Here is a 55,619-nt window from a genome sequence, read left to right as displayed (position 1 = left end):
TTGTAATCTTTAAATCTGTTATGTGCAAATGCATAGCGTTCTGGATGGGCTAAGATAGGAGACAATGGTATTTTATTTAATTTTTGTACAGCTTCTTTAAAGTTTATTGATTCTTGTAAAAAAGACATTTCAATTAGTATAAAATCTTTCTTTAGAGGCATAAATTCTTTAGTTGCTATAAGCTCTTCAAAATAAGGATCTACCATATGTTCTGCGGCTGCATCTATAGTAAAACCTGTTTTGTTTTTATTTTTTAACTCATTCTTTAATACAGCTAAAGAAGAAGCTATAGTGTGCGGATTATTAGGGTAGTACCCACTCATTATATGAGGTGAGCATATGAAGTTGGTTACTCCAAAGTCACTAAAGCCATCTAATATTTCTAAAGATTCATCTGGTGTTTTTGCACCATCATCTATACCTGGTAAAATATGGTTGTGTATGTCTGTGTAGCCTTCTAAATAATCGACTAAAAAATATTTTTTACTAAAAAAATGAAACATTATTTGCTTGTACTTTAGTATTTGTTAGTACTTATATCTTTTTTACGTACTTAGTAATAATCACAATTTGTTGCCCGTCTACTTTACCTTCTATGTACTCTGCATTTTCATGATCTAAAGATACTCTACGTACGGCAGTACCTCTTTTAGCAACCATACTAGAGCCTTTTACAGGTAAATCTTTAATAAGCACTACGCTATCACCTGCATTAATAATAACACCATTACTATCTCTGTGTATTATTTTATCTTCAGGATCTTCACCTTCACCTGTAGCTTTTGCCCATTCTAAATTATCATCATCTAAATACATCATATCTAAAAGATCTTGTGGCCAACCTTCTTTACGTAATCTGTTTAGCATACGCCAAGCAATAATCTGTACAGGTATTTGTTCACTCCACATACTATCATTTAAACATCTCCAGTGATTAGGGTCTGTTTGTTCTGGATCTTCAATTTGTGTGATACACGTGTTGCACGCAAATATTGTATCTTGTAAATCTCCATTTTTTGTAGGTGAAACTTGGTAAGCTTTTAAGTTTTCTTCATTGGAGCAAAGTTCGCATTTGTTTTGGCTTCTTTTACTTAATTCTCTTTCAATGCTCATTAGGTATTTTTTTATTAATTATTGCCAAAAATACATATAATCTTTCTACTAGGCTTGCTATGTTGATTACTTTAATTAAACCTAATTTTAATTTTATATCTACAGTTGGTTTTTACTATAAAATCTTCTTTTTATTCTTAAATTTGTAGCTCAAACTAAACCAATATTCTCTTTTGAAAGACACCTTAAAACATCGTGGTAAACGTAATCTTTTGGCTAACACTTTAGTAGCAAAAGGTATTACAGATACAAAGGTTATTGAAGCTATAAAAAAGGTTCCTAGACACTTGTTTTTAGATAGTAGTTTTGAGGATCATGCTTACCAAGACAAAGCATTTCCTATAGGTGCAGAGCAAACTATTTCTCAGCCTTACACAGTTGCTTTTCAATCACAATTATTAGAGGTAAAGCCTAATGATGTTATTTTAGAAATAGGAACAGGAAGTGGATACCAAACTGCTGTTTTATTACAGTTAGGTGCTCGTGTATTTACTATAGAAAGGCAATCTCAATTATTTAAAAAAAATAAGCTGTTTTTCCCTAAAATGGGAATTAGGCCTAAAAAGGCAATTTTAGGAGATGGTTATAAAGGTTACCCAGAAGAAGCTCCTTTTGATGGTATTATTGTTACTGCTGGCGCGCCAATAGTTCCTAAGCCATTACTAGCGCAATTGAAAATAGGAGGTAGGTTGGTGATACCTGTAGGGGTAGAAGACCAAATAATGACTTTATTTGTACGTAAATCCGATTTAGAATTTGAGAAACAAGAATTTGGTTCTTTTAAATTTGTACCACTGTTAGAGAATAAAAACTAATTATTAAAGCTCTTTTTTATACGGTCTAAGTCTCGTTTATTGTCTCTATCTTTTATAGAGTCTCTTTTATCATGCAGTTTTTTACCTTTGGCTAATGCAATGTTAATTTTAGCCAAACCTCTGTCATTTAAAAATAAATTTAACGGTACTATAGTTAATCCAGTATTTTTAACTTCTTTTTCAAGTTTTTTTAGCTCTCCTTTATTCAGTAATAATTTTCTAGATGCTTTTGGTTGGTGATTGTAGTGAGATCCGTGAGAGTACTCATCAACCTGCATATTAATTATAAAAAGTTCTCCTCTGTCATTAAATTCACAAAAGCTTTCTGTAATAGCTGCTTTACCTTCTCTTATAGATTTTATTTCTGTACCAGACAAAACTAAGCCCGCTGTATAAGTATCTAATAGCTCATACTCAAACCTAGCTCTTTTATTTTTAATATTGATTTTTTTCTGCATCATAGACTGCAAAAATAGAATATTTTAAACCAATTTTGTAAAGATTTTAAAAGCATTACAACTAATGCACTAAAGATTTTATTTTATGATTAAAAAAAGTATGTTTTTCTTATTGCTGATTGTAATTTCGGCTTGTAAGAATGAAAAGAAACAAGAAGTAACAGCGCAGTCTGTTGTTGACAATGCAATTAAAACTACAGGCGACAGTTTGTATAAAACTAAAAATATTTCTTTTGATTTTAGAAATAAAAAGTATGTTTTATTGCAAGACAACGGTGGTAGAATAATGAAGCGTATTTTTAAACAAGATTCTTCTACTATTACAGATATTAAATCAGCTAAGTTTACACGTTTAGTAAATGATAGTTTGGTTAGCGTGCCAGATTCTATGGCTGTTAAGTTTGATAATGCTATTAACTCTGTTTTTTACTTTGCTCTTTTGCCTTATGGTTTAAATGATGCAGCTGTTAAAAAAGAATTTTTAGGAGAAGTTACTATTAAAGAAAAGCAATACTATAAGGTAAAAATAACTTTTAGTGAGGAAAACGGAGGGGATGATTTTGAGGATACTTACTTGTATTGGTTTAATAAAGAAACTACTAAACCAGACTATTTAGCGTACAAGTTTTTTGTTAATGATGGAGGTATGCGTTTTAGAGTTGCTTATAACGAACGTTATGTAAACGGAATTAGATTTGTAGATTATGAAAATTACAAACCTAAAACCGAGTCTATGAATATTTTAGAGATTGATAAAATGTTCCAAAACAATGAATTGGAATTATTATCTAAAATTGAACTAGATAATATTATTGTCTACTAATATCTAAGTTAAGTTTTACAGCAGTGGCTTGTGTACCAATTATTGTTACTATAAATAAGCCGCTGTTGTCATAATCATCTATTTGTTCAAATTTTTCTTCACCAATAATTGCATTTACAAACTTAGGTACAGTGTTACTGTGGCCAACTACTAAAACTTTTTTACCGTAATTATCGGTTACAAATTGCTGTGGTTCTATGGTTGAAGGATCATAACTTGTAACAGAAATATTTTTTTGTACAGATGTAGGTGCCGCTGTCATTTGTGTTCTTTGGTAGTCCGTAGAATAAATGGCATCTAGAGCAATTGGCTCAAAAACCTTAGCCCAAAAAATAGACCTTCCTAAGCCTTCTTGGGCTAGTTCTGGATCTTGGTTTTCTTGGTCCGACCTATCTTTTTCTGCGTGTCTTATAAAATAGAAGGTAGAAACTGTATTATTAGCTTCTTCATTAGAAGCGCCATTTTTATCATTTTTACAAGCAAGTATTACTGAAAAAAGTAATATTAAAAGTGTAGGTTTTAAAAATTTCATTTATGTAATATTTTTTTTGATGTTGTTGTATATACAATAACTAAATTTTAGCCAAAAAAGTATATAATTTATGCTGCCTTTTATTATCAAGAAAAAAGAAAACTTATAACTTAACTTCCTTTTCTATTAAGTGATTAATGTAGTTAACTGTATTTAAAAGATACTTGCGATCTTGTGTAATGGTAGCCATTGCCACAGAGCCTTGTAGCATTGTATATAATTGTTTTGCAAATTGTAAAGGAGTAACAGGTAACTTTAATTCGTTGTTATTAACACCATTTTCTAATACAGCAGCAATTTTACCTTCTATAGTGCGTACAATTTCTTTAGCTGCACTGGATAGTATTTTATTATTATACTCAGCATCTACACCAACATTTATTATGGGGCATCCTCCCATATCTAAAGTAAATACAGCATACTGCCTGTAAAAACTAGTTAAGCTGTATATTTTATCTAAAGAAGTGCCGTCTATATTTAAGCGTTCGTCTATTTTTGTTAAAAGTTTATTGGTATTGTACTCAAAACAAGCTAGAGCAATTTCTTCTTTATTTTTAAAATTACCATATAAAGCCCCTTTTGTGAGATTGGTTGCTTTGGTAATATCACTCATACTTGTACCAACATAGCCTTGTTTGCTAAATATTGGCGCAGAAGTTTTAATGATAAATTCTTTGGTTTTTTCTGCCTTGGTGGACATATGCTCTTTGTTGTTTCTACGAATATATAAAATCTATAAAATAGAACCATAAAAAAAGCCCCCTTAAAGGAAGCTTTTTTTACTATTCTTGTTAAATTATATTAATTATTGTTTCTAAACACCAATTTATCATCAAAACTATCTATTAAAACAATACTGTCTGTAGTTACTTTGCCAGATAATATTTCTTTAGATAAATTGTTTAATACTTCTTTTTGTATAATTCGCTTAACTGGTCTTGCTCCATACTGTGGATCATATCCTTTTTTAGCTAAAAATGCAATAGCTTCATCTGTAGCGTCAATAGTTATGTTTTGTTCTGCTACTAGTTTTTTAAGAGCATTTAATTGCAAACGTACAATTTGAGTTATATTGTCTTTAGATAATGGTGTAAACATTACAATATCATCTATCCTATTTAAAAACTCTGGTCTAATGTTTGCTTTTAACAAACCTAATACGTCTGTTTTAGCAGCTTCTGTTGCTTTTACAGCATCTTTGTGCGTATCAAAACTTTCTTGTATTATAGCGCTACCCATATTACTTGTCATTATAATAATGGTATTTTTAAAATCTGCAACACGACCTTTGTTGTCTGTTAATCTACCTTCATCTAACACTTGTAATAAAATATTAAAAGTATCTGGGTGTGCTTTTTCAATTTCATCTAATAAAATTACCGAATAAGGTCTGCGTCTTACAGCCTCAGTTAACTGTCCGCCTTCATCATAACCAACATAACCTGGAGGTGCACCAACTAATCTACTTACAGAGTGTCTTTCTTGGTACTCACTCATATCTATTCTGGTTAATGCATTTTCGTCATCAAACAAATAAGAGGCAAGAGTTTTAGCAAGTTCTGTTTTACCAACACCTGTTGTACCTAAAAATAAGAAAGAGCCAATTGGGCGTTTTGCATCTTGCAAACCAGACCTACTTCTTCTAATGGCGTCAGATACTGCCTCTATAGCTTCTTCTTGCCCAACTACACGTTTGTGTAAAACAGACTCAAGGTCTAGTAACTTTTCTCTTTCGCTTTGTAGCATTTTAGTTACCGGAATACCTGTCCATTTTGCAACCACATCTGCAATATCCTCATATGTAACCTCTTCTTGTATTAAAGTACCGTTACTTTGTTGTTCTGCTAAGGTGTTTTGTAATTTATCTAAAGCTTCTTGCGACTCTTTAATTTTACCATAACGTATTTCTGCTACTTTACCATAATCTCCATTACGTTCTGCACGTTCTGCTTCTAACTTATAGTTTTCTATATCTTGTTTAACTTGCTGTATGTTGTCTACAACAGTTTTTTCGCTATCCCATTTTGCAAAAATTTCATTACGTTCTTCTTTAATATTTGCAAGGTCTACGTTAAGTATTTTTAGTTTGTCTTTATCGTCTTCTCTTTTAATGGCTTCAATCTCAATTTCTAATTGCATTATTTTACGATCAAGAACATCTAATTCTTCTGGTTTAGAGTTAATTTCCATACGTAATTTAGCAGCAGCTTCATCCATTAAATCAATAGCCTTGTCTGGTAAAAAACGATTGGTAATGTAACGTTGAGATAGTTCTACGGCTCCAATAACAGCTTCATCTTTAATGCGTACTTTATGGTGAGCCTCATATTTTTCTTTAATACCACGTAAAATAGAGATAGAGCTTTCTGTACTTGGCTCGTCTACTATTACTTTTTGAAACCTACGCTCTAGTGCTTTATCTTTTTCAAAATACTTTTGATATTCATCTAAAGTAGTGGCGCCAATAGCACGTAATTCTCCACGAGCTAATGCAGGTTTAAGTATGTTAGCGGCATCCATAGCTCCGTCTCCGCCACCAGCACCTACTAATGTGTGTATTTCATCAATAAACAGCACAATTTGTCCGTCTGCACTTGTAACTTCTTTAATTACAGATTTCAAGCGTTCTTCAAACTCACCCTTGTATTTTGCACCAGCAATTAGGGCTCCCATATCTAAAGAATAAATTATTTTGTCTTTTAAATTATCAGGAATATCACCTTGTATAATACGGTGTGCAATACCTTCTGCAATGGCTGTTTTACCAACGCCTGGTTCACCAACTAGCATAGGGTTATTTTTTGTTCTACGAGATAAAATTTGTAGTACGCGTCTAATTTCTTCATCACGACCAATTACAGGGTCTAATTTGCCCTCATCTGCTAGTCTGTTTAGGTTTTTAGCGTATTTTTCTAAAGAATTGTAGTTTTCTTCTGCACTTTGAGATGTTACATTGTTTCCGTTTCTTAATTCTGTTATTGCAGCATTTAAATCTTTTTCTGTTACTCCTTGGTCTTTTAAGATTTGAGATATTTTACTTTTAGATTTAAAAATGGCTAAGAGTAGGTGTTCTGTAGATACATACTCATCATTCATTTTTTTAGCAACAATAATTGCTTCGTTAATTGTTTTACCACCTTCACGAGACATCATAATATCTGCACCAGTTACTTTAGGTAAACTTTGTAGTTCTTTGTCTACAATCTGTGTTAATAGTGTAACATTTACATTTAATTTTTTTAGGATGAAAGGCATTACGTTTTCATCAACTTTAATTAAAGCTTTAAATAAATGTTCGTTTTCTATTTGCTGATTCCCAAGTTCCTGTGCTAGCAATTGCGCTTGCTGCAAAGACTCTTGAGATTTTATTGTAAAATTATTAATGTTCATATATGTTGTATTTTTTATAGTATTAGTATTTTTACAAGATTAAAGTCAATTATCTTACCAAAGCGATAAGGCGGACAAAATGGCTGTTATCACTTGTTTTTTCAAGACAAATAGTCAGTTGTAAGGTTGTAGCTTTGCATCGACTTAACTATAAAATTAAGAATAAAATGGGATTATTTAAAGGTATATTTGGAAGTAAGGATGAAAATAAAAAAGAGGAAAAACAATTGCCTTGGATACCCTTAACTACAGTTGCACAATTGCAAGAGATTGAAGAAAAATCTAAAACCAAAACTCAAATTATTTTTAAACACTCTACTACTTGTGGTATTAGCCGTATGGTAATTAAGATGTTTAGAGATACGTATAATTTTACAGAGGAGCAGGCAGATTTGTATTATTTAGACTTGTTGCAATACAGAGAGGTGTCTAATGAAACAGGTTATAAGTTTCAAGTTATTCACCAATCACCACAATTATTAGTTATAAAAAATGGTGTTGCAGTTGCTAATGCATCTCACGGTAGTATTTCTGAACTAGATTTTGAAAAGTATATTTAAAAAGAAAGCCCTTGCAATTGCAAGGGCTTTTTTGTTATTTGTAAATTTTAAATGTTAGAATTTATGTCTAGTTATAATGTTTTTTAAATTAGCTTTTAAACTTTCTCCGGCATCATAAACCATTTGTTCATTGCTTGGAAATTGTACAGATTTTAAACTTAACATAGAAATTAAATCACTTGTTAAAGCTCTTTTATCACCTCTATAATTAGCGTAATTGTGTTCAAAAATAAACTCACTAGCTAATGGGTAAGTATTTACTTGTTGTTTTGTGTTTAAGTCTGTAAAGCTAACCACACCGGTTACTTGTGCAGATTTAGATTGTGTAAATTGATAAAAGTTACATCTAACAGTTTTAAACTTATCTGTTTTTACTTTGTTTCCATCTTCATCTAAAACAACTTGTCCATCTTCATCTAATACATACTTATAACCATCTTTTATTTGTGATTCTTTAACTAGCTCTTTTTCTCTAATTTGTTCTGGTGAAATATTAATTTCTCTAAAATCAACTTTCATCTCATAATCATACACTACATTGTTTATAGGTTGTGTGTGGTATGCCGTCCATAAATCATTTAAACCATAAGTATTAAAGTTTAATAGGTCGTCCTCTAAACGTACAGGTATAATTTTATCTGTACTATTTACAAGTTTAACTTTAATATAGTCTATGCCTTTGTTGTGAGCCTCTTCAATCTTTAACCTAGTGTCAGCATAGTTAGGACTTAATTCATTTAAATAATTAAAATCATCATAAGCTCTTCTGTAATCATCTTTGTTTACGGCATTTGCAAGTAAGTTACTAGCATTATTGTACAAATACTCTGCTAGTTGCTTTTTAGATGATAAAATTTTATCATCATAATTAGTTATGGTAAAATTAGCATTTCTATTCTCCTCTATAATTCTTAAAGGTAATAGTGGCTTAATTTGCTCTTGAATATTTTTAAGACGATTGTAAGCATTAAAAATATGCTCGTAATTAGAAGCATTACCATCTTTTTTATAAAACTCAATTTGATTTAATTCTCTATCTGTATTTTTTTTAAAAGCATCTTCTAACAAGCTTATATATGGCTGATTGCTTTTTTTAGTTTTGTTGGCTGCTAAGTTCTTAACAGATGTTTGTATTACAGATAAGTAATTACCTGTATTAATAGCTTCTTGTGTTTTTTTAACTCCGCTACAAGAGGCTAAAAAAATAGATACTGCGGTTAATAGTAGAATTTTTTTCATAACATTTGGTTTAATATTGTAGGTACATTTTCAATAGTCGTGCCAATATACAAAAGAGCAAACGCTGTATGCTGCTTAATAGTATATTTTACAAGGGGTTTTAGCCTTTTTATTTTTCATGTAAGACTAAACTTATTGTCTATTATTTTGATTTATAGTATAATTATTAGGCAAAAAAAATTCCCTTATAAAGGGAATTTTTTAAAAGTTGAGCTATTTTATTTTAAAGGAATAGCAGGTAGTAATTTTGTAGAAACTTCTCCAAAACCAATACGTACACCGTTATTTTCACAGTAACCTCTTAAAGTAACTGTATCATTATCTTGTATAAATTTTCTAGTTTCTCCGTTGGCTAATTCTACAGGCTTAGTTCCTTGCCAAGATAGTTCTAGCATAGAGCCGTAAGAATCTGGTGTAGGACCAGAAATTGTACCACTCCCCATCATATCTCCACTATTAACTTTGCAACCATTTACTGTGTGGTGTGCAAGTTGTTGTGCCATTGTCCAATACATATACTTAAAATTAGATTTAGATACTGTTGTTGGTTCACCATTTTCTGGTGTAATATCTACCTCTAAATTAATGTCAAAAGACTTTTCTCCTGTTTGCTGTAAATAGGGTAGTGGCTTAGGTTCTTGTACAGGACTAGCGGTTCTAAAAGGTTCTAAAGCATCTAAAGTAACAATCCAAGGAGAGATTGAAGAAGCAAAGTTTTTAGCTAAAAATGGCCCTAGTGGTACATATTCCCATTTTTGAATATCTCTGGCACTCCAGTCGTTAAAAACAACCATTCCAAAAATATAGTCTTCAGCTTCGTTTACAGGTATTGCCTCACCCAAAAGGTTAGCATCAGTAGTAATAAAAGCTGTTTCTAATTCAAAATCTACTAGTTTAGAAGGTCCAAATACAGGTGTTTCTGCTCCTTTTGGTAATGTTTGCCCGTTAGGTCTATGTACAGGAGTTCCGCTTGGTATAATTGTAGAGCTTCTACCGTGGTAACCAACAGGTATATGCAGCCAGTTAGGTAACAATGCATTGTTAGGATCTCTAAACATTGTACCAATATTGGTAGCGTGTTCTTTACTAGAGTAAAAATCTGTGTAATCACCAATTTGAACTGGTAGTTGCATTTCTACTTCGTCCATAGTAAATAACACAATTTTTTTGTGCTCTTCGTTGTTCTGTAATGCTGTGTTATTTATGTCAAATATTTCGCTAATTCTGTTACGAACTAAACGCCAAGTTTTTTTTCCGTCTGATATAAAATCATTTAAAGAATCTTGTAAAAATATATCATCTGTTAACGGTATACCATCAAAATACCCTAATTGGTGCAATGCACCTAAATCTATAGCATAGTTTCCTATACGAGTACCTATGGTAATAATATCTTCCCTAGTTAAAAATACACCAAAAGGAATATTCTGAATTGGAAAATCTGAAGTAGAATCAACAGAAATCCAAGATTTTTTTGAAGGATCGTTAGTTTTTATAGGCATATTGTACGTGTTAATTTTTTTTTGATAAATTTCTTTTCAAATATATTATTTTCTTCTGATTAAAGAATCGCAATTTGTATTTTTACACTTTATTAACGCAATAAAATATCTATGCAACGCGATAACCAAATTTTTGATTTAATTAATGACGAAAAAGAACGTCAATTAGAAGGAATAGAATTAATAGCTTCAGAGAATTTTACGAGTCCACAAGTTATGGAAGCTGCAGGCTCTGTGCTTACCAATAAATATGCAGAAGGTTATCCTGGAAAGCGTTATTATGGTGGTTGTGAGGTTGTAGATGAAGTAGAGCAATTAGCTATTGATAGAGCTAAAGAGCTTTTTGGTGCAGAATATGTAAATGTACAGCCACACTCTGGTTCACAAGCAAATGCATCTGTATACCACGCTTGTTTAAAACCAGGAGATACTATTTTAGGTTTTGATTTGTCTCACGGTGGACACTTAACTCACGGTTCTCCAGTAAACTTTTCTGGTCGTTTGTATAACCCAGTTTTTTACGGAGTAGAGGAAGAAACAGGAGTTTTAAATTATGATAAAATACAAGAGATAGCTACTAAGGAAAAACCAAAAATGATTATTGCTGGTGCTTCTGCTTACTCTAGAGATATAGACTTTGAGCGTTTTAGAGTAATTGCAGATAGTGTTGGTGCTTTGTTGTTAGCAGATATCTCTCATCCAGCTGGTTTAATTGCTAAAGGTATTTTAAATGATCCTATGCCACATTGCCATATTGTTACAACAACTACGCACAAAACATTACGTGGTCCAAGAGGAGGTATGATTATGATGGGGAAAGATTTTGAAAATCCATTTGGAATTAAACTTAAAAACGGAAACTTGCGTAAAATGTCTGCTTTATTAGATTTGGCAGTTTTTCCAGGGAACCAAGGCGGACCTTTAGAGCATATTATTGCCGCAAAAGCAGTAGCTTTTGGAGAGGCGTTAACTGATGAGTATTTACATTATATGATTCAGGTAAAGAAAAATGCAGCAGCTATGGCCGCAGCATTTGTTAAAAAAGATTATAAAATTATATCTGGTGGTACAGATAACCATATGATGCTTATAGATCTTAGAAATAAAAATATTACTGGTAAGGATGCAGAAAATGCTTTGGTAAAAGCAGATATTACTGCAAATAAAAATATGGTTCCTTTTGATGATAAATCTCCTTTTGTAACATCTGGTATCCGTTTTGGAACTGCAGCTATTACAACACGTGGTTTAAAAGAAGCAGATATGCAAACTATTGTAGACTTTGTAGACGCCGTAATTAATAGCCCAGAAGATGAAGAGGTTATTTTAAATGTTAGAGATAAAGTAAATGCTCTAATGGAAGGTAGAGCATTGTTTAATTAATATTTTAAATAAAAAAACCGTTAAATAAATGGAAAACCTTAATTGGTTTTCCATTTATTATATATGATCTATCATAAATAGGTCACCTCTATTTGTGCTGTTGTTGCGCACATCATAAATAACGGCATCTTCTTCAGACTCATAATAAAGTCCCCAGAACCCGAAGTAAGATTTTTCAGTTATATTATTGGTTAAGTTTATATTATCTTCAGATAAAATTGGTAAGTGTATTTCTGTAGGTAGTTCTAAATTTTCAGTCATTAAACACTCTACATTAGTAACTAACGTATCTAATATAGCATCTAAACTGTTTATAATACTGTTAGTGCACACTTTGCTTATAATTACAGATGTATCTGCTAAATATATTGCGCATTCTGCAATATCTACGAATTGTTCTGTATTACACCTTAGTTTTTCTAAGCTCTTATAAAATTGCTCTAATCTAGACGAGTTAATATCTAACTTGTCTTTTAGCCAATTAGAGTTATTATAATAGCAAACGCTTTCAGATAACCAAAAGTTAGATTGAAATTCTATTCCAATTTCATAGGCATCAGGCTTATTATTTAATACTCTAATTAGAACTTTAGAGAAATATGCTTTCTCTAGTTCATTCCTAAAAATTTCTAGTTGTTCTAATATGCATTCTGGGACGTTATTAGAATACCGTATGTCTTTATATCTCGATGGGTTAGGCATCATAGTATGAATTGTAGGTTATACTTACTACAAAACTATGATGATTTTTTGAGTTTGGATTATACGTAAACCTTGGATTTTTTGAGGTTATTAGCTCAAACGGCAAAAAATATGTTAAATTTTTTAACAAGGTAAGTTGGTACTTACAAGCTTTTAAATAAAACCCCTCCTTTTTGCTTCGTTAATTAAAGCAAGGTCGTTTTCATTTTCAATATCAAAAATAAATTTTAATTTACGTTTTCTTGTTTCTATACCTGTAACAGATAAATTAACATAGTCAACCAAATCTTTAGTTTTTATACCTAATGATAAACGGTAAAGAATTTCTTTATCATCTTCATTAATCATAATGTTATTAGTCATTGTTTTTCTAAAAACATCTATAGCAGACTTAGAATAGTAGGTGCTGTCGTTTAAAACATTGTCTAATGCTTTTTCTATAACCTCCTCGTTAACTTCTGTTTTAACAATATAACCATCTGGATTTACTGATGAAAAGATGTTACTAATTCTTAAACTATCACTAAATGACGATTGAAATATTATTTTTGTTTTTGGTGAAATATCTCTTAAAAGTATTCCTAGGTTTTCTCCTGTTTTATTACCATCAATATTATCTTTATCAGGCCTTTCAATCTGAATATCTAAAAAAGCAACATCAAAAATGTTAGATTCTATTAATTGTTTTGCTTTTTGGTAACTACCTGCTGTGGTTAAGTTTATATTATATTTAGCTGGGTTTATATCTGCAAATGTATACTGGTATCCTTTTAGTATAAGTTGATGATCATCAACAGCTAATATTTTTAGGGTTCGCATATTTTATTAAACTTTGATCTGGGTTATGTATTAAATGTATCTTTTTTATCTAGCGGTATAGAAATGTGAATTTTTGTTCCATTTCCTAATGTACTGTCAATATTTACTTTAGCGTTTATTTTATTAGCTCTAGAAAATATATTTTTAAGCCCTATGCCTCTTTTTTTCTTTTGGAGGTTAAAACCTACACCGTCATCAGATAAAATTACTGATAAATTTGAATTCTTCATACTTAAATCTAATAAAATATTTTCTGCTTTAGAATATTTTACACAATTCTGAACCCCTTCTTGTATCATTCTATAAAGGTTAATTTTAATTTCAGCATTTAAATGATCCCAATCTATTTTATTATCAAATGTAAAACTTGTTTTTATGTTTGAAGCTTTGCCAGTGTTATGTAGTAATTCAATAATAGAATTTGTAAAGTTTTGCATTTTTTTAGAAGAAGCAGCACTTAAGGTGTGCGAAATTGTTCTAATTTCTTCTGCTGTTTCTTGTAATTGTTTTATAAGATCTAAGCGTTCATCAATGGCTTCTTGGTCTGCTCTTTTGTTGGTAGCTTTTAATATTAAACCTATTCCTGTTAAACTGCCTAAAACACCATCATGTAACTCTTGAGATATTCGTATTTGCTCTTCTTGTTTAGCTTTTGCTAGTTTACCTTTTTGATCTAGCATTAGATTAAAAGTCTCTAAGTTGGTTTCTTGCTGCTCTTGTTCAAACCTTAATTTTTGATTTTTTATATATTGACTACCAATTACAAAAACTGCAAAAGCCAGTAGTAGTGCGCCAATAACAAAGTATATAAGTAGCTGTTTTTGCTCTTCTAAAACTTCTTTTTCTTCTAAAACTTCGTCTGTTTCATATTTAATTCTGGTAAACTTATCTTGTAGTAACCTTTCTTCTGCAATTAAGCTATCGTTTAACACAATGTACTTATGTGCATAACTACTGGCGTTAATAGGGTCTATAGATGTGAGTAGGTCATAAGCCTGTAATAATCTTTTATTGTTTTTTGTCTTTAATGAATATTCTTCAGCCTTTTTAGCATTATCTAAAGCTTTTGAAGTATCTTTTTTTAGAATATAAAACTCTGCTAAGTTAAAGTGGCTCACTGCCAAACCAGAAATGTCATTTAAACTATCTCTTATTTTTAATGATTGTAATAGTTGTTGCTCTACATTAGCAGTATCTTTTAGTTTTAGCTTTGTGTAGGCGTAATTGTCTAGTACTTTAGCGTAGAACAAAGTTTTTTTCTCATATAGGCTATCTACAGCAAGTACTTTTTTGTAGTTTTTAATAGCGCTATTATAATCTTCTTTGTCTCTGTATACATTAGCTATATTATTAACTAAAGCAGTGTTTATTTTACTTTTTGGCTTTAGTTTTTTATAGTATTCTTGTGCTTTATTATAATATTTTAAGGCTCTATCATGCTCTTTTAAAGCATTAGTAACAGACCCTAAATTATTGTAAGATCTGTATAAGTCTATATCTGTATCTTTCTTGTTATCAAATAATTCAATAGCTTTTATGGTAGATATTTCACTACCTCTATAATCTTTAGCGTTAGATTGTATAAAAGCGATAGATTGAAGCACTTTACCTTCTTTTATAGCATTACCTTGTAAATTAAAAATTTTTTGAGCTTGTAAATAGTAAAAATAACTACTGTCTATTTTTACTGCTTTTTCAAAAAAATATCCTAAATCCCAGTATGCATTTGATAATAGGGTAGAGTCGTATTGTTTTTTAGATAACTCTATTACTTTTTTGTTCGTTTTTCTAAATTTTAGAGAATCATTTTGTGTTAAATATGTATAAGCTAATGAGTGTAACCTTTTTCTATACAAGGAATCTTTTTTATGTTGTAATAAATTAGTTGTATCACTATTTTTTTGCTCGTATTTTACGTTAACTGTGGTCTCTATTTTTTCTTTTTCATTTTTACATGAAAAGAGTAATGTAGTTATAATAAGTAGAGTACATATTTTTTGCACGAAAATTGGATTTTAGAATAGCCTAAGGTATAAAAAAAGCCTTAAATTTAACATTTAAGGCTTTACTTTTTTATTTCTTAGTTGGTATTTAATCTACAGAACCACCACTACCTTTTGGTCTTTCTATTTCATCATCATCGGTAACTGCTTCTCCGCCACTTCCCTTAGGTCTTTCTATCTCATCGTCATCAGTAAGGCTTACATTTTCATACAGAGCATCATTAGAATTACTATCTGCATCACAAGAAAATAATAATAGACTGAAAATAAACAAGGCAAGTAGGTTAATTAGATTTTTCATAATTTTTGTTTTAGGTTAAATATGTTTTTATTGCTTTGCTAAAGTATAATCAATATCTTATAAAAATAGTAAGAATTTATTTTCATTAGTATGTAGTTGGTTTTTGTGAGTCTATAGTTTATTTTTATTAGTATTTGATTAATTATGTGTAGAAATAGCATTTTTACTAATCTTATTCTTTATAGTATCTATTTTTTCTTTGTATGATTTTGAAAAGGGTAGTTTTACATCACTTTTTCTTATGACGCATACGCTTTTTCCGTAATTAATTCCGGATACGTAGCTGCTATTTATGATGTAACTTTGATGTATTCTTATGAAATTTTCGGGTAATTTGTTTTCAAATGTCTTTAATGTTTTAAAAGCGCTTATTCGTTTACCACTATGCAAGTATATATCTGTGGCGTTGTTGTCTGCTTTTAAATATAATATATCTGAAGTGTCAATATATTGGTAATCTTTATAAGATTGAAGACATAATGTTGGTGAAGTTTCCTTTACAGGAGTTTGCTTTCTTATTTTTAAAACAGATTTCCTAATATCAAATTCATTATATGGTAGTAGCCAATAATCAAAAAATCCATTCTTTATAGCATCATAGGCGTGTTCCTTATTTTTACTTACACCTATTATTAAAGGAATGTTATTTATATATTGATATAAATCTGAAACCATTCTAAAATATTCTTCAGCATTTTTTTGTAGGTCAACGAAAATAATATCAGGACTATATTTTAAAATACTATTTAATGCACTGTTAGAATTTTCTGAAATATCTACACACATAAAGTCATTATACTCTTCTAAAAAATGCTGAAGTTGCAAATTAGAAGAAGCAGAGTTACCTATTATTGTGTATGAGTAATTCATTGCTAATATTCTCTAGCATAAAATTACATATACATTTATGAAACAGATTACACGTAAACCTCTAATTTTTTGTGGTTTTGAGTGTTAAAATGTCTGTTTTTTTGCCTTTTAGGGGTAAAAACTTACAAATAAAAAGGAAAATAGAATAAATAGTTGTTTTCTAGAAAACTGTAAGCATTAATTTTAAGATGATAAATTTTTATTATTTACTGGTGAAATTTTAGAGTCACTTTGGTTTGTTTAAAAAAGAAATTAAGAGTGAAGTTTTTTAAACTGTAATGGTAATTTGTAATATCCTTATTATATAGTAATAAAAAATTATAGCTGTATAATAAGGAGTAGAATTTTATATTTTATTGATTGGTATCAATGAAAATATTCTTTATTTTTTCTGATACACGTATAGGTTTTAAGCTTTTAGCATTTAAAAGGCACCATTCTGTTTTAGATTTTAAAATAAGTTTGTTTGTTTCTGCATTTCTCATTTCTACAATACGAATAGATATTGCTCCTTCAGATTTTTTAATACAGGTTTTAACCTTGATAATATCATTTAAAACAGCAGCAGATTTATACTCTAAAAAATGAGTGCTAACAACCCACATATGGTTGTTTTGTATTTCTTTGCTAGCAGATGCTTGCCAATGTTCTTTAGATATATCTTGTACCCACTGCAAATACCTAACGTTATTAACGTGGTTTAAATCGTCTAAATCATCTGCGGTGACAGTAATAGTTTTGTTGTAGATTTTCACTATTTATTTTTTTAAAATGTTTACCTCAAACATTTTATCCCAATTTTTACCAGTAACAAAAAATGTTTTGGTGGTTGGGTTATATGCAATACCATTTAAAACATCTACATCATCAGTTTTTGTAACCTTATCTTTTAAACCGTTAAAATTAATTATGCCCTCTACAACACCACTCTTTGGATCTATAATTACAGCTACATCTTGGCCAGATTGCCAAGTGTTAGCGTAAATTTTTCCATTAACATACTCTAACTCATTTATTTTAATAAGTTTTTTACTATTTGTATATACTTCAATAGCATCTTCTTCAATTAAAGTATCAGGATTTAATGTCCATATTTTTTCGGAACCATCACTCTTATATAATTTTTCTCCATCATTACAAAAACCCCAGCCTTCTCTACTTTTTCCGTATGTAAATTGGTCTATTTCTTTAAAAGTATTTACATCGTAAACAAACCCAATGTTGCTTTGCCACGTTAAATGATAAATTTTATCTTTTAAAATAGTTATACCTTCTCCAAACTGGGTATCTTTTAATTTATGCTGCTTATAAATAGTACCTGTTTTATAATCTTTTTTTACCAATACAGATTTCTCTCTCTTTCCAGTACTCTCATATAAGGTATCCTTGTAAAACTCTAAGCCTTGAGTAAAGTAGTTTGGATTATGCGGATACTCATTTAAAATCTCATAAGTATAAATACTAGGTGATGTACCAGCAAACACGGTTATTTTTTTAGAAACCTTAGCTGTAGTATCATCATAACTTACTTCTGCGGTAATAGTTTTGTTGCCTACTTTTTTAGAATCTAATACTAATTTATTATTATTTACTTCAACTTTTTCACCATCTATAGTATATGTTATAGCATTAATAGTTTTGTTTTTTTTGTTCTTAAGGTTAATATCTACTGTTTCATTTTGGTGAAATTTAGCTTTTTTGCCGGTAATTTGAATTTCAAATAGGCTAGAAGCAGGAGTATTTGCTCCTCCGCAAGAAAATAATAAAACTGTTAGTGCGCTGTAAGTTAAAAGCTTAAGTGTTTTCATAATAATGGTGTTAGTATTAGCAAGGTATTTAATTAAAATTAGAATGAAAAATGATTGCGAAAAATTTAAAAGATTGTATATTTGCAACCGGCAAGTCCTACACGACCAGCTCCTGTTTAATCCCCCAGGGTGGGAACGCAGCAAGGGTACGCGGTTGAGCGGTGCGATGTAGGTAGCTTGCCTTTTTTTATGCGCTAAATTTAGCAAAGCATAATTTCCACCATCCTTTATTTATTTGTTAATTTGCACTCATAATTATTTAAAGTAATATGAGTAATAAAGTAGTCTTAATAACAGGCGGTTCTTCAGGTATAGGTAAATCTATAGGTATATATTTAACTGCTAAAGGCTATACCGTATATGGTACAACAAGGAATAAAGAAAAATATCCAGATTTTAATCATTTTAATTTAGTTGATTTAGATGTTAGAAAACCAGAAACAATAAAGTCTGCCGTTTCTTTTGTGATAGAAAAAGAGGGGAGATTAGATGTTTTGGTTAACAATGCTGGTGTTGGTATAACTGGACCAATAGAAGAAACTCCCAACGAAGAAATTTTAAATGCGTTTAATATAAACTTAAACGGACCAATACACTTAATGAAGGCTGTTTTGCCGCAAATGAGAAAGCAAAACAATGGTCTAATTATAAATATTACTTCTATAGCTGGTTATATGGGCTTGCCTTACAGAGGAATTTATTCTGCAAGTAAAGGAGCTTTAGGTCTTGTGGTAGAGGCAATGCGTATGGAGGTTAAAGATTTTGGGGTGCATATAACAACTGTTGCGCCGGGAGATTTTGCTACAAATATAGCTTCTGGTAGGTACCATGCACCTCTTTTAAATGATTCTGCTTATAAAACTCCTTATGGTAATACATTACAGGTAATGAATGAACATGTAGATTCTGGCGAGGATCCAATACAAGTTGCTAAAATGGTGTTTAAGATAATAAATACAAAAAAGCCAAAAGTGCATTACAAAGTAGGTGCTTTTATGCAGAAATTTTCATTGTTTTTAAAGAGTATTTTGCCAGATAAAACATATGAAAAATTATTATTGAATCATTACAAATTGTAATTTTGCAGAAATTGTAAAGTAAGCTGATTAACAGTGAACCTATTATTTAAATCATAATTTTTAAAATAACAAAAAGATGAAATTTTTTATTGACACAGCAAATTTGGCACAAATAAAAGAAGCACAAGAACTAGGTGTTTTGGACGGTGTAACAACTAACCCTTCTTTAATGGCCAAAGAGGGCATTACAGGTAGAGATAATATTTTAAAACATTATGTAGATATCTGCAACATTGTAGATGGTGATGTTTCTGCAGAAGTTATTGCTACGGAATATGAAGCAATGATAAAAGAAGGTACTGAGTTGGCTGAACTACACGAGCAAATTGTTGTTAAATTACCAATGATTAAAGACGGTGTTAAGGCGTGTAAGTATTTCTCTGATAAAGGAATTAGAACTAATGTTACTTTGGTTTTCTCTGCAGGTCAGGCATTATTAGCAGCAAAAGCTGGTGCAACTTATGTTTCTCCTTTTATTGGTAGGTTAGATGATATTTCTACAGATGGTTTAAATCTTATTGCAGAAATTAGACATATTTATGATAACTATGCTTTTCCAACAGAAATATTAGCCGCATCTGTAAGGCACACAATGCACGTTATAGATTGTGCTAAAATTGGTGCAGATGTTATGACAGGGCCTTTGTCATCTATCGAAGGTTTGTTAAGACATCCTTTAACTGATAGCGGATTGGCTAAATTTTTAGAAGATTACAAAAAAGGAAACTAACATTTCTTTTTCTAATATAAAAAAATCCCCTAGAAGCAATTCTAGGGGATTTTTTTATATTAAGTTAGGATTTATACTCTCTAGAACTGACCATACATATTAGCAAAGCCATTAGTAATTTTACCATTTTTAGTTATTATAGCTCTGTTAAGCTTACCGTTTATTATTAAAGCATTGTTTATCTTTTTTAAATCATCTGCTCTATACTGAGTTTCTTTGGTTAAGTTGTTAGCTTTTACAATATTTTCCCAGTTTTTCTTATTTGTTCTTAAGCTTATACCAACAAAAGTGTAGTTGTTTTTTGTTTTTTCTTTTAAATCATTTACACGGTTTATAATATTTTTAAAGTGAATATTATTTTCTCCCATCCAAAAGTAAAAAACTACATTTTTTTGTTCTTCGCTAATTGTTTTTAGTGTCTTTTGTTCTCCGTTAATATTCTGAACGTATATTCCTGGTAAAACTGAACCTGGTTGTAGTTTTTCTATATTAACAAATAAAGAATCTATTTCTGCTATATGCTTGTTTTTGCTAGCAATCTTATGTAGGTCTGTCATAAATGCCTTGTTGTTCTCATAAGTGTCATCAGAACGTAAAAGGTAATTTAAAGCTACATTTCTTATTAGGTTGTCTTTTAAATTTTTTTCTCCAACCATACTGTCTATAAGTCTAAGCTGGTGTTCGCTAAAATGCAATTGGTTTATGTAGTAACTGCCATTTAGCTCGCAACCTTCTTTACAATTAATATAAGACATACCTCCAAAGTGTTGCTTCATAAAATTATAATATGGAGTAATGTAAGTGTAATTTGGGTTGTTGTATGTAAGATCTTTTCGATAAGCATAAAAATCTTCAGGCGGTTGCATAAGTGCCTTTTCTTTTAAAGCTCTTCTGTGTTTAAAAGGATACTTTTCTTTGTATAAATAGGTAGTGTAATCTATTCCTGTTTTAGCAATTGTTACCGCGTTATCAGATAAATTAGCATCGATCTTTAAATTATTTAATGCATTTATTTTTATACTGTGTAAGGAGTCAACTTTTTTACTAAATGCTTTAGGCTCTAAAACATATAATTTATCTACAATGTTTAATTCTTCATTCTCATGAATCAAAAACATTTCAAGTAAAAAGTTATTTATTTCTTGACCAATACCATCAAATACCAACGACTCATCAAAATCTACCGTATTAACTCGTATTAATAGGCTATCTCCTTTTTCTAGGTATATATATTGTACTTCTTTATGCCCAAAATGATATAAACCTTCTTCAGCAGAAGAATCTAATTCAAAAGCAAACCTATTATCATTGTCTAATTTTCTAGAGCAAACTTTACGGTCATCTTTATATAAGACAACACTGTCGTTTTTGGGGTTTACAATTTCACCAGCAAAGTATATGTATGGGGAGTTTTTTTGTTTCTCACCACAACTTATTAATAAAGAAATGGAAAGAAAGAGTAAAAATTTATTCATATAGTAATAGCTAACGTTACACACAAATTTAATGAACCTTAGGGTGTACTATTGTTAATGTGTAGTTAAAAAAATTAATACAAAGATGAAATACATAGTTTATTGGTTAAAATGTATTGGTATTAGGGGTTTAAATTCACTATTTTTGCACAAATTTTAAAATAAAACTATGCTATCAGTATCTAATTTATCTGTTCAATTTGGAAAAAGAATCCTTTTTGATGATGTTAACGTAACTTTTACTCAAGGAAATTGTTATGGTATAATTGGTGCCAATGGTGCTGGTAAATCTACCTTTTTAAAAGTACTATCTGGGCAAATTGATGCCACTTCTGGACACGTACATTTAGAGGCAGGAAAAAGAATGTCTATTCTAGAGCAGAACCACAATGCTTATGATGAGTTTACAGTGCAAGAAACAGTGGTAATGGGTAATAAGCCATTATATAAAATTAAGAAAGAAATTGATGCACTTTATGCGGATTATGATGATGCTAATGCAGACAGAATAGGGGAGTTGCAAGTTCTTTTTGAAGAAATGGATGGTTGGAATGCAGATAGTGCAGCCGCTACAATGTTGTCTAACTTGGGTATATCTGAAGAGTTTCATTTTTCTTCAATGGCAGATTTAGATTCAAAATTAAAAGTACGTGTGTTATTAGCTCAAGCTTTATTTGGTAGTCCTGATGTTTTAATTATGGATGAGCCTACTAACGACTTAGATTATGAAACCATTAATTGGTTAGAGCGCTTTTTAGCTGGTTATGATAATACTGTAATTGTAGTATCTCACGATAGACACTTTTTAGATGCTGTTTGTACTTCTATAGGTGATATAGATTTTGGTAAACTAAACTTGTATTCTGGTAACTATACGTTCTGGTATGAGAGTAGTCAACTTGCAGCAAGACAAAGAGCACAACAAAATAAGAAAGCAGAAGAAAAAGCAAAAGAACTACAAGAGTTTATTATGCGTTTTAGTGCTAACGTTGCAAAAAGTAAACAAGCAACGTCTAGAAAAAAGATGCTTTCTAAATTAAAAATTGATGATATTAAACCATCAAGTAGAAGGTATCCTGCAATTATTTTTGAAAGAGAAAGAGAAGCCGGAGATCAAATATTAAATGTAGAAAATCTTTCAGCAACCTCAGAAGATGGTGATTTACTTTTTAAAGATGTAAATATAAATTTAGCCAAAGGAGATAAGGTGGCTATAATTTCTAAAGATTCTAGAGCAAGTACTGCTTTTTATGAAATTGTAAATAATAACAAACAAGCTGCTACAGGCGAATTTCAATGGGGTGTTACAACATCACAATCTTATTTGCCAGCAGATAACTCAGATTTCTTTAATAAACCAATAAACCTAGTAGATTGGTTACGTCAATGGGCAAAAACTGAAGAAGAAAGAGAAGAAGTACACATTAGAGGCTTTTTAGGTAAAATGCTTTTTAGTGGAGAAGAAGGATTAAAAAAATGTACAGTACTTTCTGGAGGTGAAAAAGTACGTTGTATGTTAAGTAGAATGATGATGCTTAGAGCTAATGTTGTTATGCTAGATGAACCTACAAACCACTTGGATTTAGAGAGTATTACTGCGTTTAACAATTCATTAAAAAACTTTAAAGGAACAGTATTGTTTACTACACATGATCATGAGTTTGCTAATACAGTTGCTAATAGAATAATAGAGTTGACACCTAATGGAGCTATAGATAGATACTTAACTTTTGATGAGTATATGTCTGATAAGTCTATAAAAGAGCAAAGAGAAAAGCTGTACCAATCTTAATTTAAGGTTATCTTATCGATAAAATACACATTTTATAGTTGTACAGTAATGTAAAAGTTGTATATTGTCGGTGAACTTCACCGTTCACCGACAATCTTAATTATATTTACTTTTACATTCGTATGAAATTCCCCCTAATTCATCTACTATTAGCCTTAGTATCTGCAGGCTATTTATCAGCTCAAAATTCTTCTACAACTACTACAAATCAAGGGATGAACCCCAATTTTTCTATTGTAGAGAATACGCAACAATCACAAACACATAAGACTTTATTGGCAGCAATGCAAGGGTCAGATTTAGAAGACTTGTTACGTAACGATGGTCCTTTTACGGTGTTTGCACCTAATGACAAAGCTTTTAGTAAAATATCGTCAGAGAAAATAACTAAGTTGCTTAAAAGTGAAAATAAAAAAGATTTAACCTCTTTACTTACTTATCATATAATTGCAGGTAAAATATCTGCATCAAAAATTTTAAAGGCAATGTGCCAGGGTAATGGTGTTGCAACTTATACAACTATACAAGGTAAAAAAATTGTTGCAACAATGAAAGGTACAGATATTATACTTACAGATGCTTTAGGGCATTCTGCAAAAATTACAGCTGCAGATGCAGAACAGTGTAATGGTGTAATGCATCTTATAGACAGCGTAATTTTGCCAAAGCAGATTTAAGATACTATCTTAATTCTGCTCCTAACTTTTTCTCGTAGTTGTTTCTAAGCTTAGACATAATTTTATCTATTTGCTTGTCTTTTAATGTGTCTTTATCGTCAGACAGGGTAAAACTTACCGCATAAGATTTTTTACCTTCAGGAAGTTTATCTCCTGTGTACACATCAAATAAATTAACTTCTTTTAAATACTTCTTTTCTGTTTCAAAAGCTATATCATAAAGGTCTTTAAAGTTAACTTTTGTATCTAGCAATAAAGCAAAATCTCTTTTTACAGTAGGGTATTTGCTAATTTCTTTAAATACAACTGTATTTTCTGCTGCTAACTTTATAATATTATCCCAGTTAAAATCTGCAAATAATACTTCTTGTTTTATATCAAAATCTGATGTAATAGATGGTTTAATAACACCAAACTCTACAAGAGTAAGTTTTTTAGATTTTAATACTAAACCTTCTTGAAAAATATCGTTTTCAACAGGAGAAGAATTTGTTTTAAGTATTCCAAGTTTACTAAAAACAGTTTCTATATAAGATTTTAGGTAAAAGAAATCTGATTTGTTTTGTGTAGCATACCAGTTGTCATCTTCCTGTTTGCCTGTTAAGAATAAAGATAAATGCTTATTTTCTATTCTTTTGTCTAAAAATTTATGGTACGTTTTTCCAAATTCAAAAAACTTTAGATTTAGACTCTTTCTGTTTATGTTGTGTGATATTGCTTCTAAGCCGCTAAATAGCATAGACTGTCTTAATGCAGACAAGTCAGAGCTAAGAGGGTTTAGCATAACAACAGAGTTGTCATCCTTTAAGTTTTCAGAGTGTTTATTATAGTCTATAGTTGTTAAGCTATTTGCCATAATTTCATAAAAACCTTGACTAGCCAATTGGTTTCCAATTACGTTTTGTAACTTATAATCTTCAAACCTAGATGTAGAAGCTATAGATGCATTAAGTTTTGTTGTAAAGTTAATGTTGTTATAACCATAAACTCTAAGAATTTCTTCAATAACATCTACTTGTCTTTGTACATCTACACGGTAAAAAGGTATGGCAAGTCCCATTCCAGATTCAGAAACATTTTTTACTTTAATATCTAAGGATGTTAAAATAGATTTTATTGTTTCTCCTGGTATGTTTTGTCCAATTAACTTGTTAATTTTTTCGTAAGTTAAAAATACTTCGTGATCTTCAACTTTTTTAGGGTAAAGATCTACAATGTCTGATGTAATATCACCACCAGCAATTTCTTTAATTAATGAAGCTGCTCTGCGTAATGCATATTCTACATTTTGTATGTCTATACCTCTTTCAAATCTAAAAGAAGCATCTGTGTTTAAACCGTGTCTTTTGGCACTTTTACGTACAGAAACAGGATTAAAATAAGCACTTTCTAAAAATATTGCAGTAGTATTTTCTGTTACGCCAGAGTCTTTGCCTCCAAAAATACCAGCTATACATAATGGTTTTTCTTCATCACATATCATTAGATCTTCTTCATGTAGTTCTCTTTCTACATCATCTAAAGTTGTAAATTTTGTGCCAGCAGCAACAGTTTTAACTTCTATTTTGTGACCTTTAACTTTGTTAGCATCAAAAGCGTGTAATGGCTGTCCTAGCTCATGTAGTACATAGTTGGTAGCATCTACAACGTTGTTTTTAGGAGTTAACCCTATTGATCGTAACCTGTTTTTTAACCAATCAGGAGAATCTTTAACTTCTAAGTTACTTATCGTAACACCGCAATATCTAGGAGCTAAATCTTTATCTAACACATCTACAGCAACTTTTAATGATCTATTTTCAACATTAAAATTTGTTACAGGAGGTGTAATTAATTCTTTTTTAATCTCTTGCTGAATTAATCCGGCTCTTAAATCTCTTGCAACACCAAAGTGGCTCATTGCATCTGCTCGGTTTGGTGTTAAACCAATTTCAAAAACGGTATCTAATTCTATTTCAAAAATTTCAGAACAAGGAGTTCCAGGTTTTAAGTCTTCTGCTAAAACCATAATACCATCATGACCTTTGCCTAAACCAAGTTCGTCTTCAGCACAAATCATTCCGTGGCTTTCTTCACCACGTATTTTTCCCTTTTTAATTTTCCAAGCTTCACCCTCTTCTGTGTAAAGGGTAGTGCCAATAGTAGCAACGGGTACTTTTTGTCCTTTGTCTACATTAGGAGCGCCACAAACTATTTGTACAGGAGCATCTGCGCCTATATCTACAGTAGTTAATTTTAGTTTATCTGCGTTAGGGTGTTTTACGCATGTTAATACGTGCCCAACCACAATACCTTTTAGTCCACCTTTAACACTTTCAAATTCAGAAATGCCTTCTACTTCTAAACCTAAATCTGTTAATAATTCTGCCGTTTTATCAGCTTCCCAATCAATATGTAAAAACTGTTTTAACCAGTTGTAAGATATTTTCATTCTAAAAATTTAAAGCCCCAAAGATAGGACAATGCGTAAAGACATTCAACACATATTTAAACCATTTTCCATTTTTTATTGTAAGCTTTTAGTTTATATTACGATTTTTACAAAAACCACTTTATTATGAAGAAATTAGGGCTGTTAACTATTGTTTTATTTTTTGTTTATTCTTGTTCAACACCTAAAACAGAAAAATTAAAAGAAGGTAAATGGTTGGCTCAACTGCAAGTGCAAGATAATGAGGTGCTACCCTTTATTTTTGCATTAAATTATAACGATAAAAATGTAATTGCAATACAAGTTTTTAATGCAGAGGAAGTAATAGATGTAGATGAAATTAGTATAGAAAACGATTCTATAACGATTAAAATGCCGGTTTTTGAAGGGTATTTAAAAGGAAAATTTACAGCTACAGAAATTAGTGGAAGTTTTATTAAAGAAAGTTTAGATAGGGTAGTGCCGTTTAAAGCTGTTTTTAATAATGATGTAGAACGATTTAAAGTGGATAAAACTCCAAATAAAAATGTTAGTGGAGTTTGGGAGACTATTTTTAGTTCAGAAACAGAAGATAGTTACCTTGCAAAAGGTATTTTTAAACAGAATAATACTAAAGTAACAGGTACTTTTAGAACCACTACGGGTGATTATAGGTATTTAGAGGGGGTTGTAGATGGCGACTCTTTAAAACTGTCTACTTTTGATGGTGCACATGCGTTTTTGTTTACTGGTAAATTAACAGATTCGGTTTTAGAAGGAACTTTTTATTCTGGTAATCATTTTAAAGAACCTTTTTTAGCAAAAAGAAATGAAAGTTATGAGCTGCCTGCAGATACCACACTTACCTATTTAAATGAAGGTTACAAAAAGTTAGATTTTTCTTTTCCTGATGTAAATAACAAGACTGTTTCTTTAAGTGATAAGGTTTATCAAAATAAAGTGGTAATAGTACAAATTATGGGTACTTGGTGTCCTAATTGTTTAGATGAAACAAAGTTTTTAACTCAGTTTTTAAAAGACAATAAAAATGAAGATTTGAAAATAATTTCATTAGCTTTTGAATATGCTAAAACAAAAGAAAGCGCTTTTGATAAAATAAAGCGTTTAAAAGAAAAAATAGGAGTAGAGTATCCTATTTTATTGGCGCAATATGGTAATTCTAGCAAGCAAAAGGCACAACAGAAATTACCAATGTTAAATCATGTTTTATCTTACCCAACAACAATACTAATTGATAGAAGTGGTAATGTACGAAAAATACACACAGGTTTTAATGGGCCTGCTACAGGAGAAAAATATACAGAATTTAAAACTGATTTTACGCAAACAATAAATAGCTTATTAAAGGAAAAATCTACTAAATAATAGTAGATTTTCCTAAGCCTATGTTTTCGTTGTTTAAATGTAAATATTCATCTGTATCTACAATGCTGTTAGCAATATAATCGCCAACATAATCTGTTCCTAATGTGCTATCTGGATTTAGATCTGATGTAACAACATTATTAATAATAGCATTTTCTACAGCCATTTGTATGGCTTGTGCTTCTTCATTTAAACCGTGATGTTCTAGTAACATTGCGGCAGATAATATAGCGGCAATTGGATTGGCAATATCCAAGCCCGTTGCCTGCGGAAAAGAACCGTGTATAGGCTCAAACATTGCATTTTCTGCACCTACAGATGCAGAGGCAAGTAAACCAATAGAACCAGTTATAACGCTAGCTTCATCAGAAATAATATCGCCAAACATATTGTTAGTTAAAATAACATCAAACTGTGATGGATTTAATATCATTTGCATAGCAGCATTGTCAACAAATAAAAAGTCTAATTCTATTTCAGGATAACTTTCACCTATTCTAGTAACTACTTTACGCCATAATCTAGAAGACTCTAATACATTTGCTTTATCTACAAGTGTTACTTTTTTTCTTCTGTTTTTTGCCGCTTTAAATGCTAAATGAGCAATTCTGCTTATTTCTTTTTCAGAATACTCACAAAGGTCAGATGCAACTGTTCCTTTTTCGTTTAGTTTTTTTTCTCCAAAATAGATACCACCAGTTAATTCTCTGTAAATGGTAAAGTCTACTCCAGAAATAATTTCCTTTTTTAGCGGTGATCTGTCTATTAGGCTCTGGTATACATGTACAGGCCTAACATTACTAAACAAGCCTAACTCTTTCCTAAGTTTAAGTAAACCTTGTTCTGGGCGTACTTTAGCATTAGGATCATTATCATATTTAGGAGCGCCAATAGCACCAAATAAAACAGCATCTGAGTTTCTACAGATTTCTAAGGTTTCATCTGGCAACGGATTGCCAGTTTGGTCTATAGCAGTAGCGCCAACTAAGGCAGGGGAAAAGGTGAAATGGTGGTTAAATGTAGTTTCTACAGATTGTAAACATTTAACAGCTTGTGCAAGAACCTCTGGTCCTATACCATCACCGCCAAGAAGAGCTATTTTTAAATTCATATTATACGGTTGTTTCTATTTGTATGTTACAGACACTTATTATTTCATGAATGTCTTCATCTACTACTTCTTTTTTTCTATCAGCAAAATTTAAAAACTCTGTGTAAACCACATCTAATTGTGTTTTAGTAAGTTCGTAACCAATATTTTTAGCTCTGTAAGCTAAAGCGGCTCTACCGCTACGGGCAGTAAGTACTATAGAAGATTCGTTAACGCCAACATCTGCAGGGTCTATAATTTCGTAAGTCTCTCTGTTTTTAATTACACCGTCTTGGTGTATGCCAGAACTATGTGCAAATGCATTTGCGCCAACAATTGCTTTGTTAGGTTGCACTGGCATTCCCATTTTGCTAGATACCATTAAACTAGTATCATAAAGTAGTTTACTATTAATATCTGTATCTAAATTAAGGTTTGGATGCTGTCTTAATATCATAACTACTTCTTCTAATGAAGTGTTACCTGCACGTTCTCCAATACCGTTAATAGTACATTCTATTTGTCTTGCACCATTCATAACACCAGCAATAGAGTTTGCAGTTGCTAAACCTAAATCGTTGTGACAGTGACAAGATAAAATTGCTTTGTGAATGCCTTCTACATTTTCGTATAAGTATTTCATTTTAGCACCGTATTCTTCAGGTAAACAATATCCAGTTGTATCTGGTATATTCAATACAGTTGCACCAGCTTTTACAACTTCTGTGCATACTCTTGCTAAAAATTCATTGTCTGTTCTACCTGCATCTTCTGCGTAAAACTCTACATCTTCAACAAATGTTTTTGCGTATTTTACAGCAGCCACAGCTCTTTCTATAATTTGATCCTTGTTAGAATTAAATTTGTGCTTTATGTGCGAGTCAGATGTTCCAATACCAGTATGTATTCTTGGTCTTTTAGCGTATTTTACAGCCTCTGCAGCAACTTCTATATCTTTTTTTACAGCTCTAGTTAAACCACAAACTGTTGCATTTTTAACTAATTTAGATATTTCCATTACAGAATTAAAATCTCCTGGGCTAGATATTGGGAAACCAGCTTCTATTACATCTACCCCTAATAAGTCTAAACGCTCTGCTATTATTAGCTTTTGCTTAGCGTCTAACTTACATCCTGGGACTTGCTCTCCGTCTCTTAGTGTGGTGTCAAATATTTGAACTTTATCTTTACTCATTTTATTTTATTTAATTTTGGGCTGCTATACGAATATATAGTCCTTTATTATTAATATTGAATCAGCAAAAAAACATTTACAACGTTTAAGTGCTTTTTTGAAATATTAATTAATTGATAATCAGTTATTTAAATTCATTTTTTTACGATGACAACTCCTCATAAAGATGCCTTGTTTGTATTGGTAAAGTCACTTTCTAAGTCAGAAAAGCGACAGTTTAAATTGTATGTAGGACGCTTAGGGGTTAATACAGATGCCAAGTTTTTATCTCTTTTTAATCTTTTAGATAAAGGAAAAACCTATAGTGAAAAAGTTATTTTAGATAGTGGTATTGTGAAAAAAGCACAGCTATCTAACTTAAAAGCACACCTATATAAGCAAATTCTTGTTAGTCTTAGATTAAATCCAGTTAATCAAAATATCCGTGTTCAAATTAGAGAGCAGTTAGATTTTGCTACTATTTTATATCAAAAGGGATTATATAAACAGAGTTTAAAACTTTTAGATAAAGTAAAAGGTATAGCTATAGAAAACGAGGAAAAAAATATAGCTTATGAAATAGTAGAGTTAGAAAAAGTAATTGAAACTCAATATATAACGCGTAGTATTCCTGACAGGGCTAATGAGTTGGCTGTACAAGCTAAAGAGTTGTCTGCGCATAATGTAATGACAAGTAAACTTAGCAACTTGTCTTTGCAGTTGTATGGTATGATGTTAAAAGTAGGGTATGTACGTAGTGATGAAGACTTAAAAAAAGTAAAAACCTACTTTAATGATCATTTGCCAATTTACAATATTGAAGATTTAGGTTTTAGAGAAAAACTATGGTTATACAAGGCATATTTATGGTATAGTTTTTTAATACAGGATTTTTTATCTTGTTACAAATACGCTAATAAATGGGTAGATCTTTTTTATGAAAATAAGGATATGATTTACTTAAATCCTGTATTCTTTTTAAAAGGAAACCATTATTTACTGGAATCTTTGTTTTACGTAAAGTATAGTACTCAATTTAAAGCTACATTAACAAAAATGGAAGCAATGATAGAGAGTAAAAGTTTTCCTAAAAATGATAATATTTCTTCGCTGGCTTTCTTGTATTTAAATTCTAACAAACTAAATCAGCACTTTTTAGAAGGTACTTTTGAAAAAGGTTTATACTTGGTACGTATTGTAGAATATGGCATTAATAAGCATAAAGACCGTATAGATGAGCATCATATAATGTTGCTTTATTACAAGTGTGCTTGTTTGTATTTTGGTGTTGGTGATAATAAATTATGTATACAGTATTTAAAGAAAATTATAAATAATAAAAACTTAAAAATGAGAGAAGATCTTATGTGTTTTTCTCGTGTTTTAAGTCTGGTTGCACATTATGAAGCAGGTATGGATTACCATTTAGAGGTACAGTTAAAAAGTACATATAAATTCTTAATTAAGATGAATGATATGCACGCTGTACAAAAGGAGATGATAAAGTTTTTAAGAAACTTACGAGACATTTACCCAACAGATTTGCGTAACGAATTTAAAAAATTGCATACCGAGTTAAAAAAGTATGAGAATCATCCATACGAGAAAAGAGCCTTTTTATATTTAGATATTATCTCTTGGTTAGAGAGTCATTTATACAATAAACCTGTTGGTGAAATTGTACGCGAAAAAGCTAAAAAATTAACAAGGTAAACTAAGAACAAGCATCCCAAATAGGATCTATAGGTAAAGGGGCTATAATTTCTAATGGCTCCTTTTTAACTGGGTGAATAAAAGATAATTTACGAGCGTGTAGATGTATACCTCCATCAGAATTACTTCGGTTAAATCCGTATTTTAAATCGCCTTTAATAGGGCAACCAATACCAGATAATTGAGATCTAATTTGATGGTGTCTTCCGGTTTGTAAATTTATTTCTAATAGGTAATAATTGTCTAGCTTTTTAAGAATTGAGTAATCTAAAATTGCTTTTTTACTATCTGAAACTTCCTTTATATTGGCGTAAGATTTATTTTGTTTTGTATTTCTTTTAAGCCAATTTACAAGTGTATCTTTTTGCTTTTTAGGCTGCTGTTTAACAACAGCCCAATAAGTTTTTTTAGCATCTTTTTCTGCAAAAAGCTTGTTTAAACGAGGTAGTGCCTTAGATGTTTTTGCAAAGACTACAATGCCAGTAGTTGGCCTGTCTAATCTATGTGCTACACCAAGATATACATTGCCTGGTTTGTTATATTTTTCTTTAATATAAGCTTTTACAATATCGCTTAAAGGAGCATCACCAGTTTTGTCTCCTTGTACTATATCACCAACACGTTTATTAATAGCAATAAGGTGATTGTCTTCATATAATACCTGAAGATTTTGAGGAGTAGAAACGATTTTCATTTAAAATATATTCTAAAAAGAGCTATTGATAATTTGTATTAACTACTTAGTATTGTTCCTCTTCATTAGGGAAATCCTTAGTTTTTACGTCATCTACGTATTGCGAAATAGCAGAACCCATTTCTTCATATAAGTTCATATAACGTCTTAAAAAGCGAGGGTTAAATTCCTTTGTCATACCTAAAAGATCGTGTATAACCAACACTTGTCCGTCTACATCACCACCAGCACCAATACCAATAACTGGTATTGTTAAGCTTGCAGCTACTTCTTTGGCAAGGTTAGCAGGTATTTTTTCTAAAACAATAGCAAAGCATCCTAGTTTTTGCAACAATAAGGCATCTTCTTTAAGTTTTTTAGCTTCAGCCTCTTCTTTAGCTCTTACGGTATAAGTACCAAATTTATAGATAGATTGTGGTGTTAATCCTAAATGCCCCATAACAGGTATTCCGGCATTGAGTATACGTTTTACAGAATCTTTAATTTCTATACCACCTTCTACTTTTATAGCGTGTGCGCCACTTTCCTTCATAATACGTATTGCAGAACGTAAAGCCTCTTTAGGATCACTTTGGTAACTACCAAAAGGAATGTCCACAACAACCAAACATCTGTTTATAGCTCGTATTACAGAAGATGCGTGGTAAATCATCTGGTCTAGAGTAATAGGTAATGTAGTCTCATGACCAGCCATTACATTACTAGCAGAATCACCAACCAAAATTACATCTACATTGGCATCGTCTATAATTTTAGCCATAGAGTAATCATAAGCAGTAAGCATAGAGATACGTTCTCCGTTTTTTTTCATATCTATGAGCGACTTTACAGTAACTCTCTTGTATTCTTTTTTGGCAACTGACATTGTAAGTTTATTTAGTTTAGATGGTCTAAAATTATGAAAAAAGATTAAGAATTATGGCGTTTATCAAACTTAAGAATGTGATATATTTTTTATAAATTGATAAAAATTAATATGATGAAAAATATTTTACTCGTATTTACAATCTTATTTAATGTTTTTGTATCTGCACAAGCTAATGAAGTTGATGTTAAAAATACAATAAACTTGTTTTTTGATGCTTTTCATAAGCAAGATTCTATGCAATTAAAAGCGGTAGCTACTAACACTGTTATATTACAAACTATAGGGGTAGATAAAGATGGTAATACAGTTCTAAAAACAGAGAATTATTCAGATTTTATAAAAAACATTGTAAGCATACCTAAAGAAGTAAATTTTAGAGAAAAGCTAACCTCTTATAGTATCAAGGTAGATGGAGATATGGCCAATGCTTGGACAGAGTATGAATTTTGGTTAAATGGAAAATTTAGTCACTGTGGTGTAAATTCTTTTCAATTATTTAAGGATAAAGGTAAGTGGAAAATTATTTATCTAATAGATACAAGACGTAAAAAAGGGTGTAATTAATGTTAAGTTATTACATCATTTTCTCTTTTAAACTGTTCCTTTTGTTCTCCTTTAAGTTGTAGTTGTTTTTTAATTTTATCCTTTGTTGGTCTTAAAAATAAAAAGTAAATAATAACAGCGATAGTAATAAATAAGTAAAATAAATTACTGTTGTATAAAGCAAAAAGCAAACTAATAAAGGCAGCACCTTCTATAAAAGCATATTTGGTTAATAATGCAGATTGATAAACCTCTAGTTTCTGTTTTAAAGATTTTTTACCTAAAACGGGTTCAATTTTCTTTTTAAAAATGTAATTACCTAAAAAAATGCCTGTAATGGCAACAATAGGAGTAATTACAATATGTATACTACTTACAGGAATACTAAATGTCCATTTTTCTTGTTGAAAATATAATATTGCTGTAAATAGTATTAGTCCGCCAGAAAAAGCAATGTGCATAACAGACATTACTTTTAAAAAACCTTTAAATGTAAGCGAATTTCTATCTTCCATAGTTGTTATTAGTTTACCGCTTTTTTGTATGCTTGTTGTCCGCCTACAATTGGTAAAGTAATTTTTGTGTTATTAGTATCTACAGATAATTCTGTTCCAGGTTTAGGTAAAATAGTAAATTGATTATCGCTAGAAAACACAACTAATCCTATCTGTTGTCCTGCTTTTATTATTTGGTCATCTGGCTGAAAATTAAATGTCATAGTATAAAATTTACCAGGTTTTAAAGGCTTGCTCTCAGAAATAGATTTGTGATTTTGAGGATCTGCCCAACCACGAGTAATAATATTATCTGTAATAACAGCACCTTCAGTTGTGTTCCAAGGTAAAGAAACTAAAGCTACAGATAAGTTTGCAGCAGGTTTACTACTTGCAAGTTTTATGGTAATAGATGCTAATCCAGATATATGAACATCATTTGTTAGTGTAGGTGTAGTAAATACTAACCTGTTTTTTGATGAAGCAGCTTGCGCTAAATCTTCCATAGCAATGTTATGGTCATCTATTAAAGTTTCTGGAGCTTGCTTTTTTGTAGGCTCTAAAACTAATTTTCCTTGTGTAGGAGCTCCGTTTTTTAAATACAGAGTAATGTCAGAAGCATTAGGATTAGGGTATGCATCATAGGGAGTAGGGTTGTCTTGAGTATCATGTTCACGAACAATCCACGCTTTTTTGTCATTTTCCACACCATTTTTTACACCGTGTAAATAACGTGTAAACCAACGGTTCATTATTTTTATTGGTGGTGGTCCGCCGTGTCCGTTTTGGTGGTAGTATATTTGCGTAGGCAAGCCTTTTTCTGTGGCAGCTTTATAAATACGGTAGCTATGTTCTGGCATAACATTCCAGTCGTTAAAGCCATGAGACATTAATAAAGCAGCTTTCATATGAGCCATTTTATTTAGGTAGTCTCTACCAGCCCAAAAATCATTAAAATCTCCAGTTTCCCTATCCATACCATTTCTAAGCTCTGTGTCTCTAATGGTTTTATTATTGTAAGCACGTTTTTCAGGGTCTCCACTGTGTATAAAATCATACAAAACATCTATGTCTTCACCCAAGTAACCTCCAGGACTTCTAACCAAACCATTAGAACGATAATAGTGGTATGATGATGTGTTTGGTGCAATAGGTATTATAGCCTCTAAACCAGCTACACCAGTAGTTGCAGCAGCAAGCGGAATTGTCCCATTGTATGATGTTCCTGTCATACCTACTTTACCAGTAGACCAAAAAGCTTTAACCTCTTCGTTATTATCTGGAGATGCGTAGCCTTTAGCACGTCCGCAAAGCCAATCTATAACCGCTTTTGGAGCAAGAGCTTCATTTGGGCCACCAACTGTTGGTGCACCTTGAGAAAAACCTGTTCCAGGAGCAGATGTATGTACAACTATATATCCTCTAGGAACCCATTTTTGTATATGTGAGTTAGATATTATTGGGCGTTGTCCTCTACGTTTTACTTCTGGGTGAGAACGTTCTGGTGCTTTTTCTCCAAGTTCATGCTTTACATTCCAAAATAAACCTTCCTCAGCGCCAGTAGCTGTGCCTGCGTAATACGGACTAGAGCACAATATAACTGGTAGTTTTAAATCTTCAGTAGAAGTTTGCTCTGGTCTAGTAACGCTAACGTGCATGCGATCTAATTTGCCATCGCCATCAGTATCAAAAGTAGTCTCTACAAATAAATCGTGTCTTATCCATTTATCAGGATTGCTAAAACCTTCTACAATTTGTGCTTCACCATCTTTAAATACAGGGACGGTTTTTTCAGTTTGCGCAATTCCGACTACAGACACTAAAAAAAATAAAAATTTAGATACACTGTTTATCTTGCGTTGTATTGTAGTTCTCATAACAATCAATTTTTAATTTATTATTTAACAATCACTTAAAAATACACCAACAGCTAAACCGCCTGTAGATGTTTCTTTGTATTTAGAATTCATATCCTTTGCGGTTTCCCACATAGTGTTAATTACCTTGTCTATTGGGACCTTAGCGTTTGCAGGGTCAGAATCTAATGCTAATTCTGCAGCATTTATAGCTTTAATAGCTCCCATAGAGTTGCGTTCTATACACGGTACTTGTACCAAACCACCAATAGGGTCACAAGTTAAGCCTAAATGGTGTTCCATAGCAATTTCTGCGGCCATTAAAACCTGTTCTGGGGTACCACCAAGTAATTCGGTTAAAGCACCAGCTGCCATTGCAGATGACACTCCAATTTCTGCTTGGCAACCTCCCATAGCAGCAGAAATAGTAGCTCCTTTTTTAAATAAACTACCAATTTCACCAGCAACTAGTAAAAACTTTTTAATGTGATTAAAATCTGCTTCGTGATTTTCTATTACCATATAATACATTAATACCGCAGGTATAACACCAGCGCTACCATTAGTTGGTGCAGTAACAACACGACCAAGAGATGCGTTAACTTCGTTTACACTTAATGCAAAACAACTAACCCATTTTAATATTTGTCTAAACTTAACTTCGGTTTTACGTATGGTTTGTAGCCATTCTTCAGGAGAATTATAAGGTAGTTCTCCTTTAAGTTTTTCGTGCATATCAAAAGCACGTCTACGTACATTTAATCCGCCAGGTAAAGTACCTTGAGTATGGCAGCCAATATGCATACACTCTAACATTGTGTCCCAGACAGCTTTTAAATCGGTATCTACTTGTTCCGGTGTACGTAATGATAGCTCGTTCTCTAAAACAATTTCAGATATTGTTTTGTTACCAGCTTTACAATGTTCTAATAAAGCAACACCAGAATTTACTGGATGCGGAAAAGTTTTAAATACTTGTATGTTTTCTTTAGCGTGAACCCTTTCTTCTTTTACAACAAAACCACCACCAATAGAGTAAAAAGTGTCTTCATAAGTACTACCATTGTCCAAAGTGGCAGAAAATTTAATACCATTTGCATGAAATGGCAAAGATGTTTTTAAAAAAACAATATGTTCTGTAATATTATATGTAATAGCATATTTGCCAAGGAGCAATAATTTGCTGGTCTCTTTTATAGTATTTATAATAGTCCCTATATTTTGCACTTGCATAGTTACGGGGTCTTCACCAGAAAGGCCTAGCATTACGGCTAAATCTGTTGCATGACCTTTACCAGTTAAGGATAATGAACCATACAATTCTGTGTGTATAGTTTTAACACTATTTATAGAGTGAATCTCTTGTAGTTCTTGCAGAAAACGCTCTGCAGCTCTCCAAGGTCCAAGTGTGTGCGAACTAGATGGTCCCACACCAATTTTAAGCATATCAAAAACACTGATACATTCCATTTACGAAAACGTTTTATTACTGCGGACAAATATACATTTTGGAATCATATATTAAACCTTTTTGTGGTATTTGTTTATTTATAGTGGTTGTGTGTCATCAGCCAAAATAAAAGTATTAAAATAAAATGAAAAATGTGTACTGCCACCTTGTCATATTTTGTTTGCTTGGCATATTGTTTGTCATTGTATTATCAAAATTAAAAAATATAAACGCTAATTATTTAAGTAATATAATATGAGTAAAATTATTGGTATAGATTTAGGAACAACCAATTCTTGTGTTTCTGTAATGGAAGGAAATGAAGCGGTTGTGATTCCAAATGCAGAGGGTAAAAGAACAACACCATCTGTGATTGCATTTGTAGAAGGTGGAGAAATTAAGGTTGGTGACCCTGCTAAAAGGCAAGCGGTTACAAATCCTACTAAAACCATATATTCTATTAAACGTTTTATGGGTAACAAATACTCTGAGTCTAATAAAGAAGCAGATAGAGTACCTTATAACGTAGTAAAGGGAGATAACGATACACCTAGAGTTGATATAGATGGTCGTTTATATTCTCCACAAGAATTATCTGCAATGATTCTTCAGAAAATGAAGAAAACAGCAGAGGATTACTTAGGACAAGATGTTTCTAGAGCTGTAATTACAGTTCCTGCATACTTTAATGATGCGCAAAGACAAGCTACAAAAGAAGCTGGTGAAATTGCTGGTTTAACAGTAGAGCGTATTATTAACGAACCTACTGCTGCTTCTTTAGCATACGGTATGGATAAAAAAGATACTGACCAGAAAATAGTAGTATTTGATTTTGGTGGTGGTACACATGATGTATCTATATTAGAATTAGGTGATGGTGTTTTTGAAGTATTATCTACAGACGGAGATACACACTTAGGTGGTGATGATGTTGACCAAAAAATTATTGATTGGTTAGCTGATGAATTTAAAAGCGAAGAAAGCATAGACTTACGTGAAGATGCTATGGCATTACAACGTTTACGTGAAGCTGCTGAAAAAGCTAAAATTGAATTGTCTTCTTCTGCACAAACAGAAATTAATTTACCATACGTAACAGCTACGGCTTCTGGTCCTAAGCACTTGGTACGTACGTTAACGTTAGCTAAATTTAATCAGTTAATTGATGATTTAGTAAAAAGAACAATAGCTCCTTGTGAGTCTGCATTAAAATCTGCAGGTTTATCTAAGAGTGATATTGATGAGATTATTTTAGTAGGTGGTTCTACACGTATTCCTGCAGTAGTAGAAGCTGTAGAGAAATTCTTTGGAAAAAAACCATCTAAAGGGGTTAACCCAGATGAGGTTGTTGCAGTAGGTGCAGCTATCCAAGGTGGTGTATTAACTGGTGATGTTAAAGATGTATTATTATTAGATGTTACACCATTATCTTTAGGTATTGAAACTATGGGTAGTGTAATGACTAAGTTAATTGAAGCTAACACTACAATACCAACTAAAAAGTCTCAAGTATTCTCTACGGCAGCAGACAATCAGCCATCTGTAGAAATACACGTTTTACAAGGTGAGCGTCCAATGGCTAATGATAACAAGACAATAGGTCGTTTTCACTTAGATGGTATTCCACCAGCACAAAGAGGTACTCCACAAATTGAAGTAACTTTTGATATTGATGCTAACGGTATTATTAAAGTATCTGCTACAGATAAAGCTACTAACAAGACGCAAGACATTAGAATTGAAGCTTCTTCTGGTTTAACTGAAGAAGAAATCAAGAAAATGAAAGCTGAAGCTGAAGCTAATGCAGAAGCAGATAAGAAAGCTAAAGAAACTGCTGATAAATTAAATGAAGCAGACGGAATGATTTTCCAAACAGAAAAGCAATTAAAAGAGTTTGGAGATAAAATTTCTGATAACAATAAGAAACCAGTAGAAGAAGCTTTAGAAGAATTGAAAAAAGCTTACGAAACTAAAGACTTAGCAGTTATTACTCCGGCTTTAGATAAAATAAACGAAGCTTGGAAAGGTGCTTCTGAAGAAATGTACAAAGCCCAAGCAGAAGCTCAAGGCGGTGCAGCTCCAGGACCAGATGCTGGTGCAGAAGCAAAAGAAGGTGATGATGTAGAAGATGTAGACTTTGAAGAAGTAAAGTAACATTTTTAACTTACCATATAAAAACCCACTAAATTAATTTTTAGTGGGTTTTTTAGTAATTAAAAGTAATGTTTTACCTTCCATTTAATTTTTTATAACTAATAAATAACCTAATTTTGGAGTATGACGTTAACCAAACACCATCTGTACTTATTAGCTATTTTCTTATTGCCTTTTTCTATAGGCGCACAAGAGTTACGTATTTTTACAAAAGCAGATTTTAATTTAGTTGGTAATGTTAAAAAAAGTATCGTAATTACTAAGTACGGTAAAGAGGAATTTTACTTTAATAAGGATGGAAAGCTAAATAAATCTATTACGCGTTATACAGACCAAGATTACAGTATAACATACTACAGGTACAAGAACAACGAGATTTTAGAAAAACGTCTAGAAAACTATAGAGATGGTGTTTTTGATAAAAGCACATCTATAGCTCATATTTTTAAAATAGATACTACCAACAACAAACATATTACAGAGAAGATACTTACATACAGTAAAAAGTTTTTAGACCAGTATGAGTATGAGTTTGATGCTGATGACAAATTAATAGTAATTAAGCGTATTAATAATGAAGAGGTAGATGAAACCACAATAAGGTACACTACTACAGATAACGAAAAGGAACAAGCATTCTACTTAAACGGAAAAATTTTAAAATCTGTTAGAGAATCATACAAGACAAATACAAAAAACGAAAAAATAAAAACGGTTTTAACCAAGCAATTCTTAGATGGCAAACCTTTAAAGGCAGAGGAAGTAGTTAGTAAAGAAAATGGTACTATTATTTATAAAGATTACTTTGTACCAGATGCTACAGAGTCTAAATTTGTTTTTGATAAAAAAGAAACTTACACCTACAAGCCAGAAGAACTAGTTATAGATAAGATAACAGTAACAAAAGGTAAAACAACTAAAGAAATAACCTATATGCACCAGTTTGACGGTGATAAAGGAAACTGGATTAAACAGGTAATATCACCAGACAATACGTATACTACACGTAAGATAGAGTATTATCCAGAAGAGTTGCAAGCAGTAGAAGAGGAGATTAAGAAATAGTTTTATTTGTTAAAATACTTTTGTTTAATAGTAGGCCATTCTTCTTTTAAAATACCATAACAGCAAGAGCTACGTCTAAAATTATCTTTTGTGATTACATTTTTTCTTAAAATACCTTCAAGAGAAGCTCCAAGTTTTTCAACAGCTTTTCTAGATTTTATATTTCTTTCATCTATACGAAACTCTACTTTTTCAAATTTCAATTTTTCAAAAGCATAGGAAAGCATTAGGTATTTCATTTTATGATTTAGTTCTGTTCCTTGCGTAGCAGGTGAAATCCATGTCCACCCAATATGTAAAACTTTATTTTTATAGTCAATGTTGCCAAAACGAGTAGAACCAATATATGCTGAGGTTCTTTTATCAAAAATAAGAAAGGCAATTGCATTTTTAGCCTCTAATGCTGTAGTTATATAATTGGTTAATTTTTCTATGGTAGATACATCATTAGAACCATATTTATACAAATCTACTTGTTGTGCAGTAGGCCATAGCAAGCTTATGTGTTTTTGTTGTAAAGGTATTAGTTGTACGGTGTTGTCCTCTAAGTTGTTTATAGTATGTATCATTCTACTAAAGAATTTATTATTTCTTTTTTTACTTCGTGTACCCCCTTAAAAGTTATAAAGTTGGTGTTAGGGTCTATAATGTTTTTAATTCTTATTTTTTCTAACTGCTTGCGATCATCATCAAAATAAGCATCTTCATCACCCACTATATAAGTAGTTTTTGTTTTATTATCACTTAGGTAAGTAAAGTCTTCTTTAGAGAGTTCTTTTGGCACAGTACCAGCATATAACACAAAGTGGTTGCATTTAATTTTTTCCTGAGCTAACCATCTTGTAACAACAGATACTCCTTGGGAATACCCTAATACAATAAAATTAGTATGTTCAGGGATGTTTTCTGTTTGATAAACGGTGTTTAAATATGTTATAATATTTTTTGTTTCTGCAACGGTATTTTCTCTAGTAAGCCAACTTGCGCCAATATGGGTAAACTTATTGTTTAAGTAATATTTAGATGGTGCTTGTGGTGCAATTATGTAATTTTCTTTGGTATTAAGTTCTTTAAAGTAACGTAGAAAATATTTGCTTAAATAACCAATTCCGTGACATACAAGCCATACGTTTTTAGTATCCTTGGTTAAGGCATTAAGAGTAGCGTAAGAGTTAGTTGTAGTATAAGTTACTTCTTTTTCTGTAAGCTGCATAAACTATTGTTTGTATAGGTATAAAAATCAAAATTTAAAGTTATGGCTTTTGTTGTATTTGGATTGGTTATTTTTACAAAAAAATAGAAGATGAACGAATTTCAAGAAAAAATACTACGTATTTGTAATGAAAACTCTAAGAATACGCTAATGGAAACATTAGATATAGAGTATGTAGAAGTTGGTGAGAATTTTTTAGTTGCTAAAATGCCAGTAACGCCAAAGGTATACCAACCAGATGGTATTTTACATGGCGGAGCAACAGCAGCATTAGCAGAAAGTGTTGGTAGTGCAGCGTCTTATATTTTTTTAGATGGAAAAGAATATTTTGTACGTGGTTTAGAAATTACTGCAAACCACGTTAAGAGCGTTAAGGATGGTAATGTGTATGCTAAAGCTAGTATTATACATAGAGGAAGAACTACGCAGCTATGGGAAATTAGAGTTACTAATGATGCTGAAGAATTGGTGTCTTTATGTAAGTTAACAACTATTTCTTTACCAAGAAAAAAGTAATTAAATGAATCATTTTTTTGAACAACTACAAGCGCAGCTTAATAACCAAAAGCCTTTTGTAGTTTACAGAAAACCAAATGAAGCTGTAGTTACAGCTGTTTTACAGCAAGATACTGTATTACACCACGTAAAAGACTATCAGGAGTCTGGTTTTGTATTTGCTCCGTTTGATAGTACTACGGCATCAATCATAATACCTAACACAACTGTTATAACATCAAACTACAATGTAGAAGAACAAACAACTTCTACTGTAGATGGTGATGTAGTTATTTCATCAACCCAAAAAGAAAAAGAAGCACATATTGCACTTGTAAAAAGTGGTGTAGCTGCAATTTCAGAAGGATTGTTAACAAAAGTTGTTTTGTCTCGCAGTATAAAAAAAACAAGTAAAAAAGAGCCTTTACAGTTATTTAAAGAGTTATTGGCTACTTATAATACTGCGTTTTGTTATTTGTGGTATCATCCTAAAGTAGGAATGTGGCTGGGGGCAACACCAGAAGTATTGCTAAAAACAAATAACCAGCGTTTAGAGACTTCGTCTTTAGCAGGTACTCAAGTATATAAAAAAGGACAGGAGCCAGTTTGGGGAGAAAAAGAATATAATGAGCAGGATGTTGTTACGCAGTTTATTAAAAAAGAACTGGCAGATAAAGTAACTAATTTAAAAGCTACAGAAGTAGCATCTGTAAGAGCAGGCAAATTATGGCATTTACGCACCAAAATAACGGGAGTAATGCAAAACAACTTACAAGATATTTTAGATGCACTACATCCTACGCCAGCTACTTGTGGTTTGCCTAAGCAAAAAGCTAAAGAGTTTATATTAGAAAACGAAAGTTATAAAAGAAGTTTTTATACTGGTTTTTTAGGAGAACTAAACTTTAGTAAAGAGCAATATAGGGCAAAAACAAAGCGAAATATAGAAAACAGAGCATATTCTGCAATAACTAAGGTTAGTAATTTATACGTTAATCTACGCTGTGCAGAACTTACTAATGACGCCGTTAAAGTATACGTAGGTGGTGGTATTACCATTGGGTCTAACCCAGAAAAGGAATGGGAAGAAACTGTTGCTAAAAGTGGAACTATGTTGCGTATTATTTTAAAATAATTGGGTAAACTATGCTTTAGGATGTACTTTTGCATAATTAAATTACTAATAAATATTCTTATAATTTGAGATACTCTAGCATACCTACTGCCCAATCTGTAATACTGCATTGTAAGGCTAAAGGGGTTAAAGATATTGTAATATCACCAGGTTCTAGAAATGCACCATTAACTATTGGGTTTACAGAAGATCCGTATTTTAAGTGTTATAGTATAGTAGATGAGCGTTGTGCTGCTTTTTTTGCACTAGGTATTGCACAAAATACGGGTAAAATTGTAGCTGTAGTATGTACTTCTGGTAGTGCTATGCTTAACTATTACCCAGCGGTAGCAGAGGCTTATTATAGTGATATTCCTTTACTTGTAATTTCTGCAGATAGGCCAAGTTATAGAATAGACATAGGAGACGGACAAACAATACGGCAAGAGGATGCTTTTAAAAACCATATTGGTTACCAAGCCAATTTAAAGCAAGATGTTTCCCATGCTACTGAAACAGTTGAGAAATTTGGACAGTCTATATTGTCTTCTAAAAAAACAATAGAAGAGCAACAAAAAAATATTAATGTTTACAATGGCGTTGAGTTAGAAAATGCTATAGATTATGCTATGCAGGAGTTTGCTCCAGTACATATTAATGTGCCCTTAGAGGAGCCTTTGTATAATACAGAGGAGCATAGTTGTGTATATCCTACAGTAAAGGAAGAAGAAGATATTATGCCAAAAACTTGTTCTGGCTTAGATGATTTTGCTTCTATATGGAATACGTCTACTAGAAAAATGATTTTAGTAGGTGTTAATAAGCCAAATGTAGTAGAACAGCAGTTTTTAGATGAATTGGCAGAAGATGAATCTGTAATTGTATTTACAGAAACAACATCTAATATACACCATCCAACATTTTTTAATAGTATAGATAGCATTTTAGCTCCTATTGAAAAATCAGAGAATAAAGAAGAGTTATTTTCTGCACTAAGACCAGATATGTTATTAACCTTTGGCGGGTTAGTAGTATCAAAAAAAATAAAACATTTTTTACGCAATTATAAGCCTAAACACCATTGGCATATAGATGGTAAAAAGGCATACAATACATTCTTTAGTTTGTCTCATCACTTTAAAGTAGACACAAATACGTTTTTTAATACTTTTTTAGATAAGACAAAGTTTGTAGACAGTACGTACTTTGCTAAATGGTCTAAAGTAAAAGAGAATTATGAAGAAAAGCGTAATGCTTACTTAAAGACTATTGAGTTTTCAGATATGCTAGCTTTTTCAAACATATTACCAAGCATACCAGATGGATACCAAGTACATTTATCTAATAGCTCTACGGTAAGGTATGCGCAGTTATTTCCTTTAAAAAATACGCTAAAGGTATATTGTAATAGAGGAACTAGTGGTATAGATGGTTGTACGTCTACAGCCGTAGGTGCATCAATCTATAACAAAAAGCCAACGTTACTGGTTACAGGAGATTTAAGCTTTTTGTATGATAGCAATGCACTTTGGAACAATTATGTAAAACCTAATTTTAGAATAATTGTAATAAATAATAGTGGTGGAGGTATTTTTAGGATTCTACCAGGGCAAGAAGAAACAGAAAATTATAAAACATATTTTGAAACCGCTCATAATTTAGAAATTTCTAATTTGTGTACTATGTATGGTGTTGATTATAAGTTGGCTGAGGACGAACAAACGTTAAAGCAACATTTAGAAGATTTTTACAATGAATCTGATAAAGCAAAATTATTAGAGGTGAAAACACCTAGAATAATAAACAATAAAATTTTGCTTAGTTATTTTGATTTTATATCTTAGAAGCATTATTAACATTAACTATACAAAAGAACATTAAAATTATGAGTCAAAGAGATGATTTAATTACAAAGTATGCAGCGGATTTAAAAGATAAATTTGGAGAAACTGCAGATATGGATTTATTAACAAAAGTAACTATTGGTTTAGGTCCGTCTATTTATAATAAAGATTCTTCTAAAGTATCTGGTTCAGATGAAAAAGAATTAGAAACAGTGAAGAAAAACTTTTTAATGAAAAAGTTAGGGATGAGTGATGATCCTAAGTTAATGGAAGGTATTAAAGCTGTTATGGATAAATACGGTGCTTCTAACAGAAACAAACATAGAGCTGTTGTGTATTACAAATTAGCACAACATTTTAAAAAGGAGTCTGTTTACAATAAATAGATTTTAATAAATTATGTAAAAGAGGCTACCTAAGTAAGGTAGCCTCTTTTTTTTACTGTACTTTTGTAGTATATAATAGTAAAATGGAATTAGGAAAATACAACTCTTTAGAAATATTAAGAGATACCAGTGTTGGTTTGTTTTTAGGAGATACAGACGGTAACGATGTTTTGTTACCAAATAAATATGTGCCAGAGAATTTTGAAATAGGAGATATGCTTACTGTATTCTGCTATTTAGATTATGATGAGAGACCTATTGCAACAACATTAAAACCATACATTATTCGTAATGATTTTCATTTGTTGCGTGTAGCTGAGGTTAATAACTTTGGTGCTTTTATGGAATGGGGACTAGAGAAGCATTTATTAGTGCCATTTAGAGAACAACGAACTAAAATGGTAGACAATCAATGGTATATTGTTTATTGTTATTTAGATGAGCAAACAGATAGGTTGGTTGCATCTAATAAATTAGATAAGTTTTTATCTAACGAAGAGTTAACTGTAGAGAATAATGATGAGGTAAATGTATTATTTACTCGTAAAACCGATCTTGGTTGGGAAGTAATAATTAATAACCTGCATAAAGGTTTGGTGTATGCTAATGAAGTATTTAAAGATATAGCAATTGGTGATAAACAAATAGGATATATTAAAAACATACGACCAGACAATAAAATTGATGTTTCTCTACAACCTCTAGGGCATTTAATTTTAGAGCCAACGGCTAATACTATTTACGAAAAATTAAAGGATAATGGAGGCTTTTTAGGCTTACATGATAAATCTGATCCTGAAGATATAAAAAGAGAACTACAGCTAAGTAAAAAGGCCTTTAAAAAAGGAATTGGAACATTGTACAGAGAACGTAGAATAGAAATTAAACCAGACGGAATATATTTGATTTAAATAATTAGGAGTTAGTTTGTAAAATTAAACTTACAATAGTAATATTGTGCCTTAAATTAAATACTACAATATTTTATTTTAGTTTAAAAAACGTTAAATTGCATAGACCATATAACTATAAGCAAACATTAACCAACCTGTAAATTTAAAATATGCCATTTATTGAAGAAGTAGATTTATTAGAGCTACACAAAGATATTGATAAGGCTCAATTAATGAACGAACGTTTATTAGATCAAATTAAATATAAAAATAAAGAATTAAAGAGGAAGAGAAGGCAGCGTAATGTCTTAGGTGTAATTGCGGCTGTATTTTTTCTTGGTACTTTGGTGTTTACTTCTTTTTCAGCAGGTTTATCTACAAGAGCAAGAGCTTTTAATACAGAAGAGAATAATAATATTTTAGTTTCTATAGATAGTTTAGATGTTATTAAATCTCGTATAAATAACCTAAAAGAGCAAAACGAAGAATTAAACTTTGTTAATGATTTTTATTTAGCTCGTAATATTCTAGAAAAACAAACAATTTATTCTGTACAAGTAAAAACATTTGTAGACAACAATGTCACATTGGTGTCTAACTCTTTAGCAAATACATTATTTGTAAAGAATAACCCTTTTTATACATATTCTATTGGAAATTTTGAAACTATTGAAGAAGCAAGAACTTTTAGGTTACAGCTTGTAAAAATGGGTTTTGAAGATGCTTTTGTTGCTTCATATAAAGATGGCAAAAGACTAAAAATAGAGAATCCTAACTAAGAATGAAATTAAAAGCTTGGGTAAATGCAGCCAGGTTAAGAACCTTACCATTATCTATTTCCGGAATTATTGTTGGTTATGCTTTAGCTAGTTTTTATGGTTTTGCCAATATTACCATTTTTGTATTAGCACTTTTAACTACTGTTGCCTTACAGGTAACATCTAATTTTGCTAATGATTATGGAGATGGCGTTAAAGGCACAGATAATGATGATAGAATAGGTCCAAAACGTGCCTTGCAAAGTGGTATACTTAGCCGTAAGGAACTTAAAAAAGGAATTATAGTTGCTATTGCAATTAGTCTTTTTTTAATAATAGCATTAATATTATCTGCTTTTACAACAGATAGCCTTATTTATATAGGAATATTTTTTTTACTAGGAGTTTTTGCTGTTTGGGCATCAATAAAATACACTGTTGGTAAATCTGCCTACGGCTACAGAGGTCTAGGAGATGTTTTTGTATTTATCTTTTTTGGACTTGTAAGTGTACTTGGTTCTATGTTTTTGCTTACAAAGTCTTTGTATATAATAACTATTTTACCGGCAGTTACCATAGGGTTGCTAAGTGTAGCTGTACTTAACTTAAATAATTTAAGAGATATTGTTTCTGATAAAAACTCAGGAAAAAACACGATTGTAGTTAAAATGGGTTTTTTAAACGGAAAAAGATACCATTATTCAATACTTATAACTAGCTTTATATGCGTATTGTGTTTTACGGTATATAATTATACAAATTTTTTAAACTTTCTGTGGATATTAGCTTATATCCCTATTGCTAAACACTTTATAAAAGTTTTAAAAATGAAGGATTCATCAACAATGGATCCAGAACTCAAAATAGTAGCCTTAAGCAGTTTTTTATTCGCTATTTTGTTTTATTTTAGTTTTAATAATTTTTTGTAAATTAGCATAGATAAAGTCCATTATAAAACCAACAGAATTGGAAAAACCCATAAAAATATTAATTGTAGAAGATAACGTTATTATAGCAGATGATATGCAATCTATGCTAGAAGAAATTGGCTATGAAATAGTTGGTAACGTAATTGTATACGAGCAAGCGGAAGAAGTATTAAGAACAACAGAGGTAGATTTAGTTCTTATAGATATCATACTAGCATCAGACAAAACCGGTATAGATTTAGGTAAGCATATTAGAGACAATTATAACATACCATTTATTTTTGTAACATCTAACTCTGATAGAGCTACAGTAGAAAAGGCAAAAGTTGTTAAGCCAAATGGTTATTTAGTAAAACCTTTTGAGCAACAAGATTTATATACGTCAATAGAAATTGCATTATCTAACTTTAATTATTTAGATAAACAAGGTCTTACAGAGGATGATGTAGAAAAGCCAATGTCCAATTCTGTATTAAAGGATTCTATTTTTGTTAAAAAGCAGCATTTATATTACAGAATAAACTTTACAGATATACAGTTTATAAAAGCTGATAACGTATACCTAGAAGTAAACACTGCAGATAAAAAATTCCTAGTTAGATCACCACTAAAAGATTATTTAGAAAAACTACCTAGAGACAAGTTTTATAGAGCTCACAAATCTTACATTGTTAATGTAGATCATATTGGTGCTGTGAACTCCAAAGATGTTATGATTAATGATAAGTTAATCCCTATATCAAAAGAATTTAAAGAGTTTATTATTTCTTCAATGAACTCTTAGTTACTCTAAAATATATTACAAAGCCTTGCTAATTTTCTAGCAAGGCTTTTTTGTTGCTAATATTTAGTGAAACCTTGTAATATTAAATAATATATTACCATTCTTACATAACTACGGTTCATTTATACATTTTAAGCAGTTTTGCCTTATTATTTTTGCTATTTTGAGCTTATAATTATTAAGAAAATCATAACTTGCCCTATAGTTTAACAAAAACTTAAGAAGAAAGAGCGTTTTAGGGCAATTCACTCTTTTACTTATACCCAAGTAAGTCAAAATTTTTTTATAATAGACCCCTAATATGATTACAAAAATTGCTGAATTTTTAAGTAACAATAAAAACATAGAGTACACTTTAAAAACTAACACCAGCGTATTTTCTACAAAAATATGTGTAACAGTATTATTTTTTTTACTTGCAATTACTAATACCTCTGTAGCACAAGATATAGAGTTACAACAAACTGTTTTGGATAGCTTTGTTAAAATTCCGTCTGCAAAAGACAAGTTTGCATACTTTTATAAAACACCAAATAGGTATAAAGAAAACTCTAGTTATGAGTGGTTAGAGCGTATAGACTCTATGCTAACAAAGGCAAAAAATGCTCCAGATGATGGTTCTGTAGAATATTATAGAATATTACAAGCTCACATACACCAAGACTTAGTTCAGTATGATAAAAGTATTGCAATTACCAACGAGTTGTATATTGATAAAACAAAGCTAAGTGATACGCTTAAAAGTGCTCTTTTAGATATTATGGATGAGAATTATTCTCAACTTAAATTATATGAAAAGCAAATTGCAATACGTAAAGAAAAAAAGGAACTAGGTTTAGCAGATAATATTTCATTCTTTGATATATATGCAGATCAAGGACTTTATCAAAAAGCAAGAAGTGAGTATATAAGAGAAAAAAGCAATGTTGTTATTAGTCAAGACTATTACGGGCAAGCTGTTTATAATAACAAAATTGGAGATTTTTTAAGGTTAGATAAATCATCACAAGTAGCACTAGAAAAATACCAAGAAGCACGTAAATTTATAAACACATATCTAGATACAATAGCAAGACCAAAGACTGAAGATGAATTGGTAAAAGGAGTGCTGTTAAAAGGAGTTATAGAAGGTAACATTGGTAAATGCTATATGTTATTAAAAAGATACGAAGAGGCAATACCTTTGTTAGACTCTAGTTTGGTAAAAATTAGAGAAAATAATGTAGAAGTTTATTCTCAAGACGCTGTAGAAAATACTTTAGACCTAGCTAACTGTTATTTACAAACTAATAAATTAGACAAGGTTTTAGAGCTTATTAACGATGACTTAAAAACAATTGAGGTGTCTAATGTGTTGCGTAAAAACCAATTGTTAGCGGTTTATTACCAAAAAATGGACGATTATAGAAGAGCAAACTTCTATTTAAATAATAATATCAGAATTAACGATTCTATCAGAGTTAATGAAACGCTAAAAAAGCATCAGCAAATAGCAACAGTTTTTGAAAAAGAACTAGAAAATTCTGAGGATAGATTAGACGAAAAAAAGATAGAATTAGAGAATGCAAAAATAGAGGCTCAAGCTAGTGATGAGCGTATGAGTCTTATTTTAATATCACTAATATTTACATTATTAGGCTTAGGAGGTTTAGTATTTGCGTATATTAAAAGTATTAAAAATCAACGTGTTATTGCAAAGCAAAATAACATTATAGAAAGTCAGTTAACAGAAAAAGATTCGCTTTTAAAAGAGATTCACCATAGAGTAAAAAATAACCTTCAAATGGTATCTAGTTTGTTAAGCTTGCAAACTAAAAATACTAAAAGTAAGGCTGCAATTATGGCTTTAGAAGAGGGTAAAAGTAGAGTTAAAGCAATGGCTTTAATTCATCAAAAATTATATCAGAATGATGATTTATCGGTAATAGAAATGCAAGGCTACGTAGAGAGTTTGGTAAACAGTGTGCAGTCTGTATTTAAAAAAGGCGGACATAACATTAATATTACCATTGATGCAGAAGGTGTAGAGTTAGATATTGATAGAGCAATCCCTTTTGGTTTAATATTAAACGAGCTTGTATCTAATTCCTTTAAATATGCTTTTCCAGATAATGATGAAAACGGAAAAATATACATTCATTTAAGAAACACAGAAACTGGTGGTTACTTTGAGTATACAGATAACGGTGTAGGTTTACCAGAGGATACAGACGAAAGAACAAAGTCATCTATGGGTATTCGTTTAATGAACCGTTTGGTAAATCAGTTACAATCTACACTTAATATAGATAAATCTGTAGAAGGAGTTCGTTTTTGGTTCAATTTTAAATAAATTTGAACTAAAATAACATACTATGAAAATTACATTTCTTGGTCACGCAACTTTGTTACTAGAGGTTGGAGGCAAAACTGTTTTGGTAGATCCATTTATTTCAGGAAACCCAAAGAATAATAATCAAGTAGATAAAGATACTTTAAATCCTGATTATATATTAGTTACGCATGCGCATCAAGATCATGTTTTAGATGTAGAAGACATAGCAAAAAGAACCAATGCCGTAATTGTTAGTAATTTTGAAATTGCTACATATTATGAAAACAAAGGTTTAAAAGTGCACCCAATGAACCACGGTGGTAGTTGGACTTTTGATTTTGGAACCGTAAAATATGTAAACGCAATACATACATCTTCATTTGCAGATGGTTCTGAAGGTGGTCTTCCTGGCGGATTTATTATTACATCAGCAAATAAAAGTATTTACATAGCTGGCGATACAGCCTTAACTATGGATATGAAACTTATACCAATGTTTGCCAAATTAGACTTAGCTGTTTTACCTATAGGCGATAATTTTACAATGGGTGTAGATGATGCTATTATAGCATCTAACTTTGTAGAATGTAATACTATTTTAGGTTACCATTTTGATACCTTTGGTTTTATAGAGATTGATGAAGCTAAAGCTGTAGAAAAGTTTAAAGCAGCCGGTAAGCAACTACATTTATTGCCAATAGGTGATTCTCTTACAGTATAATACTGTAGTCTTATGAAAGCAATTTATAAAAAATACACTCTAGATTTTAAAAGACCTAGTGGTACGTCACGTGGTATACTAACCCAAAAAGAGACATGGTTTATTATTTTAATAAACGATAATAAAACAGGAATTGGAGAATGCGGAATTTTAAGAGGTTTAAGTATAGACGATGTTCCAAATTATGAAGAAAAGCTATATTGGGTGTGTAACAACATTCATTTGGGATTAGATGCTCTTTTGAGTGTTTTAGTAGAGTATCCTAGCATACAATTTGGTTTAGAGCAAGCATTTTTATCTTTAGCAGCAGAAAATCCTTTTATTCTATTTAAAAATGATTTTTCAACCAAAGAAGCTACAATTCCTATAAACGGATTAATTTGGATGGGAGAGGAGTCTTTTATGCATCAACAAATACAACAAAAACTACAAGACGGTTTTAGTTGCATTAAAATGAAAATAGGAGCAATAGATTTTGATAAAGAAGTTTCGCTTTTAAAATCGATCAGAAAAAAATATAAAAAAGAGGAAATAGAGTTACGTGTAGATGCTAATGGTGCTTTTAAAGAAGATGCCTTAGATAAACTTAAAATTTTAGCAGAATTAGACTTACACTCTATAGAACAGCCAATTAAGCAAGGTAATTATGCGCAAATGAAAAATTTGTGTGCCGTTACGCCATTACCTATTGCTTTAGATGAAGAATTAATTGGTGTTTTTGGTGTAACAAAAAAGGAAAACCTGCTACAAACTATACAACCTCAATATATTATTTTAAAGCCTAGTCTAGTTGGTGGTTTTAAAGGTTGCCAAGAATGGATTACTATTGCAGAGAAGTATAATATTGGTTGGTGGGTTACAAGTGCTTTAGAAAGTAATATTGGCTTAAATGCCATTGCACAATGGACCTACAGTTTACAGAGTAAAATGCCGCAAGGCTTGGGTACAGGTAGTTTGTATACCAACAATTTTAATAGTCCTTTGGAGGTTAGTAACGGAGCTATTAGTTACCGTAATAACCTAGATTGGCAACAAAATTTAATAGAAGATTTATGTATATAGAACAAGGACTAAAAGCAAAAACAAGAGGTATGTGGAAGTATTTTATTCTTCCTACAGGTTTTATAATTTTAATGATATTTAATTATATCTCTGTTAAAGCTTCTCCTGTGCCTGTAGATGAGTTAATGGATAAAATGATAGAGCAACTTGGCAGAAACCTTGTGTTTGCTATTAACCTAGTACCTTTAGCTTTTGGTTTGTTGGTTGTTTTAGGTTGGACAAAACTTGTGCACGGACAGTCTGTAACATCTTTAACTACCGCAAGAAAAAAAATAGACTTTAAACGTATTGGCTTTTCTTTTGCCTTTTGGGGATTACTAACCATATTCTTATTTGCTATAGGTTTTGTACTTTCTCCAGAGGATTTTGTTTTTAACTTTAAACTAGGACCTTTTATTACTTTAGCTATTATTAGCATACTTTTAATACCCTTACAAACCAGTTTTGAAGAATACCTTTTTAGAGGACATATGATGCAAGGTCTGGGTATTTTAGCAGGTAATAAGCTAGTGCCTTTAATTGTAACATCTGTTTTATTTGGTGTTATGCACATGGCTAACCCAGAGGTAGAAACACTTGGTTATGGTATAATGGTGTACTACATTGGTACAGGTTTCTTTTTAGGTATTATAACTTTAATGGATGATGGTTTAGAACTTGCCCTTGGTTTTCACGCTGCTAATAATTTAATTGGAGCTTTGTTGGTTACTGCAGATTGGACCGTTTTTCAGACAGATTCTATTTATGTAGATGTGAGTAAGCCAGAACTAGGTTGGGATATTTTTGTACCTGTTTTAGTAATATATCCAATATTAATACTCCTTTTTGCTAAAAAATATAAGTGGACAAACTGGAAAGAAAAACTAACTGGTAAAGTTTTAAAAGAAGAGGAATTGACTCCTGAGCAACTTACAGACAATGCATTTTAATACAAAAATACATCCTAAATTTAAACTTAATGGTGTTTCTTTCTCTTATGATAGTCTAAAAGCGTTTACTTTAGAATTAATTAATAAAGATAATTTTGAAAATGCCATAGGTTTATTTTTGCAAGATTGGCTTTCTAATTCGCCTACATTAATTGTACACACTTCTGGTTCTACAGGTACACCTAAGCCAATAATAATACATAAAAAGCAGATGATTAATTCTGCTTTAGCAACAGGTGCTTTTTTTCATTTAAAAGAAAGTGATAGTGCTTTGTTGTGTTTGCCAGCAACTTATATAGCAGGAAAAATGATGTTAGTTAGAGCATTAGTTCTTGGTTTAGAAATAGACTATGTAGATCCTAGTTCTAATCCTTTAAATAAAATAAGCAAACAATACAAGTTTTCTGCAATGGTTCCTATGCAGGTAAATAATAGTTTACAAAAATTACATATAATAGATACACTTATAATTGGTGGTGCAGCAGTTTCTTTAGATTTAAAAGATAAATTAAAAAATGCCTCTACACATTTGTATGAAACTTATGGGATGACAGAGACTATTACTCATATTGCTTTAAAAGAAATAAAATCGGCATCATTTAAAACTCTGCCAAACGTAAAAATTTCTTTAGATAATCGTAATTGTTTGGTAATAGATGCACCAAAAGTATCAACACAAATTATAACAACTAATGATGTAGTAGAATTAGTTTCAGAATCTGAATTTATATGGTTAGGTAGGTTTGATAATATTATAAACTCTGGAGGAATAAAATTGAATCCAGAGCAAATTGAAGCTAAATTATCTGACTATATTAAAACCGATTTTTTTGTATCTAGTTTGCCAGACCCTGTTTTAGAAAACAAGCTTGTTTTGCTCATAGAAGGTGAGCAACAAAATGAAGATATTTTAGCTGCACTAAAAGAATCTGAGGTGTTTACTTTTTATGAAATACCTAAAGATGTTTACTATATACAAGAATTTACACGTACCAATTCTGGTAAAATTCAACGTACTAAAACTCTGCAATTACTTAAAAAGTAACTTTACTCACTCAAAAGTACACTTCCCTAATTCTATGTTTTTCTATTAATGTCTGTATTGTAGGTTTGTTTTAAACTTATAAACCAGTCATTATGAAAAACTTTTTAATTGCCTTATGTATTATTTTTTGTAGCACACAATTAAGTGCTCAGACAAAAACGGAT

General features: G+C 31.1%; 52 protein-coding genes and 1 other RNA gene. 27 read left to right on the top strand and 26 right to left on the bottom strand.

What is annotated here, in order from left to right:
* A partial coding sequence (locus ABJD66_RS01935) for a CpsB/CapC family capsule biosynthesis tyrosine phosphatase (protein ID WP_348127582.1) occupies positions 1 to 503 on the bottom strand: 503 nt, incomplete at its 3' end.
* Between the two features lie 31 nt (positions 504 to 534).
* Positions 535 to 1,113, bottom strand: a complete 579-nt coding sequence (locus tag ABJD66_RS01930; protein WP_100896230.1) for an alkylphosphonate utilization protein — start codon at positions 1,111 to 1,113, stop codon at positions 535 to 537.
* A 173-nt stretch (positions 1,114 to 1,286) separates the two neighbouring features.
* On the opposite strand from ABJD66_RS01930, the gene ABJD66_RS01925 reads away from it, so the two are divergent.
* Positions 1,287 to 1,928: a protein-L-isoaspartate(D-aspartate) O-methyltransferase gene (locus ABJD66_RS01925; RefSeq protein ID WP_100896229.1), complete on the top strand. Its 642-nt coding sequence runs from the start codon at positions 1,287 to 1,289 to the stop codon at positions 1,926 to 1,928.
* On the opposite strand, the gene smpB is transcribed toward ABJD66_RS01925, so the two are convergent.
* Complete coding sequence (gene smpB / locus ABJD66_RS01920) at positions 1,925 to 2,386, bottom strand: SsrA-binding protein SmpB (protein ID WP_198519469.1); 462 nt, start codon at positions 2,384 to 2,386, stop codon at positions 1,925 to 1,927. The genes ABJD66_RS01925 and smpB overlap by 4 nt on opposite strands.
* Before the next feature lie 85 nt (positions 2,387 to 2,471).
* Here smpB and ABJD66_RS01915 point away from each other — a divergent pair, with 85 nt between their 5' ends.
* Positions 2,472 to 3,209, top strand: a complete 738-nt coding sequence (locus ABJD66_RS01915) for a DUF6503 family protein (RefSeq protein WP_348127577.1) — start codon at positions 2,472 to 2,474, stop codon at positions 3,207 to 3,209.
* Here ABJD66_RS01915 and ABJD66_RS01910 read toward each other — a convergent pair.
* The 3 genes from ABJD66_RS01910 to clpB form a co-directional block, all read right to left on the bottom strand.
* Positions 3,196 to 3,741 carry a phosphoglycerate mutase family protein gene (locus ABJD66_RS01910; protein WP_100896227.1) on the bottom strand — a complete coding sequence of 182 codons (546 nt, stop codon included), beginning with the start codon at positions 3,739 to 3,741 and terminating at the stop codon, positions 3,196 to 3,198. The two genes, ABJD66_RS01915 and ABJD66_RS01910, sit on opposite strands and share 14 nt — an antisense overlap.
* A gap of 103 nt (positions 3,742 to 3,844) precedes the next feature.
* A complete protein-coding gene (locus tag ABJD66_RS01905; protein WP_100896226.1) occupies positions 3,845 to 4,441 on the bottom strand; it encodes a TetR/AcrR family transcriptional regulator in 597 nt (198 codons plus the stop codon).
* Between the two features lie 101 nt (positions 4,442 to 4,542).
* Positions 4,543 to 7,131 carry an ATP-dependent chaperone ClpB gene (gene clpB / locus ABJD66_RS01900; RefSeq protein ID WP_348127572.1) on the bottom strand — a complete coding sequence of 863 codons (2,589 nt, stop codon included), beginning with the start codon at positions 7,129 to 7,131 and terminating at the stop codon, positions 4,543 to 4,545.
* A 167-nt stretch (positions 7,132 to 7,298) separates the two neighbouring features.
* On the opposite strand from clpB, the gene ytxJ reads away from it, so the two are divergent.
* Positions 7,299 to 7,691: a bacillithiol system redox-active protein YtxJ gene (gene ytxJ / locus ABJD66_RS01895; protein ID WP_100896224.1), complete on the top strand. Its 393-nt coding sequence runs from the start codon at positions 7,299 to 7,301 to the stop codon at positions 7,689 to 7,691.
* Between the two features lie 54 nt (positions 7,692 to 7,745).
* Here ytxJ and ABJD66_RS01890 read toward each other — a convergent pair whose 3' ends face one another.
* Positions 7,746 to 8,930 carry a hypothetical protein gene (locus tag ABJD66_RS01890; RefSeq protein ID WP_100896223.1) on the bottom strand — a complete coding sequence of 395 codons (1,185 nt, stop codon included), beginning with the start codon at positions 8,928 to 8,930 and terminating at the stop codon, positions 7,746 to 7,748.
* Positions 8,931 to 9,148: 218 nt separating this feature from the next.
* The gene (fahA, locus tag ABJD66_RS01885; RefSeq protein ID WP_303542537.1) at positions 9,149 to 10,432 is read right to left on the bottom strand and encodes a fumarylacetoacetase; all 1,284 of its coding nucleotides are present in this window, start codon (positions 10,430 to 10,432) and stop codon (positions 9,149 to 9,151) included.
* Positions 10,433 to 10,543: 111 nt separating this feature from the next.
* On the opposite strand from fahA, the gene glyA reads away from it, so the two are divergent.
* On the top strand, positions 10,544 to 11,815 hold the full coding sequence (gene glyA / locus ABJD66_RS01880; RefSeq protein ID WP_100896221.1) for a serine hydroxymethyltransferase: 1,272 nt from the start codon (positions 10,544 to 10,546) through the stop codon (positions 11,813 to 11,815).
* A gap of 57 nt (positions 11,816 to 11,872) precedes the next feature.
* On the opposite strand, the gene ABJD66_RS01875 is transcribed toward glyA, so the two are convergent.
* The 7 genes from ABJD66_RS01875 to ABJD66_RS01845 all read right to left on the bottom strand — a co-directional run bounded on the left by ABJD66_RS01875 (position 11,873) and on the right by ABJD66_RS01845 (position 18,318).
* On the bottom strand, positions 11,873 to 12,520 hold the full coding sequence (locus tag ABJD66_RS01875; protein ID WP_100896220.1) for a hypothetical protein: 648 nt from the start codon (positions 12,518 to 12,520) through the stop codon (positions 11,873 to 11,875).
* Between the two features lie 150 nt (positions 12,521 to 12,670).
* Positions 12,671 to 13,336, bottom strand: coding sequence for a response regulator (locus ABJD66_RS01870; RefSeq protein ID WP_100896219.1), 666 nt, complete (start codon positions 13,334 to 13,336; stop codon positions 12,671 to 12,673).
* Between the two features lie 23 nt (positions 13,337 to 13,359).
* Entirely contained in the window at positions 13,360 to 15,339 is a 1,980-nt protein-coding gene (locus ABJD66_RS01865) for a sensor histidine kinase (RefSeq protein ID WP_348127565.1), read from the bottom strand.
* An 88-nt stretch (positions 15,340 to 15,427) separates the two neighbouring features.
* Entirely contained in the window at positions 15,428 to 15,640 is a 213-nt protein-coding gene (locus ABJD66_RS01860; protein WP_348127562.1) for a hypothetical protein, read from the bottom strand.
* Between the two features lie 138 nt (positions 15,641 to 15,778).
* Entirely contained in the window at positions 15,779 to 16,510 is a 732-nt protein-coding gene (locus ABJD66_RS01855; RefSeq protein ID WP_100896216.1) for a LytTR family DNA-binding domain-containing protein, read from the bottom strand.
* Positions 16,511 to 16,863: 353 nt separating this feature from the next.
* Complete coding sequence (locus ABJD66_RS01850; RefSeq protein ID WP_348127558.1) at positions 16,864 to 17,265, bottom strand: acyl-CoA thioesterase; 402 nt, start codon at positions 17,263 to 17,265, stop codon at positions 16,864 to 16,866.
* Between the two features lie 3 nt (positions 17,266 to 17,268).
* The gene (locus ABJD66_RS01845; protein ID WP_348127555.1) at positions 17,269 to 18,318 is read right to left on the bottom strand and encodes a glutaminyl-peptide cyclotransferase; all 1,050 of its coding nucleotides are present in this window, start codon (positions 18,316 to 18,318) and stop codon (positions 17,269 to 17,271) included.
* A gap of 88 nt (positions 18,319 to 18,406) precedes the next feature.
* Here ABJD66_RS01845 and ffs point away from each other — a divergent pair.
* The 3 genes from ffs to fsa all read left to right on the top strand — a co-directional run bounded on the left by ffs (position 18,407) and on the right by fsa (position 20,127).
* An RNA gene (gene ffs / locus ABJD66_RS01840) (signal recognition particle sRNA small type) lies at positions 18,407 to 18,504 on the top strand.
* Between the two features lie 83 nt (positions 18,505 to 18,587).
* Positions 18,588 to 19,397 (top strand): SDR family oxidoreductase, encoded by an 810-nt coding sequence (locus ABJD66_RS01835; RefSeq protein WP_100896213.1) that lies wholly within the window; start codon positions 18,588 to 18,590, stop codon positions 19,395 to 19,397.
* A 76-nt stretch (positions 19,398 to 19,473) separates the two neighbouring features.
* Positions 19,474 to 20,127 carry a fructose-6-phosphate aldolase gene (fsa, locus tag ABJD66_RS01830; protein ID WP_100896212.1) on the top strand — a complete coding sequence of 218 codons (654 nt, stop codon included), beginning with the start codon at positions 19,474 to 19,476 and terminating at the stop codon, positions 20,125 to 20,127.
* 80 nt (positions 20,128 to 20,207) lie between these two features.
* Here fsa and ABJD66_RS01825 read toward each other — a convergent pair whose 3' ends face one another.
* Positions 20,208 to 21,602 carry a thioredoxin-like domain-containing protein gene (locus tag ABJD66_RS01825; RefSeq protein WP_100896211.1) on the bottom strand — a complete coding sequence of 465 codons (1,395 nt, stop codon included), beginning with the start codon at positions 21,600 to 21,602 and terminating at the stop codon, positions 20,208 to 20,210.
* A gap of 169 nt (positions 21,603 to 21,771) precedes the next feature.
* Between ABJD66_RS01825 and ABJD66_RS01820 the strand changes: the two genes are divergently transcribed.
* Positions 21,772 to 23,394 (top strand): ATP-binding cassette domain-containing protein, encoded by a 1,623-nt coding sequence (locus ABJD66_RS01820; protein ID WP_348127549.1) that lies wholly within the window; start codon positions 21,772 to 21,774, stop codon positions 23,392 to 23,394.
* 122 nt (positions 23,395 to 23,516) lie between these two features.
* The gene (locus tag ABJD66_RS01815) at positions 23,517 to 24,071 is read left to right on the top strand and encodes a fasciclin domain-containing protein (protein WP_303542561.1); all 555 of its coding nucleotides are present in this window, start codon (positions 23,517 to 23,519) and stop codon (positions 24,069 to 24,071) included.
* Between the two features lie 4 nt (positions 24,072 to 24,075).
* On the opposite strand, the gene pheT is transcribed toward ABJD66_RS01815, so the two are convergent.
* Positions 24,076 to 26,502 carry a phenylalanine--tRNA ligase subunit beta gene (gene pheT, locus ABJD66_RS01810; protein WP_348127545.1) on the bottom strand — a complete coding sequence of 809 codons (2,427 nt, stop codon included), beginning with the start codon at positions 26,500 to 26,502 and terminating at the stop codon, positions 24,076 to 24,078.
* Positions 26,503 to 26,628: 126 nt separating this feature from the next.
* Between pheT and ABJD66_RS01805 the strand changes: the two genes are divergently transcribed.
* Positions 26,629 to 27,867: a TlpA disulfide reductase family protein gene (locus ABJD66_RS01805; RefSeq protein ID WP_348127542.1), complete on the top strand. Its 1,239-nt coding sequence runs from the start codon at positions 26,629 to 26,631 to the stop codon at positions 27,865 to 27,867.
* Here ABJD66_RS01805 and leuB read toward each other — a convergent pair.
* Together leuB and ABJD66_RS01795 are read right to left on the bottom strand one after the other, a co-directional pair.
* The gene (gene leuB, locus ABJD66_RS01800; RefSeq protein ID WP_100896207.1) at positions 27,860 to 28,978 is read right to left on the bottom strand and encodes a 3-isopropylmalate dehydrogenase; all 1,119 of its coding nucleotides are present in this window, start codon (positions 28,976 to 28,978) and stop codon (positions 27,860 to 27,862) included. The genes ABJD66_RS01805 and leuB overlap by 8 nt on opposite strands.
* 1 nt (position 28,979) lies before the next feature.
* Positions 28,980 to 30,152 (bottom strand): 2-isopropylmalate synthase, encoded by a 1,173-nt coding sequence (locus tag ABJD66_RS01795; protein ID WP_100896206.1) that lies wholly within the window; start codon positions 30,150 to 30,152, stop codon positions 28,980 to 28,982.
* A gap of 147 nt (positions 30,153 to 30,299) precedes the next feature.
* Here ABJD66_RS01795 and ABJD66_RS01790 point away from each other — a divergent pair, with 147 nt between their 5' ends.
* A complete protein-coding gene (locus tag ABJD66_RS01790; protein WP_348127538.1) occupies positions 30,300 to 31,844 on the top strand; it encodes a hypothetical protein in 1,545 nt (514 codons plus the stop codon).
* 1 nt (position 31,845) lies between these two features.
* Here the strand turns inward: ABJD66_RS01790 and ABJD66_RS01785 are convergent, their stop codons facing one another.
* Positions 31,846 to 32,538 (bottom strand): RluA family pseudouridine synthase, encoded by a 693-nt coding sequence (locus ABJD66_RS01785; protein ID WP_348127535.1) that lies wholly within the window; start codon positions 32,536 to 32,538, stop codon positions 31,846 to 31,848.
* Between the two features lie 46 nt (positions 32,539 to 32,584).
* Complete coding sequence (gene panB / locus ABJD66_RS01780) at positions 32,585 to 33,403, bottom strand: 3-methyl-2-oxobutanoate hydroxymethyltransferase (RefSeq protein WP_100896203.1); 819 nt, start codon at positions 33,401 to 33,403, stop codon at positions 32,585 to 32,587.
* A 111-nt stretch (positions 33,404 to 33,514) separates the two neighbouring features.
* Here panB and ABJD66_RS01775 point away from each other — a divergent pair, with 111 nt between their 5' ends.
* A complete protein-coding gene (locus tag ABJD66_RS01775) occupies positions 33,515 to 33,970 on the top strand; it encodes a nuclear transport factor 2 family protein (RefSeq protein ID WP_348127532.1) in 456 nt (151 codons plus the stop codon).
* 2 nt (positions 33,971 to 33,972) lie between these two features.
* Here ABJD66_RS01775 and ABJD66_RS01770 read toward each other — a convergent pair whose 3' ends face one another.
* The 3 genes from ABJD66_RS01770 to ABJD66_RS01760 are packed head-to-tail and all read right to left on the bottom strand — an operon-like array spanning position 33,973 to position 37,769.
* Complete coding sequence (locus ABJD66_RS01770; RefSeq protein ID WP_348127529.1) at positions 33,973 to 34,464, bottom strand: hypothetical protein; 492 nt, start codon at positions 34,462 to 34,464, stop codon at positions 33,973 to 33,975.
* A gap of 8 nt (positions 34,465 to 34,472) precedes the next feature.
* Positions 34,473 to 36,320, bottom strand: a complete 1,848-nt coding sequence (locus ABJD66_RS01765; protein WP_348127526.1) for a Xaa-Pro dipeptidyl-peptidase — start codon at positions 36,318 to 36,320, stop codon at positions 34,473 to 34,475.
* A gap of 24 nt (positions 36,321 to 36,344) precedes the next feature.
* Positions 36,345 to 37,769: an L-serine ammonia-lyase gene (locus ABJD66_RS01760; protein WP_348127523.1), complete on the bottom strand. Its 1,425-nt coding sequence runs from the start codon at positions 37,767 to 37,769 to the stop codon at positions 36,345 to 36,347.
* Positions 37,770 to 38,004: 235 nt separating this feature from the next.
* Here ABJD66_RS01760 and dnaK point away from each other — a divergent pair, with 235 nt between their 5' ends.
* On the top strand, positions 38,005 to 39,903 hold the full coding sequence (gene dnaK / locus ABJD66_RS01755) for a molecular chaperone DnaK (RefSeq protein WP_100896198.1): 1,899 nt from the start codon (positions 38,005 to 38,007) through the stop codon (positions 39,901 to 39,903).
* Positions 39,904 to 40,026: 123 nt separating this feature from the next.
* The gene (locus tag ABJD66_RS01750) at positions 40,027 to 40,968 is read left to right on the top strand and encodes a hypothetical protein (protein ID WP_348127519.1); all 942 of its coding nucleotides are present in this window, start codon (positions 40,027 to 40,029) and stop codon (positions 40,966 to 40,968) included.
* A 2-nt stretch (positions 40,969 to 40,970) separates the two neighbouring features.
* On the opposite strand, the gene ABJD66_RS01745 is transcribed toward ABJD66_RS01750, so the two are convergent.
* Both ABJD66_RS01745 and ABJD66_RS01740 read right to left on the bottom strand, forming a co-directional pair.
* On the bottom strand, positions 40,971 to 41,537 hold the full coding sequence (locus ABJD66_RS01745) for a GNAT family protein (RefSeq protein ID WP_348127516.1): 567 nt from the start codon (positions 41,535 to 41,537) through the stop codon (positions 40,971 to 40,973).
* Complete coding sequence (locus ABJD66_RS01740; protein ID WP_348127513.1) at positions 41,534 to 42,181, bottom strand: esterase; 648 nt, start codon at positions 42,179 to 42,181, stop codon at positions 41,534 to 41,536. The genes ABJD66_RS01745 and ABJD66_RS01740 overlap by 4 nt, the downstream gene beginning before the upstream one ends.
* A gap of 90 nt (positions 42,182 to 42,271) precedes the next feature.
* On the opposite strand from ABJD66_RS01740, the gene ABJD66_RS01735 reads away from it, so the two are divergent.
* The 13 genes from ABJD66_RS01735 (at position 42,272) to ABJD66_RS01675 (ending at position 55,455) form a co-directional block, all read left to right on the top strand.
* The gene (locus ABJD66_RS01735; protein ID WP_100896194.1) at positions 42,272 to 42,697 is read left to right on the top strand and encodes a PaaI family thioesterase; all 426 of its coding nucleotides are present in this window, start codon (positions 42,272 to 42,274) and stop codon (positions 42,695 to 42,697) included.
* 4 nt (positions 42,698 to 42,701) lie between these two features.
* On the top strand, positions 42,702 to 43,811 hold the full coding sequence (locus ABJD66_RS01730; protein ID WP_348127510.1) for a chorismate-binding protein: 1,110 nt from the start codon (positions 42,702 to 42,704) through the stop codon (positions 43,809 to 43,811).
* A gap of 65 nt (positions 43,812 to 43,876) precedes the next feature.
* Positions 43,877 to 45,634: a 2-succinyl-5-enolpyruvyl-6-hydroxy-3-cyclohexene-1-carboxylic-acid synthase gene (gene menD, locus ABJD66_RS01725; protein WP_348127508.1), complete on the top strand. Its 1,758-nt coding sequence runs from the start codon at positions 43,877 to 43,879 to the stop codon at positions 45,632 to 45,634.
* A 41-nt stretch (positions 45,635 to 45,675) separates the two neighbouring features.
* A complete protein-coding gene (locus tag ABJD66_RS01720; RefSeq protein WP_100896191.1) occupies positions 45,676 to 46,020 on the top strand; it encodes a DUF2853 family protein in 345 nt (114 codons plus the stop codon).
* An 83-nt stretch (positions 46,021 to 46,103) separates the two neighbouring features.
* Complete coding sequence (locus ABJD66_RS01715; protein WP_100896190.1) at positions 46,104 to 46,931, top strand: S1-like domain-containing RNA-binding protein; 828 nt, start codon at positions 46,104 to 46,106, stop codon at positions 46,929 to 46,931.
* Positions 46,932 to 47,083: 152 nt separating this feature from the next.
* On the top strand, positions 47,084 to 47,692 hold the full coding sequence (locus ABJD66_RS01710; RefSeq protein ID WP_100896189.1) for an SPOR domain-containing protein: 609 nt from the start codon (positions 47,084 to 47,086) through the stop codon (positions 47,690 to 47,692).
* Positions 47,693 to 47,694: 2 nt separating this feature from the next.
* On the top strand, positions 47,695 to 48,600 hold the full coding sequence (gene menA / locus ABJD66_RS01705) for a 1,4-dihydroxy-2-naphthoate octaprenyltransferase (protein WP_348127503.1): 906 nt from the start codon (positions 47,695 to 47,697) through the stop codon (positions 48,598 to 48,600).
* A 37-nt stretch (positions 48,601 to 48,637) separates the two neighbouring features.
* Complete coding sequence (locus ABJD66_RS01700; RefSeq protein WP_100896187.1) at positions 48,638 to 49,384, top strand: response regulator; 747 nt, start codon at positions 48,638 to 48,640, stop codon at positions 49,382 to 49,384.
* A gap of 301 nt (positions 49,385 to 49,685) precedes the next feature.
* Complete coding sequence (locus ABJD66_RS01695) at positions 49,686 to 51,716, top strand: histidine kinase dimerization/phosphoacceptor domain -containing protein (RefSeq protein WP_348127500.1); 2,031 nt, start codon at positions 49,686 to 49,688, stop codon at positions 51,714 to 51,716.
* A 22-nt stretch (positions 51,717 to 51,738) separates the two neighbouring features.
* Entirely contained in the window at positions 51,739 to 52,419 is a 681-nt protein-coding gene (locus tag ABJD66_RS01690) for a metal-dependent hydrolase (protein WP_348127497.1), read from the top strand.
* 12 nt (positions 52,420 to 52,431) lie between these two features.
* Positions 52,432 to 53,481: an o-succinylbenzoate synthase gene (locus ABJD66_RS01685; RefSeq protein ID WP_348127494.1), complete on the top strand. Its 1,050-nt coding sequence runs from the start codon at positions 52,432 to 52,434 to the stop codon at positions 53,479 to 53,481.
* Complete coding sequence (locus ABJD66_RS01680; RefSeq protein WP_100896873.1) at positions 53,472 to 54,410, top strand: CPBP family intramembrane glutamic endopeptidase; 939 nt, start codon at positions 53,472 to 53,474, stop codon at positions 54,408 to 54,410. Before ABJD66_RS01685 ends, ABJD66_RS01680 begins: the two co-directional genes overlap by 10 nt.
* Positions 54,400 to 55,455, top strand: a complete 1,056-nt coding sequence (locus ABJD66_RS01675) for an AMP-binding protein (protein WP_348127490.1) — start codon at positions 54,400 to 54,402, stop codon at positions 55,453 to 55,455. Before ABJD66_RS01680 ends, ABJD66_RS01675 begins: the two co-directional genes overlap by 11 nt.
* The last annotated feature ends 164 nt before the right edge of the window (positions 55,456 to 55,619 follow it).

This window comes from Cellulophaga sp. (genome assembly GCF_039943695.1).
GTDB lineage: Bacteria > Bacteroidota > Bacteroidia > Flavobacteriales > Flavobacteriaceae > Cellulophaga.
This window is presented reverse-complemented; position numbering and strand designations above follow the sequence as displayed.

Bases quoted from the DNA above. Each gene is read 5' to 3' on its own strand.
- ABJD66_RS01930 (WP_100896230.1), bottom strand. From the start codon at position 1,113: ATGAGCATTGAAAGAGAATTAAGTAAAAGAAGCCAAAACAAATGCGAA.
- smpB (WP_198519469.1), bottom strand. From the start codon at position 2,386: ATGCAGAAAAAAATCAATATTAAAAATAAAAGAGCTAGGTTTGAGTAT.
- ABJD66_RS01915 (WP_348127577.1), top strand. From the start codon at position 2,472: ATGATTAAAAAAAGTATGTTTTTCTTATTGCTGATTGTAATTTCGGCT.
- ABJD66_RS01910 (WP_100896227.1), bottom strand. From the start codon at position 3,741: ATGAAATTTTTAAAACCTACACTTTTAATATTACTTTTTTCAGTAATA.
- ABJD66_RS01905 (WP_100896226.1), bottom strand. From the start codon at position 4,441: ATGTCCACCAAGGCAGAAAAAACCAAAGAATTTATCATTAAAACTTCT.
- clpB (WP_348127572.1), bottom strand. From the start codon at position 7,131: ATGAACATTAATAATTTTACAATAAAATCTCAAGAGTCTTTGCAGCAA.
- ytxJ (WP_100896224.1), top strand. From the start codon at position 7,299: ATGGGATTATTTAAAGGTATATTTGGAAGTAAGGATGAAAATAAAAAA.
- ABJD66_RS01890 (WP_100896223.1), bottom strand. From the start codon at position 8,930: ATGAAAAAAATTCTACTATTAACCGCAGTATCTATTTTTTTAGCCTCT.
- fahA (WP_303542537.1), bottom strand. From the start codon at position 10,432: ATGCCTATAAAAACTAACGATCCTTCAAAAAAATCTTGGATTTCTGTT.
- glyA (WP_100896221.1), top strand. From the start codon at position 10,544: ATGCAACGCGATAACCAAATTTTTGATTTAATTAATGACGAAAAAGAA.
- ABJD66_RS01875 (WP_100896220.1), bottom strand. From the start codon at position 12,520: ATGATGCCTAACCCATCGAGATATAAAGACATACGGTATTCTAATAAC.
- ABJD66_RS01870 (WP_100896219.1), bottom strand. From the start codon at position 13,336: ATGCGAACCCTAAAAATATTAGCTGTTGATGATCATCAACTTATACTA.
- ABJD66_RS01860 (WP_348127562.1), bottom strand. From the start codon at position 15,640: ATGAAAAATCTAATTAACCTACTTGCCTTGTTTATTTTCAGTCTATTA.
- ABJD66_RS01855 (WP_100896216.1), bottom strand. From the start codon at position 16,510: ATGAATTACTCATACACAATAATAGGTAACTCTGCTTCTTCTAATTTG.
- ABJD66_RS01845 (WP_348127555.1), bottom strand. From the start codon at position 18,318: ATGAAAACACTTAAGCTTTTAACTTACAGCGCACTAACAGTTTTATTA.
- ABJD66_RS01835 (WP_100896213.1), top strand. From the start codon at position 18,588: ATGAGTAATAAAGTAGTCTTAATAACAGGCGGTTCTTCAGGTATAGGT.
- fsa (WP_100896212.1), top strand. From the start codon at position 19,474: ATGAAATTTTTTATTGACACAGCAAATTTGGCACAAATAAAAGAAGCA.
- ABJD66_RS01825 (WP_100896211.1), bottom strand. From the start codon at position 21,602: ATGAATAAATTTTTACTCTTTCTTTCCATTTCTTTATTAATAAGTTGT.
- ABJD66_RS01820 (WP_348127549.1), top strand. From the start codon at position 21,772: ATGCTATCAGTATCTAATTTATCTGTTCAATTTGGAAAAAGAATCCTT.
- ABJD66_RS01815 (WP_303542561.1), top strand. From the start codon at position 23,517: ATGAAATTCCCCCTAATTCATCTACTATTAGCCTTAGTATCTGCAGGC.
- pheT (WP_348127545.1), bottom strand. From the start codon at position 26,502: ATGAAAATATCTTACAACTGGTTAAAACAGTTTTTACATATTGATTGG.
- ABJD66_RS01805 (WP_348127542.1), top strand. From the start codon at position 26,629: ATGAAGAAATTAGGGCTGTTAACTATTGTTTTATTTTTTGTTTATTCT.
- leuB (WP_100896207.1), bottom strand. From the start codon at position 28,978: ATGAATTTAAAAATAGCTCTTCTTGGCGGTGATGGTATAGGACCAGAG.
- ABJD66_RS01795 (WP_100896206.1), bottom strand. From the start codon at position 30,152: ATGAGTAAAGATAAAGTTCAAATATTTGACACCACACTAAGAGACGGA.
- ABJD66_RS01790 (WP_348127538.1), top strand. From the start codon at position 30,300: ATGACAACTCCTCATAAAGATGCCTTGTTTGTATTGGTAAAGTCACTT.
- ABJD66_RS01785 (WP_348127535.1), bottom strand. From the start codon at position 32,538: ATGAAAATCGTTTCTACTCCTCAAAATCTTCAGGTATTATATGAAGAC.
- panB (WP_100896203.1), bottom strand. From the start codon at position 33,403: ATGTCAGTTGCCAAAAAAGAATACAAGAGAGTTACTGTAAAGTCGCTC.
- ABJD66_RS01775 (WP_348127532.1), top strand. From the start codon at position 33,515: ATGATGAAAAATATTTTACTCGTATTTACAATCTTATTTAATGTTTTT.
- ABJD66_RS01770 (WP_348127529.1), bottom strand. From the start codon at position 34,464: ATGGAAGATAGAAATTCGCTTACATTTAAAGGTTTTTTAAAAGTAATG.
- ABJD66_RS01765 (WP_348127526.1), bottom strand. From the start codon at position 36,320: ATGAGAACTACAATACAACGCAAGATAAACAGTGTATCTAAATTTTTA.
- ABJD66_RS01760 (WP_348127523.1), bottom strand. From the start codon at position 37,769: ATGGAATGTATCAGTGTTTTTGATATGCTTAAAATTGGTGTGGGACCA.
- dnaK (WP_100896198.1), top strand. From the start codon at position 38,005: ATGAGTAAAATTATTGGTATAGATTTAGGAACAACCAATTCTTGTGTT.
- ABJD66_RS01750 (WP_348127519.1), top strand. From the start codon at position 40,027: ATGACGTTAACCAAACACCATCTGTACTTATTAGCTATTTTCTTATTG.
- ABJD66_RS01745 (WP_348127516.1), bottom strand. From the start codon at position 41,537: ATGATACATACTATAAACAACTTAGAGGACAACACCGTACAACTAATA.
- ABJD66_RS01740 (WP_348127513.1), bottom strand. From the start codon at position 42,181: ATGCAGCTTACAGAAAAAGAAGTAACTTATACTACAACTAACTCTTAC.
- ABJD66_RS01735 (WP_100896194.1), top strand. From the start codon at position 42,272: ATGAACGAATTTCAAGAAAAAATACTACGTATTTGTAATGAAAACTCT.
- ABJD66_RS01730 (WP_348127510.1), top strand. From the start codon at position 42,702: ATGAATCATTTTTTTGAACAACTACAAGCGCAGCTTAATAACCAAAAG.
- ABJD66_RS01720 (WP_100896191.1), top strand. From the start codon at position 45,676: ATGAGTCAAAGAGATGATTTAATTACAAAGTATGCAGCGGATTTAAAA.
- ABJD66_RS01715 (WP_100896190.1), top strand. From the start codon at position 46,104: ATGGAATTAGGAAAATACAACTCTTTAGAAATATTAAGAGATACCAGT.
- ABJD66_RS01710 (WP_100896189.1), top strand. From the start codon at position 47,084: ATGCCATTTATTGAAGAAGTAGATTTATTAGAGCTACACAAAGATATT.
- menA (WP_348127503.1), top strand. From the start codon at position 47,695: ATGAAATTAAAAGCTTGGGTAAATGCAGCCAGGTTAAGAACCTTACCA.
- ABJD66_RS01695 (WP_348127500.1), top strand. From the start codon at position 49,686: ATGATTACAAAAATTGCTGAATTTTTAAGTAACAATAAAAACATAGAG.
- ABJD66_RS01690 (WP_348127497.1), top strand. From the start codon at position 51,739: ATGAAAATTACATTTCTTGGTCACGCAACTTTGTTACTAGAGGTTGGA.
- ABJD66_RS01685 (WP_348127494.1), top strand. From the start codon at position 52,432: ATGAAAGCAATTTATAAAAAATACACTCTAGATTTTAAAAGACCTAGT.
- ABJD66_RS01680 (WP_100896873.1), top strand. From the start codon at position 53,472: ATGTATATAGAACAAGGACTAAAAGCAAAAACAAGAGGTATGTGGAAG.
- ABJD66_RS01675 (WP_348127490.1), top strand. From the start codon at position 54,400: ATGCATTTTAATACAAAAATACATCCTAAATTTAAACTTAATGGTGTT.